The following is a 56467-nucleotide window of genomic DNA, read 5'->3' as shown; positions in this document are numbered from 1 at the left end:
GCCTCCACAGTCACCTCCACGGGTTCGCCGTCGTCATACAGGGTGACAACCCAGTGTGTTGGCGGGTCGCCGACGGGACGCATATGCGATTCCAGGAACTCATCCAATTTGCCCTGCCGCTCCAATTCCTGGGCCACCGAACCCATCCCGGCCAGCAGCCAGCAGTCACCGATCTGGCCCTGGCGGACATCACTGGGGTTGCCGGCGTCGGGGTCTTTGCGAACATCGCCGGGAACATCGACGTCGGGCGTGTCCGGGTTCAGGGGCCCGGGGTCGCCGGGTGGGTTGGAGTCGCCCCGCCCGGAACGATCGGAGCCCGAAGACCCCGAGCTGGACTTGTCCTGCTCGTCCGCGTTCCGGGCCAATTCCGTGGCCTGGTCCCGTAGCTCGGCGGAGATCCTCACCAACATGGGCCGGTGCTCGGAGTTCCACGACGCCCGGAATATCGCAGCATCCCTGCCATCCCAGCGGGCGTTGGTGATGAGGTTGCCCAGCTCAAGGGACAACGAGGTCATTCGCTCGGAGTGTCGGGACATGGTTTTGGCCAATGTCCGCAACTGTTCAACATCAGCACCGTAGAATCCCGGCATTACTTGTCCCCCCCTGCCAGTTCGTTGGTATCGCAGCGTTCGGACGCCACCGGCGCGGTGATCCGCAGGTAGGCCGGGCTCTTCGATTCGATGGTGACAGTGGCGCCGACGCCGTCAGTGCTCCGAGTGACCACCCAGCCGCCCGGGACTGGGTCAGTGCCGTCAAATGTTGGGAATCCGTGCTTCTTGAGGACGGGATCGGCGGCAGTAAAGACCTCTTCGAAGTTCCTTGAACGCTCCACAATGTCCGCGCTGCTTTTCATGCTCTGCGGGGAAAACACGCACCTGCCGTCTTGAGCGTGGCTCATGCGTGCCGGATCATCCGCGGACCAAGTGATGTCCGGCATCTGTTTCTCCAGCGCGGCAACGAGGTCGGCGCGCAGCGAATCGTACTTGTCGGCGCTCTCGGCCAGGGGAGCCGGACTGGCGGTGACGGGAGGCGCGCTGCTCGGTTCCCGGGTGGGACCGTCGGGAGTGGTGGTGCATCCCGCAGCAACGGTCGCCATCAACATGGCAGCAGCCAGCGCCCAAGGGCTTCGGTCCAGACGGCGGTTCATAGGATCCTCAGTTCGTTGAGCGCCCGACGGCGGTTCTCACCGAATGCTGTCACGCCGGCTTGGGTATGGCGATGGGGAGAACAACCCGTGGGGTGTGAGTGAGGGTTGGGTTGAAGGGGGTGGGATGTGAGTGAGGGTTGGGTTGAAGGGGGTGGGGTGTGAGAGAGGGTCGGCCGGAAGGGGGTGGGGTGTGAGTGAGGGTTGGCCGGAAGGGGGTGGGATGTGAGTGAGGGTCAGGTGTTGCGGGTGAGGATCCAGGTGTTGGTGCCGTCCTGGCGCTCGAACGTCACAGTGGTCACCAGTGCCTCGATCAGTGCCAGCCCCCGCCCGGACTCCGCCTCAGAATCAGGCATGGACGCCTGCATGTCGTCGGCGAACGGCTCGCGGGCGTTGAAAGCGCTCACCCTGGCCACCAGTCGGCTGGGACGGACGCTGATGTCGACGTCGATCTCCACAGGCTTCTCTGCCGCCGGCAGCGCGTGCTGCACAATGTTGGCGGCGGCTTCGATCACGGCGGTCGCGAAAGTCATCCGGTCCATATCGGGCACGAAGGAAGCATCGTCCCACAAGGCATCCAGTTCGTTGTGGATGGACTCGATTGCTTCCTCGGTGGAAGGCCCGTGGAACCCCCGGCGGGCGATCACGTCAGTCATCGCCGAATGCTTCCTCAGCCGAAGGGTATGCCGTCAGCACGCGGTCCATGTTGGTCAGTTCCAGCACCATCTTCACCTGCGGCTGAACTGCGGCGATGCGGAGGTCGCCACCGGCCTGGCGCGCTGCTTTGAGGCAGCCGATCAGTGCGCCCAGCCCGGACGAGTCCATGAAGTTGGTCTCGGCCAGGTTCACCACCACGCGGTTGGAACCCGATGCCACAACCTCGTTCACTACCTCGCGGAGTTTGGGCGCGGCCACCATGTTCAAACGGCCCACGCTCTTCACTTCCGCGTAGGTGTCCTTGACCTCATAGCTAAACTGCATCTGTATTCCTTTCCTCCGGGCGCTTGGGCCCAACATCCTCAGGCACGAAACCCTTGTACAAAACTGCCTTGACCAGCACGCTCAGGACCACCAGGTCGAACGCCACCCACGCCACGTTCACCAACGTGCCCAACGGTTCGGAAAGCCCGGTCAGCAGACGGGCGATGCCCACCACCATTGCCACAGCCAGCAAGACGGCCACGGTGATCTGGGGCCGGATCAGGCTCCAACTCGGTCCGCCGCTTTGGCGGGCCTTGGGGGTGACCGCGAACCCGAGGGGACGGCCGAACCAGACGTTCCGCGCCGCCGTCGTGCATGCCTTGATCCACGTGGGGAACAGCGCAAGGCTGTACTGCTGCCCGCGCCAGGTGGGAATCCCGTGCCCCGCCACCACGAACAGCAGCTGGTTGACCACCATGAACGGGATGAAGCGGATGAAGAAGTCCCAGCTGAGGCTGCTGACCGGGAGGATGCCGAGGGTCAGGTAAATGATCGGCGCGGCGAAGTAGACCACGGCCGCAAACCCGCTGAGGTAGCTCCACATGGTGGAGAAGTACATGAGCCGTTGTCCCCAGGACAAACGCCGTTGCACCAGCGGATTTTCGCGAAGCAGGACCTGCATGGTGCCCTGTGCCCAGCGGAGTCGCTGGGTGAGCATGGTTTTGAGGTCCTCGGGCGCGAGGCCGTTGGCCAGGATTTCGTGGTGGTACACGCTCTTCCAGCCGAGCCCGTGGATGCGCATGGCCGTTGCCATGTCTTCGGTGACCGAGATGGTGGCCAGGGGCATGATCGGCTGGGCTTCGTCGGTGCGTTCCACGGAGATCGCGTCCAGGACGGCGTGGACCGATTCGAGCGCACCCAGGGGCGACCAGTCGCGTCCGGACATGCGGTCGACGGCGTCACTCGCCACAGTTGTCACGCCACCTTCGCCGACGTGGGCGAGTTCCATTGCCGCGATTTCTTCGAGGTCGGACTGCAGGGCGGAGAAGTCCGCTGCGACCAGGGTGCGCACGGCTTCGTCCACTTTGCGTCGCACGCGGTAGGTGATCTCGCTGAGGGAGACCCGCGCGTCGAGTTCCTGTTGGGCTGCCGTGGTGGCGGCCTCCACCTCGTTGAGCATCTGCTCCACCAACGGGTTACGGGCCTCCTCCGAGCGCCGGGCCTTCTTGATGGCCTGCTTGGAGGCGCTCAATGCCCGCCGGACACTCTTCTCCGTGGCTTTGACGTAACCCACCAAGCCCAGTTGCATCAGGGCTTCGCGGCGAAGGATCGCGTTGGAGCCGCAGAAGAAGGCCGCGTTCCAGCCGTCCTTGCCCTGTTGGATGGGGCCGTAGAACAGGGGAGCCTGGCTGCCCAGGGGATCGTCGGCGGGTACGTTGATGAAGTACTGCGGGGTTTGGACCAACGCCACGCGGTCGTCGTTGAAGTAGCCCAGCGTTTTGTCCAGGATGTCCGGTTCCGGGGTTTGGTCGGCGTCGAGGATCAGCAGGTACTCGCCCGAGGTGACCATGAGCGCGTTGTTCAGGTTCCCTGCCTTGGCGTGCCGCGGCATGTCAGGGGTCCAGTCCGCTCCGCGCGTCACGTAGCCGATCCCGTGGGTGTCGGCGAGGTCGCGCATCTCGGGGCGATTGCCGTCGTCGAGAATCCAGGTGCTGTGCGGCCACCGGATGTCCTTGGCGGCCAAGGCCGTGGTCAGGACCAGGTCCAGGGGTTCGTTATATGTGGTGATGAAGACGTCGACGGTGGCATCGGCAGGCGGCGGGGGAGGCGGCTTGCGGATCTTGAGGTTCCAAACCGTCAAGCCGAAAAGCATCACGTCGATCAGGCTGTACGTCTCGGCAATGACCAACGGAACGGCGATCCACCACGCATCCCAGTTCAGTGAGGCAAACCAACGCCAGGCCACATAGTTGACGCCCAAAATGACCGTGAGGACAACCAGAAGCCGGGTCCAGAAACGTGTCACAATCCCCCTTTAATGTGGCTCAGCGTTGACGGCGAACGACGACGGCGGTCACGTCATCTTCGGCGGTCGCAGCGGGTGCCAACTCCAGAAGGGCGGCGCAGACCTCGTCCGAGGTAACTCCGTTGCGTGTCACCTTTTCGACGTTAACCAGGAATTCTTCAAGGGAGGCGTGGGCATCGAGCACTCCGTCGCTGACGATCACCAGGGAATCTCCGGGCTCCAGCTCAAGTTCCGCGGCCGGCCACAGCTGGTCGTCGAGGATGCCCACTGGCGGACCGGCTGAGACCAGCCGTTGAGCAGCCCCGTCAGCCGGGACGTGCAACGCAAGGCCGTGACCGGCGTCGATATAGCTGAGCTTGCCTGAGCCGCTGTCCAGGCGGGCGTGGAACATGGTGACGAATGAGCCGGACTGGTCAAGGTCCGAGGTGATGGTGGCGCTGGCCGAGCCGAAAGCGTCAGCAATGGCCGGGGTGTCTGCGACTGACCGCATCACTGCCCGGACGGTCGCTGCGATCAGGGCGGCGCCCATTCCCTTGCCCATGGCGTCGGCGAAGGTCAGGTGCATGCCGTCGCTGGTTTGGTACCAGTCGTAGAAGTCCCCGCCAACGCTGCGGGTCGGGCGGAAGGCACCAGCGACGTCGTAACCGTCAACGCGGACGGTCTCCCGGGGGAGGAGGCTCTGTTGGACCACGGCCGCCCGCTCGAGTTCATCGGCTTGGCGCTGATCCTCGGCGGGAGCGGCAGGGGTGCGTGCCCGCCGGAACAGCGCGCGGATGCGGGCCTGGACTTCCTTGGGGCTGAAGGGCTTGCTGATGTAGTCGTCGGCGCCGGTGTCCAGGCCGTTGAGCCGGTCGATCTCGTCCGCGCGGGCTGTGAGCATCAGAACATAGGCGTCCGAGAATTCGCGCAGCCGCCGGCAGACTTCCATGCCATCGATGTCCGGAAGATTGATGTCCAGCGTCACCAGTTCGGCGTTGGTGTTCCGGACGGCCTCGACGCCGGAAAGGCCATCGGGTGCCTCTGTCACCACGAAGTCGAGCTGCTCGAGGATGAGGACGAGGAGCCCGCGGATGTCGGCGTCATCTTCGACAACGACAGCGTGGCGTGGAGACGAGGTTGAGGCCATGGCTCCATTAACTAATGCGGCTGGGTATTTGTCACGTTTAGTCACGACATATGAAACGCCCACTCACAAAAGTGAGCGGGCGTTACATGATTTGTGCAGTTACGTGAGAGAGGGATCGGCTCAAGCAGGCGGGATGTGCGAGAGGGATCCGCTCAATCGGGCGGGATGTGAGAGAGGGTTAGACGCCCAGCTCTTCCTTCAGCGCCTGGACGTGGCCCTGCGCAGAAACCTGGTACTGGGCGAGCTGGACTGTGCCTTCGCCATCCAGGACTACGGTGGAGCGGACGATGCCCTCGACGATTTCGCCGTCTACCAGCTTCTCGCCCCAGGCACCGTAGGCCAGGGCAACCTTGTGATCTTCGTCGGAGAGCAGCGGGAAGGTCAGCGCGAATTCGCCGGTGAACTTGGCGAGGGCCTCGGGGCCGTCGGGGGAGATCCCGATGACGTCGTAGCCGTTGCCCTGCAGGCTGGCGAGGTTGTCGCGGAAGTCGCAAGCCTCGGTGGTGCAGCCGGGGGTGGCCGCCTTGGGGTAGAAGTACACAATGACGTTGCGTCCGCGGTAGTCGGACAGCGAGACCTTGGTGCCGTCGGCGTCGAGAAGCGCGAAATCAGGTGCTTGCGTTCCGACGAGGAGTTTCTGGGTCATGGCGATCCTTTACATTCAACCGGTGTGCACCGGCGGTCATTTCAAACAACAGCGATCATTCAAAGAACGAAGTCAATGAAGTAGAACAGCGAAATCAGATGCTGTATTCCGCAGGTCCGCGCACTGTGGCATAAGGCCCTGGCACGAACTGGTAGCCGCCACCACGGACGGTGGCGACGGTGTGTCGGGCGGAGCCTAGCTTCCGCCGCACCCTTCCAACATAAACGTCGATCGAGCGAAAAGCCGCGCCGGGGAGGTCAAATGACTCCAGGAAGCGTTGCAATTCTTCACGTGCAATGGCCCGGGAGCAGTTCACCACGAGGTAGCGCAGCAGCTTGTATTCCATGCCAGTAAAGGAAACGGGCTCCCCATCCAGCAGGACTACTTCAGCGGCGAGGTCCACCGCAAGTTGGCTGCGGCGGCTGGCCAACGTTACGGGCTCGACGGCGGTGCTGCCGCCCGCTGAGGCGCCGTCGCCGCCGTCGGAAGCGGCTTCCGAACGCGCCTCCGCGAGGGCGTCCGCGAGTGTCACGGTCGCCGCCGACTTGGTACCGGCGTCGGCGGCTTCCTGCGGAGTGCCGCCCCAGGAAGTGTCGCCGACGCCGGAGTGCTCTGCCCCGGGGGCGGGCCAGATGCGGACTTCCGCCTCCGGGGCAAGTTTCATGGCACGGGCCAGCACAAGTCGTGCCGCCCGATCCCAGACCTCAGGATCGATCTCGTCGCCCTCGGCCGGGTTGACCCAGAGCGCGAGGCCGTGAGCTGTCAGGCCGTTGCGATCGTTGAGGCTCCGAGGGTTCTGGCCGGGCCGCCGTGCGGAGGACCCGCGTGCTGCGGGTCCTCGCGACGGCGGTGGCCCGTAGGCATTGACTGCCATGACGGTTGACCTAAACGTTGCCGCGGCGGAGCAGCTTGCCGCCGGGGTTCTGGCCGTCGATCGGGGTGCCGCGCAGGTACGTCTTGCGGACGACGCCGGCGAGCGGACGGCCGTCGTACGGCGTGATCGGGTTCTTATGCTTGAGCTTGGTGACGTCCACAACGAAGGCTTCGTCCTGGGCGAAGATGGAGAAGTCGGCGTCGTAGCCCAGGGCGAGCTGGCCCTTGTTGTGCAGGCGGGCCAGGGCAGCGGGCTTCTCGGCCATCCAAGACACCACCTGTTCCAGCGGGATGCCGCGGTGGCGGGCTTCGGTCCAGATCAGGGACAGGCCCAGTTGCAGTGAGGAAACGCCGCCCCACGCCACAGCGAAGTCACCGTTCTCCAGGTCCTTGAGGTCCAGTGTGGAGGGCGAGTGGTCCGAGACGATGCAGTCGATGGTGCCATCCTGCAGGCCCTTCCAAAGGAGCTCGCGGTTGGAGGCTTCGCGGATGGGCGGGCAGCACTTGTAGGCCGTGGCGCCGTCGGGGATTTCTTCGGCCATGAGCGTCAGGTAGTGCGGGCACGTCTCAACGGTGAGGTTGACGCCGTCGCGCTTTGCCGAAGCGATCATGGGAAGCGCGTCGGAGGAGGAGAGGTGCAGGATGTGGGCGCGGGCGCCGGTCCAGCGAGCGCGTTCGATGACCTCGGCGATGGCCTTGTTCTCGGCGCCGCGGGGACGGGAGGCCAGGAAGGTCTCGTAGTGGTCGCCGCCCGGGTGCGGGGCGCGGTCGATCGCGTGGGAGTCCTCGGCGTGGACGATCATGAGGGAGTCGAAGGACTTGAGTTCCTTCATGTCCTCTTCCATCTCGTCCGCGTCCAGGTGCGGGAACTCGTCCACGCCGGAGTGCAGGAGGAAGCACTTGAAGCCGAACACACCTTCGTCGTGCAGGGGACGGAGGTCGCTCTTGTTGCCCGGGATGGCACCGCCCCAGAATCCGACGTCCACGAACGCCTGGTCCTTGGCGACCACGCGCTTCTGCTCCAGGCCGTCCACGGTGGTGGTGGGCGGGATGCTGTTCAGCGGCATGTCGATGATGGTGGTCACGCCACCGGCGGCAGCGGCACGCGTGGCGGAGGCGAAGCCTTCCCACTCGGTGCGGCCGGGCTCGTTGACGTGGACGTGGGTGTCCACCAGGCCGGGGATAAGGGTTTCGTCGTCTGCGAGTTCGATGACCTCGTTGCCCGTCAGGCCGTTGCCCAGCGGTTCGATGGCCACGATGATGCCATCGCGGATGCCAACTTCGCGGGCTGCGATACCGGCGGTGGTCAGGATGCGCTGGCCCCGGATAACGAGGTCATAGGCGCCGATTGCTTCAGACATTGAGGTACTCCTTGTTTTCGGTCCGTTCCGCCAGGTACACGCCTATGTGCTTACCTAATTGTTCAAGCAACGGACCTGCTTCAGCGATACATTTTTGGACATCTTTTTCCAGATCGGTCAGTGCATGGACCGTATGGAAGCCGGCGTCCGTGAGTTGTTCCCGGCTCAGGGTACTCCGACCGCAGACTGCGATCACGGGAACCCCGTTCCTCTGTGCCGCCCGCGAAACACCCATGGGCGTCTTGCCGAGCAGGCTTTGCTCGTCCAGGCTGCCTTCTCCGGTGATCACCAAGTCGGCGCCCTTGAGCCTGCGCTCGAGTTCAGTGAATTCAAGCACGACGTCGATGCCCGGCCGCCGCTCTGCCTTCAGTGCCGCAATGGCAATGTAGCCAACGCCGCCTGCCGCTCCAGCGCCTTCTGCTTTGGCTGCGTACTTGGCATGTTGCCCGCTGGTGGCTGCCAGTACGTCCACGAAGTGGCTCAGCGCTGCATCGAGTTCGGCGACGTCGTCCGGCGTCGCGCCCTTTTGCGGACCGAAGATGGCTGGGGCTCCGCTGGCCCCCAAAAGGGGATTGTCGACGTCGGACGCCAACACGAACTCCGTGGCCTCGATGCGGACGTCGAAGTTGGAGAAGTCGATGCTGTCGATGTCCGCGAGTGCGGCACCGCCGCCGGGGAGCTCGTTGCCGTCCTTGTCCAGGAACACGGCGCCGAGGCCCTGAAGGACTCCCGCGCCGGCGTCGGTGTTGGCGCTGCCGCCGACACCCAGGATGATCTTGCGGCAGCCGAGGTCCAGCGCGGCGCGGATGAGTTCGCCCGTGCCGATGCTGTTGGCCTTCTTGGCCGTTTCGCTGCTGGGGCCCTCCGGGAGGAGGGCGAGACCGGAAGCTGCCGCCATTTCGATGACAGCTTCCTGGTCCTTGATGGCGAAGTCCGCTTTCACGGGTTCGCCCAGCGGACCGGTGACCGTGGTGGTGCGGCGGGTGAAGCCGGAGCCGATGGCGGCATCGATGGTTCCTTCGCCGCCGTCGGCCACCGGAATGCGTGTTACTTCAATGCCTTGGCCGAACCCCGCCTGCAGGCCTGTTGCCAGGTGCTTGGCGACGTCGGGCGCGGACAGCGAGCCCTTGAATTTGTCCGGGGCGATGACAACACGCATTCCGGTGCCTCCTTCCTTTACTTACTTACGCTTTGGTCAGGATCGCGGTGGGTGCGTCCGCCGCGGTCTCTGCCAGCTCTTCGAACTCGTTCACGCCGTTGATCTCAACGCCCATGGAGATGTTGGTGATCTTTTCCAGGATCACTTCAACAACCACGGGAACCTTGAACTCGCCCATCAGAGCCTTGGCCTTATCGAAAGCGGCAGGCAGGTCGTTCGGGTCCTCAACGCGGATGGCCTTGACGCCCAAGCCTTCGGCAACCTTGATGTGGTCGACGCCGTAGCCGTTTGTCTCCGGGCTGTTGATGTTCTCGAAGGCCAGGGAAACGTTCTGTTCCATGTTGAAGCCGCGCTGGCTCTGACGGATCAGGCCCAAGTAGCTGTTGTTCACCACAACGTGGATGTACGGCAGGTTGAACTGTGCGCCTACGGCCAGTTCCTCGATCATGAACTGGAAGTCGTAGTCACCGGACAGGGCAACAACGGTGGCATCCGGGGTTCCACGAACAACGCCCAGGGCGGCGGGAGCGGTCCAACCCAGCGGGCCTGCCTGGCCTGCGTTGATCCACTTGCGGGCACCGAACACGTGCAGCATCTGTGCGCCGGCGATCTGCGACAGGCCAATGGTGGACACGTAGGTGGTGTCGCGGCCGAAGGCCTTGTTCATCTCCTGGTACACGCGCTGCGGCTTGATGGGCACGTTGTCGAAGTTGGTCTTGCGGTGCAGGGAGCCCTTGCGCTCCTGGCACTCGGCAACCCAACCCGAGTAGTCCGGCAGGGTCTTGGCTGCCTGGCGTTCGCGAGCCAGCTCCAACAGACCGTCCAGCGCCGCACCGGCGTCGGACGCAATGCCCAAGTCCGGCGAGAAAACGCGACCGATCTGCGTCGGCTCGATGTCGATGTGCACGAACTTACGACCGGCCGTGTAGGTGTCCAGGCCGCCGGTGTGGCGGTTGGCCCAACGGTTGCCGATGCCGATAACGAAGTCGCTCTGCAGGAACGTCTCGTTGCCGTAGCGGTGCGAGGTCTGCAGGCCAACCATGCCGGCCATCAGCTGGTGGTCGTCCGGGATGGCGCCCCAGCCCATCAGGGTGGGGATAACCGGAACGTTCAGGATCTCGGCCAGCTCAACCAGCTGTGCCGAAGCGCCGGCGTTGATGACGCCGCCACCGGCAACGATCAGCGGGTGCTTGGATGCGGTCAGCAGGTCCAAAGCCTTTTCCAGCTGCTTGCGGGAAGCCTTGGGCTTCTCGATGGGCAGGGGCTCGTAGGCGTCGATGTCGAACTCGATCTCCGCCATCTGAACGTCGATGGGCAGGTCCAACAGAACCGGGCCCGGACGACCCGAACGCATCAGCTGGAACGCCTTCTGGAACGCTCCGGGAACCTGGCCCGGCTCCAGGATGGTCATGGCAAACTTGGTCAACGGCTTGGCGATGGACTCGATGTCCACGGCCTGGAAGTCTTCCTTGTGCAGCTTGGCAACGGGTGCCTGACCCGTAATGCAGAGCATGGGGATGGAATCAGCCTGGGCCGCGTACAGCCCGGTGATCATGTCCGTGCCAGCGGGGCCCGACGTACCGATGCAGATGCCGATGTTGCCATCAGCTGCGCGGCTGTAGCCGTCGGCCATGTGGCTGGCGCCTTCAACGTGGCGGGCCAGCGTGTGGCGGATGCCGCCGTGGGCACGCATTGCGGAATAGAAGGGGTTGATCGCTGCGCCGGGCAGACCGAAAGCTTCGGTTGCGCCTTCCTTTTCCAGGATGGCTACGGCCGCATCAACGGTGCGCATCTTTGCCATGGTGTACTCCTTGTTTTTTGCCCTTTCGGGCGAAGTCTGTGGTGTTTTTGGGTGTGGTGAGGGAGCCGCCGTCGTTTAAGTACGACGGCGGGTTCCCTACTTGTGTTGCTTGGTGCCTTTGGGCGGGTGCTTACTTCCGGCCGCTGAGCTGGAGGACCTGCTTGAAGAGGCCCGAGTGGTCGAGGCCGCCGTCGCCCTGGTTGACGGTTGCGGCGACGAGCTGGGCGACGACTGCGCCGAGCGGGACAGCGACGTTGGCTTCGCGGGCTGCGGAGGTGACGATGCCGAGGTCCTTGTGGTGGAGGGCCAGGCGGAAGCCGGGGTCGAAGTTGCGGTCGAGCATCTTCTGACCCTTCTGGTCGAGGACCTTGGAGCCGGCCAAGCCGCCGCCCAAAACCTTGAGTGCTGCGTCGGTGTCTACGCCGTAGGCCTCGAGGAAAGCGATGGCCTCGCCGAGAACCTGGATGTTGACGGCCACGATCAGCTGGTTGGCTGCCTTGACGGTCTGGCCGGAGCCGGACGGGCCGACGTGGACGATGGTCTTGCCCACTGCGTTGAGGACATCCTGTGCTGCCTCGAAGTCTGCTGCTTCGCCGCCGACCATGATGGACAGGACTGCGTCGATTGCGCCCTGTTCGCCACCGGATACGGGAGCGTCGAGCGGGCGGATGCCTGCTGCTACGGCGTCGTCCGAGAGGCGCTTGGCGACGTCCGGGCGGATGCTGGATGCGTCGATCCAGATGGTGCCCTTCTTCGCGTTGGCGAAGACGCCGTCCTTGCCGCTGACAACACCCTCAACATCGGGGGAGTCCGGGACCATGGTGATGACGACGTCGGCGTCCTTGACTGCGTCCGCGATGCTGGTGGCACCCTGGCCGCCTTCGGAGACGAGCTTGTCGATCTTGTCCTGGCTGCGGTTGAAACCGGTGACCGTGTGGCCGGCCTTGACGAGGTTGATGGCCATGGGGAGGCCCATGATTCCGAGTCCGATGACTGCAACGTTGCTCATTGTGGTTCTCTTTCTGAAAGTCTGTGTTTTAACTCGTGCGGGCTATTTGGTGAGCGCCGCCGCTTTGGTGGGTGCCGCCGTCGTTAGTTGGCGTTGGCGCGCTGGCGGATGGCCCAGCTGAAAGCCGATTCCTGCGGTTCCTTGTACTCGAGGCCGATGTAGCCGTCGTAGCCGAGTTCGCGGCTGCGGGCGATCCATTCGCCGAGGGGGAGCGTGCCGGTTCCGGGAGCGCCGCGGCCGGGGTTGTCGGCGATCTGGATGTGGCCGAAGTCCTTGGCGTGGTTCTCGATGACGGATTCGACGTCGTCGCCGTTGACTGCCAAGTGGTAGAAGTCGGCGAGGAGCTTGATGTTCTGTGCGCCGGATTCTGCCTTGACGCGGGCGATGACCTTGAGTGCGTCTTCGGCGGTGAGGAGCGGGTACTTGGGTGCGCCGCTGACCGGTTCGAGAAGGACGGTGCCGCCGATGCGGGCGACGCCTTCTGCTGCTGCTGCGAGGTTCTTGGCGGCGAGTTCGTCCTGCTCTTCAGGGGTGAACTCGTCCTGGCGGTTGCCGTAGAGGGCGTTGAAGGCCTTGCAGCCCAGGCGCTCACCGATGCCGGCGACGACGTCGATGTTGTCCTTGAACTCGGAGCAACGTCCCTTCCAGGAAACCAGGCCACGGTCGCCGCCGGGCATGTTGCCAGCGTTGAAGTTCAGTCCCGTGAGCTGAACACCGGCGTCCTTGATGGCTGTTTCAAACTCGGTGGTCTCTTTGTCGGTGGGAACCGAAGTGGCGAAGGGCCACCAGAACTCGACGGCGTCAAAACCGGCTGCCTTCGCGGCGGCGGGGCGCTCGAGCAAGGGCAGCTCCGTCAGGAGGATGGAGCAGTTCACTGTGTACGTCATCGTAGGTCCTTCCGAGGAGGGGCTTGGATCTATCTTCCTCTGTGCTTCGGCTGGGCCTTTGCGTTTGGCTTCAGTTTCCGCTTTGTGGAATTTAGATTCTGCTTTATGAAAAGTCTAGGGAAGGTGGGGGTGCGAGTCAAGGGGTGGGCGGTGATGTGGGATACCAGAGGCATCGCTTGCATCAAGCGCGTCAATTGGATGCTGCCCTCATCTTCCGTTCCACCAGCACCTGCTTGATAGGCTCTATCCTGTGGCTGACCCGACGACCTCTCCTACCGCCAGACTGCAGCGCGCGGCAGATGGGGTAGAGAGGTATCGGAGCCGGGCTCGGGCGGTGGCAACCATTACAGCTACGGCCGCCGGCGCCCTGGCGGCCGGGTTAGTTCTCAATGTCAGTCCGGGTCTGCCAGTTCCGGCTAAAATCCTCGGGCTTGCCTCGATTATCCTCCTGACGCTGTCCACGGTGGTCTTCGTGATAGCTTCCCTGGTTCATCCGCGTACTTTCACCGACGGTGAGAAGAGCTCATGGCGAATCCTCATTCGACCGTGGGAGTCTGTCTTTTACGTAGAGGGTTCCCCGAACGAAAAAGAATTATTGAACCAATCAAAGACTATCCGGCTGCGGATCTTCAGGCTCATGGACTCCGCGTTATGGATAGCTGGGGGTGCCATGTTTTCCTTCATTGCTGCTCTTGTGTTTATCGCATTTCAGGAGCCGGTTAAATATGATGCAAGTGTTGAGATCGCTGAAGGTTACCCTCGGCTCGCTGCCTGCCCGTCGCTCCCTCGCAATTTTGCTGCAATAGTTTCCAAGGTCGACTTGGAGAGGGATATTCCAGAGCTACCCGTTGCCATTTCCGATGAACTGTGCGGCTCCAAAGAAGGAACGCAACTCTCGCTTTACCTGGATCGCTCAAAGATCACCGTTGTGGTGGCAAGCCGGAAATGAGCATTTCTCAGATCGTCGTGGCTTGGTGCGCAATTCTCCCCATCGATGACTTGGAGTGGCGCGACTCTGTGGACCTAGTGATTGCAGAACTTCAAGATGAACATGGCCGAATTATCAGGCCAGCAGGTGCGGGTGATAACCGTATCGAGGTGCAGTTTGTATGTTATCTGGCGAGCGATCATGAACAGATAGTTACCGAGCAATTGCTGGCAAATGTTCTTACTAACTCGTCGGCACCAAGCACTCTAGTCGTTTTCGCCTGCGGCAAGCGACCTCGTGGTTCTGATATTCAGAATACAGATGTGAGGGCACTAATCATACAGCAGGCAAGTGGTGTATCTTCAGACGTATTCTTCAATAGGCTTCGAAATGTTGATGAAATTAAGGATGAGGCGCGCAAATATTTAGCCAGTCATATCCGAAGAAATCGACTTTCGAGAAGTGTCGAGCTTAGTTCTAGTGATATTATATCATCTTCAGCCGATTCGGTTTTTGATGATTCTGTCTTGGCGGAGGATTTCTTGTGAGTAACTTAGCGGTTAACATCGAGTGGCTGGTCGCAACCGTCGCGCCCTGGACCATCTCCCCGCACCCGAACTTCGGCGTGAAGACAATCACTCCGGCGGCCAAGCTCGCTCTCATTACGGAGTACAGGGATTTGAGGGAACTTGACCGATATACTGTCGAATTGATTGGTGAGTCTAGTGCTTGGCAAGAAGCGCTTCTCGTTGCCGCGCGAGATTCGCTGTTTTCGGATGGGCTACAGGATGCAGTTGATCGGCTGTGGGTCACCTCCGAGGATCAGAATGTGCCCGTCGGTGCTCGGGCGGCCGCCGCGCTTTATGCAAGCGTCGGGTTAGCAGACTTGGAACGACCTGACCGTGCCGCGGAGCGCTTGCTGGCGATATGCAAGAGTCTGGGCGTAGAAGGTGATCCCAGGGAGCATAGTCCCGAGTATCGCTTATGCATTGCTTTGCTTCTTCAGCAGCGGGTTGTCCGGTTGGAGGAGGCCTCTGAGTATCGGGCGGCTCGCGAGGAAGTCGATAAAGTGATTCTTTGGATGCCTGCTCCTTCCGCCATTTACGGGGCTAAGTTTCCAGTCTCTCAGGGCATAAGTTGGGGCCCGGCCAGAATACAGAAAGACATTGCTGAGTCAGTGAAGGTCCACGCTCTTGCCTCGAAATCCACTTTCGAACAATTTTCTGGAAGTACCTGGATGAAGGTTGTAAAGGGACGCGCGTCATGGATCGACGAGCGAATGAGTAGAACAGCGGCCGACCGCGACAGGTTAGTTGTTCGCGACGCATTCGAAAAGACATATGAGTCGACGTCAGGCACGCGCTACCTCATGAGGGAGGATCCTTCTGACCGGGGTTATGCCGCCCTGCTCGTCGCAGAGCTTTCCGGCCATAGCGGTCGCATGAAGGAATGCCGCGAATCACTAGCGAAAGCGCTCATTCTTGAAGGTTCGAACGACGTTGATGACGTTGCTGAAGTTATTCGACTGTTACGGCAAGGACGTGCCCGTAAGTCGCTACAATCAGTTTTGAAATGGGTCAGAGATCAGGGACCCACGCGCGCCTTGAAACGCGACGCAGAGAAAGTTCTTCAACGTTCGTTAGCAACTGGCAAAATAACTGAAACGGATCTTTCCGTGCTGGATTCTGCCGCTGACTTCCTTTCGCATGAAGACCTGCAAAGAGCTATCAAAGTGACATTCATGTATCCCGATACGGAACAGGTGTCTATTCGTGCCGAATGGGCCGTCTTCGATAAGATGTGGAAGACTCTTTCACGTTTCATTATTGATAGTGGCCAGGATGATCAATTTGCCGCTGCAATCTTTGAGTGCATTCAACAAGCTCAAGTTCTCAATGAGCCCTTAGTGGGCACTCTGATGCGCGCAATGGAGCTCATCCAATGGCAAAATGTTTCGGTTGAAGCTACGGCTGCCTGGGCAGAGTGGATTAATTCAAATCCAATAGAGTTAGCGCATCCCGCTGTGCAAGATGATTCTCATCTCATCCGACGTAAAGCTCAACAGCTCCTAATGGAGGCAAAAGAGGAGGTGGGTCACCTCTCGGGACTTGAGAGAGCTGCATTTCTTGCAGATCATGGTGGAACGGTAGATGCTGAACTATTAGCAACGGTTAGAAGCGAACTAATTACGATGCTAGAAGTTGAGGGTGCCTCTGCCCGCAACGGTGCTATTTCTCTTGGTGGATATTCTACGTCGAATGTTGCAGTTGCCTTTGCCTTTCGCTTTGGTGACGATTCTCTCTGGGCCGCTATTTGTAAGTTTCTTCAGGATCCGGATATCGATGGAGTTTTGAAGGATGCTGCCTTAGACAGGATTGCTAACAGGCCCCAGACCGTCCCCGACGGAGTAAGGAAATCTCTTCGCGATGGATGGGGCTCCTTGTTCGCGAGTAGACGCGAAGACCTTCACTTTGACGCGGCCCCGCTTCCTGTGTTTGCCTCAGCAATCCGGATGGCGGGGGCGCTCGGAATAATTTCGCAGACAGAAGCCCTAGAGAACGTTCTATTTTTGGCGTCTTCTACTGACACTTCACGGGTCCAGGCAGCGAGATCCATACCTTATGTTCTGAGTCTGGGCGATCCTACGTGGGGTCACGCGCTTCTTCTGCAACTTGCCAAGGACTCGAATCCTGAAGTTCGTGCTGAGGCCGGGCATGCTCTAGTTTTAGCGTTGTCACACATATCCGGCCTCGCCGAAACCGCGAGAAAAGCCATTGTTGAACTTATGAGCAAGGACGGTATACGAGCGCCCCTGAGGGTTCTCCATGCTTTCCAACGACTCCAAAGCGATCAGCCCGAGATAGTTCGATCCTTTATGGTCGAGATTCAGTCACTTACGTCCGAGGCAAGCCCTCGTGTAGTCCGGCGGGCCGCGGAGTTATTGACGCGGGCGGCTAATGGTGGGAGCGACCTCCAGGCCGGCAAACCGGGGTAACCTTTTGAGTGCGGTATCAATTTATAGGCTTTTGGCTCTACGCGTGAGGGATGTGTACCTGAGTCGATAATGAGACTTTCTGGGGCAGCGCCTTCGTCCCGAACAGGGCACCAAGCCGACAACATGCACGTAGACGGGAGCTAGCAGTAGCAAGCAATGCAGGGTACTAGATTTAGCAGGCGGCGGGAGCGCTCGTCTGAAATCCATAATTCGCACGGATCTGCCTATATAATGGATGAATCCGTGGTCGATCCTGATGGTTTCGAACAATGCCTCAAGTGCCCTGACTTTCCAAATTTTGGATTTCGTCAGCGGCCTTAAAGAAAATCTTGTCTTTTGCAGTTCCCCGGAGATTTGTTCTAAAGTCACCTAGGAGCGTGGTGTGGCATGAACCGTTGCTAAGTATTCCTTCTGAGTCACTTTGCGTAACTACGGGGAACGCTCGGGCGTGGCATCTTGCCGGGATTTAATCAAGTTTAAGACACTGTGGTGATCGTACCTGCGGAGAGTGATGGTTGTATGAGCGGCGTCCAGAAGTTATAAGCACGCTACGGGGCGCATTTAGCACAACGGCGCACCGGTCTCCGTTTGTGCTGATTTCGCGCCAATTCTCTCCACGTGCGTAGGCTTTTCGAATCAAAGTGTGAAACGCTCCCTTCTGGCCCCAGTCTGTAAAATCCACCGGCAGTGATTCGTTCGGCGACTTCACGCAGGGTGAATGCACCCTTCGGCTGCCATCCATTAGAAAGTGCCCAAGCTTGGACTTCCTTGGGCACCACATCATGGCCCCCCTCCCATAAGAGCTGGAAGACCGTAATGGCATGAACTCTATCGCTAAGAGAAATAAGCCTAGCTTGGACGTTTGTTGCAATAGTCAATTCATGCAGAGCCGTCTCGACAACTGGATCAAGTACTTCCAGACCAGGCCCCCAAAGCTCCACTTCCTGGACACCGAGCATTTGTGGTCTGAGGCCAAAGCACCATGCACTGATGTCCTCGTCCTTAGCGGGTACTATGCAAAGCGCAGTCGTCCGGATGTCGTCCGCGATCCTCGCCAGTTGCGGCTCGTCAGGCCAAAGCGCCAGGACCGGCCCGCCGGTCCACTTGGAATTTGATAATCCCCTCCAGGTTGAGGTCAAGGCATTTGATTGCCTTTTGAAGTCCACTAGGGAGGCATCGGACTCCCATCGAAAGCCCGAGCGTTGTTTATTTGGGAGAACTGCGAGTGGCCGAGGGGTGACAAACCTAGGGTGGGAGCTATCAGCAAGTTTATTCGCCCCTGCAATTAAAGCGGAATATCGGTCCTCAGGTTCCACCGATTGCACGAAGGCTAGGAGCCCACCGTCCATCTCGCTTACAGCCTGCGCGGTGTCAACGCCGTGGACTTCCAAATTCCTAGCGTTACTTTGTTCCATCTGTCCAGCCAGCCAACCGATCGCACAGCCTAGCGCGCGTGGATCTAACTCGAGGGGTCGCGTCACGGCGCTGGGAGTGTTCCACTGTCTTTCAAACATAGAAGAAACTCTATGCTGCGGGGATGCTGTAACTCCGGACCTGGTGGCTCCCACACCGGCACCCCTGGAACGGACGAGGGTCACGAATAAGTCCGTTAGGCTCTTGCCCCCGAACGTGGCTTGTTACCGAAACTCGGGTTGTCCGTTTACGTCGACGCATCGAGGTTCGGCATGACCAACTTCGTGGGCGCTCAACCGCCGTCACAATACTCCGAAGCCTTGAGCGTACGCCATTCATGTATTCGAGCACTTGTGCCAACAGGCCGTCGGTATACTTCGACGACGGTTTCCATCTGAACGTGTCTGGGCTCCGCATCGAGCGCGCACTGCGCAGACGGTCAACGTCCTAGACCGCTACAGCTATGCTAAAGAACGCCGGTTGGCACGGTGGTGACGTGGCGGCTAGGACCATCGTTACTGCTCGCGGAAGGACAACGAATGGCTCGGCCGACAGTTCAGGACGTCGCCAAAACGGCGGGAGTGTCCGTCGGGACCGTGTCGCGCGTCTTGAACGGGAGTTCGGCGGTCAGCGAGGCCGCCAAGGAGAAGGTAAACACCGCAATCCGGGAGCTTAGTTATCGCCCGCTTGCCTCGGCGCGGGATCTTCGACGAGACCGGACGATGCGTGTCCTCGCCCTTGCGAAGAACCTGGACTCCCTCGTGATCAGCGAAGTATTCCGCGGTGTCGGCGACGCTGCAGCGGACTCGGGGTACGTCAGCCTCATCGCGGCCACCGACGGGGACCTCGATCGCGAGCAGCAGCTCGTCGACATGCTGCGCAACGGCTCCGTAGACGGGCTAGTCATCTTTTCGCCAACCATGCCCGACGGCGACGTCAACACCGTCGCCGAGCAACTCAGCGTCATCCAGGTCTGTGAAATCGTCGACGCCGAGGCAGCATTCGGCGTCTCCATCGACGACCGCCAGGCTGCCTACGACATCACCAAGCACCTGATCGACACGGGTGCCAAGAAGCTGGCCATGCTCGCGCATAGGGGTGCCCGCTCGGGCCGACTGCGCGAGGAAGGATTCCGCCAGGCCCTCACGGAAGCGGAGTTGGAGCCGGATCAGATCCTGTTCGGCGAAGGCAACTTCGGCTTCCACGCCGGCCGTACGCTCGCCAAGAAGCTTCTCAAAGCAAAAGACCGCCCGGACGCCGTTTTCTGCGGGACCGACGTCGTCGCCGCCGGCTGCGTCCGGGAACTCACGGATGCCGGCCTCCGAGTTCCGCAAGACATCGCCGTGGCAGGCTTCGATGACTCGGCCCAAGCAGAAATGTGCGTCCCGGAACTGACCACGGTCCGGCAACCGGCCTACGAAATGGGCCGAGTCGCTTTCGCTGAACTCCTTGAGCGGATGACCGTCGAGGGCTCGCATCGCAAGGGAAGAACCTTCCTCCCGCACGAACTCGTCATCCGGGACTCCACGAAATAAAGAGGGTTGACAGCCGTCAGTGGTCCCTGTCACACTACTTTGGAATCGATTCCACGGCCGCAAGGCCGATTCTTTTGAACACATTTGGAATCGATTCCACGAACCACAAGCACCGCCGGCAATGAAGCCACCCTCAGCACGCGGGACAGCCGAAACGCGCACTGAACTCCACCCGCCCACAGCCACCAAAGGAGCCCCTTGTGGACTTGAACCGACCTGCCTTCCCGCTCCAGAACAAAGCCGCAAAACGCACAGCCCTAGCCGCGACCGCCATGGCCGCAGCCCTCCTCCTCAGCGCGTGCGGTGGGGGAGCCGCACCCCAAGGTGCGGAACAAGCGGCAGCTGCCGACCCGGCGTCGGGCGCTAATGCCAGCGGCGCCGTGAACATCTGCGGCGTCAAGGACGCGAGCGGCATCTACAAGGGCACGGCGGAGGCGTTCACCAAGGCGAACGGCAAGGTCACGGCCAAGTACACCGAGATCGGTGCCACCACGGATGAAGCCCGCACACAGATCGTGCAGCGGCTCGAAGGCAAGTCCACTGAGTGCGACCTGTTCGTCACGGACGTCATCTGGACCTCCGAGTTCGCGTCCCAGGGCTGGCTGCTGGACCAGACCAAGCTGGTGGAGGCCAACAAGGACCGGCTCATTCCCTCCACTGTGGAAACCACCAAGTACCAGGACAAGTACTGGGGCTCGCCCTTCTTCACCAACGCAGGGTTGATCTACTACCAGAAGGACAAGGTGGCCAAGCCCGAGTCGTGGCAGCAGCTCTACGCAGAAGCCGCCAAGGCGCCCGGCGACGGCTACGTCTACCAGGGCAAGCAGTACGAGGGCCTCACGGTGAACTTCCTCGAAATGCTCTACAGCGCAGGCGGCGAAGTCCTCAACGACCAGGGCGACGTCAAGATCGACTCCAAGGAAACCCGCGATGTCCTCAACTTCATGAGCGACGGACTCAAGAACGGCTCAGCCGACCGCGCCGTCCTCACCTACAACGAAGACCCTGCACGCCTCGCCTACGAGTCCGGCGACTTCGGATACCAGCGCAACTGGCCGCACGTGTACCGTCTGCTCAACGCGACACCGCTGGCGTCCAGCTTCGCGGTCGCGCCGCTGCCGGCATGGGAAGGCGGCAAGGCCTCCGGCGTTCTCGGCGGCTGGAACCTCGCAATCTCGGCGCACTCCACCAACCAGGCCGGGGCTGTCGCGTTCATCGACTTCGCCACCACCCCGGACTGGCAGAAGCACGTGGCCATGGACTACTCGCAGGCCCCGGTCAACGAAGCTGCTTACTCTGACCCGGCGGTTCTGCAGAAGATGCCGTTCGCCACGGAACTCCTCGCCTCCGTGAAGGGTGCCAAGCCGCGCCCGATCTCGCCGGTCTACCCGCAGATCTCGCAGGCAATCTACAAGAACGTCTACGCCGTCCTGTCCGGCACCGCCTCCACGGAGGATGCGGTGAAGAAGATGGCGGATGAGATCTCCAACGCCAAGGCGAGCTTCTAGCCATGGCCCTCAAGACCCTCCAACCCGGCCGCGGGGCAGCGAAGACAAGCGGCCGCGACCGCGCCGAACGCCGCCTCGCCTTCCGCATGACCGCACCGTCGCTGGTCATCATGGCGCTGGTTGCGGCGGTCCCCATCGGCTACGCGATCTGGCTCTCGCTGAACCAGTACAGCGTCCGCACCGCCGGCCTGTCTCGTTTCGTCGGCCTGGAAAACTACATCAACGCCCTCGCAAGCCACGAGTGGTGGGCAGCTTTCGGCCAGACCTTCCTTTTCGCTGGCCTCTCGGTCACCCTGGAGCTCGTCCTCGGTACGGCCATGGCGTTGCTGCTGAACCTCGCGTTCAAGGGTCGCGCCGTCCTGCGCACAGTGGTCCTCCTGCCGTACGCCATCGTCACCGTGGTCAGCGCCATCACCTGGCAAACGATGTTCCAGCCCAACCTCGGGCTGGTCACCAACGTCCTCTCCGCACTCGGGCTGCCGGGCGGCGACGTCGTGTGGTTGGGTGAGCACGGCTACGCGATGGCCGTGATCGTCCTCGCCGACGTCTGGAAGACCACGCCGTTCGCAGCACTCATCATCCTGGCCGGCCTGCAGGTCATCTCCTCGGAAACCTACGAGGCCGCAGAACTCGACGGCGCCAGCAAATGGCAGACCTTCCTGCACATCACGCTGCCGCTGTTGCGTCCGGCGATCGTCCTCGCCGCGATCTTCCGCACCATGGACGCCCTCCGAGTCTTCGACCTGCCGTTCGTCCTCACCCGCGGCGCCAACGGCACCGAATCCATGTCCATGCTCGCCTACACGCAGCTGCGCGAGAACCGGCTGGTGGGCGAAGGCTCGGCGCTGTCCATCCTGACCTTCCTTACCGTCATGGTGGTCTCGGTCATCTACGTCCGCTTCGCCGGCGGCAACATCCGCGACGTCGCGAAGGAGGAACAATGTGCACGCTGATTGCAGAACGCCCGACGCCGGAACTCGCCGCGCGCCCCAAGACGCCGAAGCGTCGCTTGCGTGGGGAATCGAAACTGCATCCCTTGGTATGGGTGTTCGTAGTGGCCGTTATGGCCTTCTCGCTCATCCCGTTCTACTGGCTGGTGAACACCTCCCTTAAGAAGGGCGCGAGCCTGTCCCAAGGCGAGCTCTTCCCAAGCCAGCCGACCCTCGAGAACTATCTGGTGGTCTTCCAGAACCCCGAGTTCCTCCTGGCCTTGCGCAACTCGGTGATTATCGCCGTCGTGACTACAACCGTGGCGCTGGTGTTCGCGTCCTTCGCCGCGTATGCGCTGGCGAGGCTGAAGATGCGCCGCAAGGCGATGATTCTGACGCTGATCCTCTCGGTCACCACGTTCCCGGCCATCGCCATCGCGGCCCCGATGTTCTCCATCTGGCGCGAGATCGGCCTGTACGACACGTTGCTTGGCCTCATCATCCCGAAGCTGACGTTCGCGTTGCCGCTGGCGATTTATACGCTGACGTCCTTCTTCAAGGAGATTCCGCGTGAGCTGGAGGAATCCGCGTACATGGATGGCGCCACGCCGTTCACCGCGTTCCGCAAGGTCATCCTGCCGCTGGCGGTCCCCGGCCTGGCGACGACGGCGATCCTGGTGTTCATCTCGGTCTGGAACGAATTCCTCCTGGCCGTCACCCTGACCACCTCGCCCGAAGCCCGGCCCGTGCCTGTCGCGATTGCGTTCTTCAGCGGCACCAGCGAGTTCGACCAACCCCTCGGCACCATCAGCGCCGCGTCGGTGATCATCACCGTCCCGCTCGTGATCCTCGTGCTGCTGTGCCAGAAGCGCATCGTTTCCGGCATGACGGCCGGCGCGGTCAAGGGCTAGTCCCACTTTCAGCCATCCGAAGTAACCACAGAAAGAACAGGAACAACGTGAGCATTCAGCAGCAGGCCCCGTCCGCAACCCTCAAGGTGGGAGTTGTGGGCATCGGTTGGGCCGGCCAGCAGCACCTCAAGGCGTACAGCAACATCGACGGCGTCGAAATCGTCGCCGTCGCGGGCATGGAAGCCGACCTTCTTGCCCAGCTGAAGGAGGAATACAGCATTCCCCAGGCGTTCGCCCGCTGGGAGGACATGATCGAGCTGGAAGGCCTCGACGCCGTCAGCGTCGCCGTGCCGACGTTCCTGCACGCACCCATCGCCATTGCCTCGCTCGAGGGCGGACTCCATGTGCTGAGCGAAAAGCCGTTGGCGCGCAACGCCGTCGAGGGTCAACAGATGGTGGACGCCGCCCGCAAGGCCGGCCGCGTCCTGGACGTTGCGTTCAACCACCGCCGCCGCGGCGACATCCAGGCGCTCAAGGAAGTAATCGACGCCGGGACGCTGGGTCGCCCGTACTACGCCAAGGCGTCGTGGCTCCGCAGACAGGGAATTCCGATGCTGGGCAGCTGGTTCACCAACCCGGAACTCGCCGGTGGCGGTCCGCTTGCGGACATCGGTGTCCACGTCCTGGACTACTCGCTGCACCTCCTCGGCGAGCCCAAGGTTCTGGCTGTTTCCGCGTCGACCCATTCCGAACTCGGCCCACGCGGACTCGGCGGCAACGCCCGCTATACGGCGTCGAGCGCAAGCCACAAGTTTGAAGTGGAAGACTTTGCATCAGCGTTCATCCGGCTGGAGGGCGGCGGTACCTTGATCCTTGAGGCGGGCTGGGCCACGTACCGGGACGAGCGGGACCTGATGGATTTCACGGTTTACGGGACCGACGGCGGAGCGGACCTGCGCTCGGTCGGCGCCTCCGAGAACCCCGTCGCTGACGTGCACATCTTCACCGAGAAGGACGGCGAGAACGCCGACTTCGAAGTGGTGGCCCAACCCGGAAAGGCGCACCAGGCCGTCGTCGACGATTTTGTGGCTGCCGTGCGCGGCGGCGAAACCGTGTGGGGAAGCCACGACGGCTCGCTCGCCCTCAGCCGCGCACTGGTGCTCGATGCCTGCTACAAATCCGCCCTCGAACAACGTGAAGTGGTGCTCTGAAATGTCTGATGCGAAATTGAAGATTGTCGTCTGGAACGAGGCCGTGCACGAGGCCCGCAACGAGCCTGCAACGATTGGCGAGATGTACCCGGAAGGAATCCACGGCGCCATCGCCGCCGGACTGCGCGGCTTCTTCCCGGACTCCGAAATCACGACGGCGACACTCGCCGATCCCGAACACGGCCTTTCTGAAGAGGTGCTGGAGCAGACTGACGTGCTGCTCTGGTGGGGGCACATCGCGCACGGGGAAGTTGCCGACGAAGTGGTGGAGCGCGTGCAGCGCCACGTCCTAGGTGGCATGGGACTCGTGGTGCTCCATTCCGGGCACTTCGCCAAGATCTTCACCCGGCTGCTGGGGACCACCTGCTCGCTGAAGTGGCGCAACGAGGGCGAACGCGAGCTCGTATGGACGGTCAAGCCGTCACACCCCATCGCAGCCGGCATTGAGAGCCCGATCGTCATTCCGCAGCAGGAGATGTACGGCGAGCTGTTCGACATTCCCGAGCCCGATGACCTGATCTTCATCAGTTCGTTTACCGGGGGAGAGGTGTTCCGCTCCGGCGTGACGTTCTCGCGCGGCAAGGGCCGGATCTTCTACTTCAGCCCCGGCGACCAGGAATACCCGGTGTACCACCAGCCACAGATCCAGAAGGTCATCGCCAACGGTGTCGGCTGGGTTGCCCAGCCCGGTGTCTTCCGCGAAGCGCCCGAGGTTTCCAACCCTTCGCGGGGCTGGTTCGAGGCTTAAAGACGATGAACACTCCTCTTCCTAGTGGCCGTCCGTTGGGCGTGGCTGCCATCGGTTACGCCTTCATGGGGAAGGCCCACTCGAACGCGTGGCGGAACGTGGCCAGCTTCTTCGACGTCCGGGCCGTCGAGCAGAAAGTGCTGGTTGGCCGGGATGCCTTGGCGGTGAGCGAGGCCGCTGCCAAGTATGGCTGGGCCGAGTCAGCCACGGACTGGCGTTCCGTGATTGCGCGGGACGACATCGACATTGTGGACATCTGCGCACCGGGCTGGATGCACGCGGAGATCGCTCTGGAAGCTCTGGCTGCCGGGAAGCATGTGCTCGTGGAGAAGCCGCTCGCCAACACTCTGGAAGAGGCCGAGGCAATGGCGGAAGCGGCTGCTTCGGCGCGGGCCCGGGGTGTGCAGTCGATGATCGGTTTCAACTACCGCCGCGTCCCTGCACTTGCATTGGCCCGCGAACTGATTGCCGAAGGGCGTCTCGGAACCGTGCGGCACGTCCGTGCCGCCTACCTGCAGGACTGGCTTTCCGACGTCGAAACCCCCATGAGTTGGCGGCTCCGCAAGGAGACGGCCGGCTCCGGGGCGCTGGGCGATATCGCCTCCCACGCCATCGACCAGGTCCAGCACCTCACCGGGCAGACCGTCACTGAAGTGACGGGGACGCTGCGGACCTTTGTGACCGAACGCCCCGGTGCCGCTGGGCTGGAGAAAGTGACAGTCGACGACGCCGCGTGGGCCACTTTGGGCCTGACCGGCGGCGTGAGTGCCTCCGTAGAAGCGTCACGAGTGGCTACGGGACAGAAGAACTCTTTGAAGATAGAGATCTACGGGTCTTTGGGTTCGTTGACGTTCGACCTGGAGAACCTGAACGAGCTCGGTTTCCTGGACGCTACGGTTCCCGTGCGGGAGCAGGGCTTCCGGCGGATCCTGGTCAACGAGCCCGAGCACCCTTACGCTGCGGCTTGGTGGCCGCAGGGCCACGTCATCGGTTGGGAGCACACGTTCACGCACCAGGTCCGCGACTTCCTCCTGGCCGTCCGCGACGGAAGCCAGCCGTCGCCGTCGTTCGACGACGGGTTGCAGATCCAGCGGGTGCTGGCCGCCATCGAAGGGTCGGCGCGGAACAGGAGTGTGGTGACGGAGGTTGCTGAACGGGCCGCCGTCAGTTAAACGACGAGGGCCGCGACCCATGAGGGTCACGGCCCCTGCGCGTGCAGGACTGCTATTTGATCAGTGCTGCGGCCTGCTCCATGAGGTCGCTGGCCGTGGCCACGCCGTTGGCGTCAGCGCCCTTGCCGGACGCCGTAGCGGAAATCAGCACCCCCTCCTTGATGGCGTAAGCCATGTAGGTGGTTTGTGCCGCGCCGCTGGCTGTGGACATTTCCGTCTTGTAGGCCACAGTTCCGGGGACCGTGTTGATGCCGTCGAACTTTGCAGTGGAGACGTTCATCGATTGACCGGACATGGACAGTGTCATCTTCGAGCACTTCTCTGCCTGTACACCGCTCTTATCGATGCTGTCCTGTAGCTTCTGCTTATCGAGCCCGGACGTCAGGGTCACCATTGTCATGACCCCTGATGTAGCGTCCAGATCGGCGCCCGCTGCCGTGGTTGAACCGGCGAGGGTCTCACTGCCGCCCAGCGTTGCAAGGTCCTTGCACTCAGCGGGTTCGACGGTGAACATGCTCATGAGCGCTTTCATGGGGTTCTCCTGGGCGAGTTCATCGCTGGAGGCGACTGTCAATTCTTTGCCGGACTTCGGCTTGATCTGCTTGACCAGTTCAACGAGCTCGTCGTTGGTGTACTGCTTGGCAGCGGTAGGCGTGGGCGACGCCGTAGCCTCTTGCGAAGCGCTACCAGTGGAGCCGGTCGACCCACCACATCCTGTCAGTGCCATCACTACCAACGCCGACATACCGACGCTCTGCAGCGCAAACTTCTTCACTCTATTTCCCCCATTGGGTCTACTTTTTACGGCCGGGTGGTCCCCAGTTGAGATAACACTATCGGTCATCAACGTGTGGCCGCCGCTGCCTTGAGACGGGGAAGTTCGCCTTGCAACGTGGCTCCGCGTCCCTTTGCGGCTTTGAGTCAGGTTCGCTTGCGACTCGCGATCAGGTCAGAGAGGTGCTGCACATCGGCGGGGTTCGCGTCCGTGGCCAGTGCAACGTAGTGGTCCATGACGGCTGGCCGGTAGCGCACTGGCAAAGTCTGTCCTGGGGCGAGTCGGGTGAGAGCGGTGATCGTTAGGCTTTCGTCTGCGATGCCACGAAAGGAGATACCGTCGGCGGTTTCCACGTCGAGCATCAGGACAACGCGCGGGTTGCTGTTGACCTCCCGCCAGTCGACGAGAACACCGAGCGCAAGTGTCCCATTTCGCAGCTCCGCATTGCGCTTCCGCGCTTCACTGCTGAGGAGCGGATTTGGGGCGACGCCCGGGAAGCTGGGTCCGACGCCGAGCGACTCTCGACTCAAGTCCGGCCTGAGCTGCTCCATCAGGTCGTTGAGCTTCTTCTTCGAACCGAACATTCTGACCTCTTCCCCCCAACAGCGGTGCCGGAATTTCGGCCTTGAGATTCGCCTCACTGCGATTCTATGTCATGGACATTTTCGACCATCGCCACATTGGCCCAACCCAAGAAGGCCGCCATGTGCGTCGCGGAGGTTAGGGAATGTCGAAGAGCACTCCGTGTAACCTCATTTCATCATGTCGGTACAGGCTTAGGAGGCCCGCGTGGTTCGAGCGGAAAATGGGACACTCTCGGGTGTGCTGGAAGGTAAAAAGCAGTACCAGATACCGCTTTACCAGCGTGTGTACTCATGGGGAAAGAAGCAGCTCGACCAGCTGTGGTCGGATGTCGTCGACTTGGGCCGGGTTCTTGGCGAAGACCCAAAAGCTTCTCACTTCATAGGTTCCCTCGTGCTGGCGAGTAGCCCTGACTTCGGCGCAATCGGTGTCAGTAAATTTCTCGTGGTCGATGGCCAGCAGAGACTAACCACACTGACTCTCCTTCTTGCGGCGCTCCGCGACCACCTAATTGAGACCGGGGATACTGACCGGGCGAACGGTATAGATGCGCAGTACCTGATCAATGTCTTCGACGGCGGTAAGCCGCTCAAAGTGCTGCCGACCCAAGCGGATCGGCCCGCCTACATGGCCGTGCTGAACCGTTCGCCGCAGGCCGGCGGCGAGGACGCCGTGGGAGATGCCTATCGATTCTTCCGGTCTAAAATCGCGGCGGCAGACGATCCGGATGATCCACACGACCTTGAAATGCTAGAAGCCGCTGTGGTGCGTGGGCTCGCGCTTGTTGTCGTTACAGCCGAGCCGTCCGACAATGCGCACCGAATCTTTGAGTCACTGAACAACACCGGACTCCGGCTAACGCAAAGTGACCTCCTGAAAAACTATCTGTTCATGAGGCTCAGTGACCGCGCAGAAGCGGTCTACGACAATATTTGGCTTCCTTTGGAGAAAAAGCTCGGGGCCGAAAATCTTGAGCTCTTGTTCTGGTTGGACCTTGTTCAGCGAGACGAACGGGCGAAACAGACGGACACATACGTCGGACAGCAAAAACGGTTCGAGAAGCTCAAGAGCATCGACGAGGTCGAGGCAGAAGTGGTCCGGATCGCCAAGCTCGGTGACGTGCTGGCGACAATTCTCGTCCCCGAGAGAGAGAAGGACCCAGAGATTCGTCGCCGCCTCACAAGGATTCGGGCATGGGGTTCAACCACTGCGTATCCGGTGGTGATGCAAATCCTCGCCCGACGTGCCGCCGACAGGGCCTCTGCCGACGAAGTTGTGAGGGCGCTGACGTATCTGGAATCGTACTTCGTCCGCCGCGTCGTCATCGGGCGCGCAACAGCAAACCTCAACCGCACACTACTTCAAGCCGTTAGCGCGATCAGTGAAGCTCAAGCAAGCGACGTTGCATTGCGCGAATACCTGTCGCGCGGCCGCAAGTACTTCGCAACCGACCTCCAGGTGCGAGACGCGGTCACGACTATTGCGTTCTATTGGCAAGGCCGCGGACCACAGAAAAAGCTCATTCTGCAATGGCTTGAGGAGGCTTACCGACCCAAGGAAATCGTGGGAGTCGACCCGACGCGGCTGACCATCGAGCACGTTTTGCCGCAGACTATGTCGGACCCGGTACGGGAGATGTTTGCAGAAGGTTTCGCGGCCGACGCCGATATCGACTACGAGCACGAGCGCATTGTTCACACGCTCGGCAACCTGACGCTGAGCGGTTACAACAGCGAGCTCAGCAACAAGCCATTCCACGAGAAGCGCGAGATGCTTGCCCGAAGTGGCTTGTTCATGAATCATGAAATTGCCGCACACCCTTCTTGGGGTGCTAACGAAATTAGCGCCAGGAGTTACGCACTGGCAGAAAAGATCATTGAACTGTGGCCAGGCCCAGATGAAAGCATCGCCGCTGACGACGATGAACCGTCCGCGCTGCGAAGCCAGATCGCCGGAATACTTGCCGAGATCCCAGCGGGACGCTGGACATCTTACGGTGACGCGGCCATCGTGGCCGGCACATGGGCCCAGCCTTTGGCCGCCATCGTCGCAAATCATCCGATGCCCAACGCGTGGAGAGTCCTGCAGAACGGAGGGACCATATCTCCTGGTTTCCGTTGGACTGAACCCGGCCGCAGCGATGACCCCCGCATGGTGCTTGAGCAGGAGGGGGTTCGGTTCGATGCGCGAGGTCACGCCGACCCAAGGCAGTTCATTGGTGCAGAAGAGCTCGCAGAAGCCGCCGGTCTCGACGTCGACGAGCATATGATCGCGGCGCGACGCACGAAAACGATGTCCCAAGCCAAGGCAGGAAACCGGACATCTGTTAGGGAAGCCCAGCTGGAGTTTTTTGAGCGGGTGCGCAATTACGGACGCGCCAATGTAACGACCATCAAATCTTGGGGAAAGGCCGCTGCGCAGAACTGGTACGACGTCAGAATCGGAGATCCACGCGGCGTAATATCACTTTCAGTTAACTCTCAGAATAAAATAGCTCAAGCCTCTTTCTGGATTTACGATGACAAAGACCTGTTCGCCATGTTGTTAGCCCAACGCGAGGCGATCGAAGCCGATTTAGGCTTCGCTCTCAAATGGGATGCCAAACCAGGGCGCAAAGCATCCGCGCTGGCCATCGCACGTCCCGGAGACTTCTTGGTTGACGGCGAATCGCAGGAACTCGCTGAATGGCTCGTGACCATGGCAGAAACTTACGCTCGGGTTTTGCCTAAATTTCTCTAAGACAGGTACTCGCGGCCACACCACACATGGCCCACATCCGCGTTGTCGACTTGGACAGGTCGATCAAGAAGATCCGGGAAAGCGTTGGTGGCATGGAGAAGAATTTCCAAGATTTTATCGATTTTCGGCGCTGGTTCGGCGGATCCGGTGACCAAGATGCTCTTCGAATTTATGCCGCCCTCACCCGTGCCCGCCCGCCGCCAACCCCACCCCAACAGCCGCCACAAACGCATCCGTCTCGGCTGACCTCCTGCTCTTCAGCCACAGCGCCGAGGTCCGCCATGCCAACGGATCACCAACCAACGGCCGCCACACAATCCCTGCAGGCAGCGGCGTCCACGGCTCCTCATTGAAATGCACCCCGCGGCCGGCCATGATCAGCCCGTGCGTGAAGTGCTGGTTCCGTGCGTGCACAATCGCGGCAGGAAGATACCCAGCGTCCCGGCACGTGTGCAGGAACGAGTCGTACAGGGTGGGCGCCATGTGCCGCGGGAAGATGATCAACGGGCTCCCGGCAAGATCGCCAAGACGCACGGAAGAAGCAGAAGCGAGCGGGTGCGAGGCATTCATCACCACGCCCAGCGCCCGCGAGAACACCGGCCCCGACTCAAAACCCACGCTGCTCAACGGGTGACGGACCACCGCGACGTCCAGTTCGCCGTCGCGCAGTCGTTCAACCTGCTCAACTGTGGTGAGCTCGTGAAGGTTCAGCAGAACGTCAGGCGCAGACGCAGCAAAGAATGAGACCATCGTGGACAGGGCAACCGGGTTCGTGTCCGGCGGTACCGCCACCTGCAGGATGCCCGAAGCGCCAGGCCGGATCCGCCGCATGGACTCCTGCGCCATGGCCACGTGATCCAGCACCCCACGCGCATGCTCCAGTAGCAAAGCCCCTGCTTCAGACAGTTCCACGCCGGTGCGTCGGCGGTGGAACAGCTGTACTCCGAGCTCTTTCTCCAGGTCCTTGATCCGTTGCGACAGCGGCGGCTGGGCCATGTGCAAACGCTGAGCGGCACGTCCGAAATGCAGCTCTTCGGAGAGCACCACAAAGTACTTGAGATGGTGGAGGTCCATCGACGCACCATACCAGTTTGGTATCAATGCGAGTAGATATTGATGTTAGACGGGTCACATTCACTGATGGTCAGATGGGAATCAAGAAGCCCCACCGAACCAAAGGAAGCTCCCCAATGTCCCAGGATGTCCTCTTCGAACAGACCGGCCCCACCGCCATCATCACTCTCAATCGCCCGGAGAAGCTCAACGCCTGGACCGAGGCCATGCGCAGCGAACTCATCGACTACCTGGAAGGCCTCAAGGGCAACGATGAAGTCCGCACGGTCATCCTCACCGGCAGCGGCCGCGCGTTCTGCGCCGGGCAGGACCTGGCCGAGACTGCATCCATGAACCCCGACGATCACGAGTCCGCCGAGGCCTGGATCGACGGCTTCGACCGCCTCTACCGCGCCGTCCGCAACCTTGACCAGATCACCATCGCCGCGGTCAACGGCGTCGCCGCCGGCTCCGGTTTCCAGTACTCGCTCCTCGCCGACCTCCGCGTCGGTGACTCCAAAGTCCGCATGGGCCAGCCGGAAGTCCTCTCCGGTATCCCCAGCATCACGGGAATCTGGGCCATGTGGAGCATTCTCGGAAAGTCCAAGACCTCCCAGTTCGTCCTCACCGGCGAGCTGGTGGATGCTGCCGAGGCTCAGCGTCTCGGCCTCCTCAACTACTTGGCGGACGACGGCGGCACGCTGGCTTACGCCCAGAAACTCGCCTCGCGCTTGAGCCTCCTTCCTCCGGGCGCGGTCCGCTTGACCAAGAACCGCCTGCGCAGCCTGGAAGACGACGACCTTAGCGAAGCCATGGCAGAAGCCAAACGCGTGCACCGCGAGGCATACGGCACGGGCGAACCGCAGCGCGAAATGGCCCGCTTCCTCGCCGGCCGCCGCTGATCGGACGGGAAAACAACATGAAAACAGCAACCCAAGACCGCTACACCGAACTCCGGAACAGCCACCGCTGGGAGGTTCCGGAACTCTACAACATGGCCGTCGACGTCGCCGACCGGCACCCAAGGGACAAGCGCGCACTCATCCTGGAGTCCGCCGTCGAAGGTCAACGCGAGGTGAGCTGGGGCGAAATCCAGGACCGTTCCCGCCAGATCGCGGCGACCCTGCAAAAGGCCGGCATCAAGAAGGGCGACCGGGTCGCCGTTCTCCTGCCGCAGCGCTCCGACACCCCGGCCGCGTACCTCGGCGTGCTCCGGACCGGAGCCATTCTGGTCACGATGTCCCTGCTGTGGGCGGCTGAGCCGATCCGGTTCCGGCTGGAGGACAGCGGCGCGTCGGTGATCATCGCCGAGGACTCGGCGAAGCATCTCTTTGAGGACTACGAGGGCACGTTCATCGACATCGACAGCCCGGCCGTCAAAGATGCGCCCACAGACTTCCAGGACGTCGAAACGAAAGCCGACGAACCAGCCCTGATCTTCTACACCTCGGGCACCACCGGCCGCGCGAAAGGAATCGTCCACGCGCACCGGACGCTTCTCGGTCACAACGAATTCGAGTACTGCCACCAGCTTGGCGACGGCGACGTGTTCTACGGCGCGGGGGACTGGGCCTGGTCGCTGGCCAAGCTCATGGGCCCGCTCCGGCTCGGCGCCACGCACCTGGTGTTCCGGCCAACCGGCGGCTTCGACCCAGCGGCCCTGCTGGACAGCATGAGCCGCCACCGCGTCACCAGCGCGCTGGTCAACCCGACGTTCCTGCGCAAGATGCGCGAAGACGTGCCCGACGCCGGCGCCCGCTTCCCGCTGTCCCTGCGGACGGTTTGTTCGTCCAACGAGCCGCTGACGCCGGACTTGATCGCATGGTTCGAAGCACAGTACGGCGTGACCCTGCTCGATTACTACGGTTCCACAGAGTCCTACCCCCTTCTGGGCAACTACCCGGACGTGCCGGTGAAGCCGGGGTCCATGGGTCGTCCACTTCCTGGATGGGATGTCCGCTTGCTGGACGAAAACGAGCAGGAAGTCGCCACCGGCGAGACGGGCGAGGTCTGCCTCCGTGCGCGGTCCAACCCTCAATTTCCCTTGGGATACTGGAACATGCCGGAGGCGTCCGCTACCGCGTTCGGAGGCGATTGGTACCACACGAAGGACCAGGCCTACGCGGACGATGACGGCTACTTCTGGTTCCTGGGGAGGACCGACGACGTCATCAAAACGTCCGGATACCGGGTTGGACCCTATGAGTTGGAGGCAGTCATTCGTGAGCTCGATCCCGTGCGGGACGTGTCAGTGACGGGTGTGCCTGACGAGCTCCGTGGCCAGTCCATCAAAGCCTGGATCGAACTGATGCCCGGTCACGCTGGGGGAGCGGAACTGAGCGAAACCATCGTGGCGCACGTCAAGGAGAACTTCTCCCGGTTTGCGTACCCGCGGTTCATCGAATACGTCTCCGCGCTGCCCAAGTCGGCCACCGGAAAAGTCCAGCGGGCCCAGCTCCGCGAACTCCCGCACAATCTCCGTGAAGGACAGTCATCATGAATACTGTGACCCAGAATTCCGCAGCCGAAACCGAGGCGTCCCCGCGCCGGAGCCTCAAGCGCGTTGCTGCGGCAGCCGCCGTCGGAAATTTTGTTGAGTGGTTCGACTCCGCGGCGTATGCGGTCATGTCCGTCACCATTGCGAAGCTCTTCTTCCCGGATTACAGCACGACGGCGTCACTTCTGGCCGTGTGGGCGATCTTTGCCGGCGGCTTCATCGCAAGGCCGCTCGGGGCAGCTTTCTTTGGACGCTACGGCGACCGGATTGGCCGGAACAAGATGCTCGGCCTCTGCGTGGTGATCATGAGCGCGGCGACATTCTGCATCGGTATCCTGCCGACGTTCGCGGTGATCGGCGTGTGGGCGCCGATCCTGCTGTTCGTGTTCCGGGCAGTCCAGGGCTTCACGACGGGCGGCGAGTACACAGGGTCCTCAGCCTTCATTGTCGAATATGCTCCGGAAGGTAAGCGGGCCACCTACGCCAGCATCATCCCGGCGACTGTTGGGCTGGCCTCGGTTGCCGGTGCGTTGCTGGGTGCTGCAATTACCGCGACGTTGAGCACTGCAGACCTTCAAGCTTGGGGCTGGCGGATTCCGTTCCTGCTGGCTGCTCCGCTTGGTTTGATCGGACTGTACATAAGGTCCAGGGTGGACGACACCCCTGTGTTCCGCGGCCTGGAAAATAAGGGTGAAGTGGCTAAGCGGCCTTTGGGTGATGCCATCCGGATGTGTTCGCGCCAGATCTTCACCCTCTTCGGCTACAGCATCACCAACGCGATCGCTTACTACCTGATGAGCAGTTACATGATCGCGTACATGACCTCGAGCCTTGGCTATTCCTCGGCAGAATCAATGATCACAAGTGTGATCACCATGCTGGTGTACACGGCGGTTTGCCCGTTGGCCGCCAGGGCAAGCGACCGTTATGGACGCAAGCGGATGCTGCTGGTGGCCTGTGTTGGCTTCGTCGTGATGACCATCCCCGCGTTCTCGATCATGCCTCTGGGACTCGGTTTCGCAATCCTGGGAACCAGTGTCCTGGGTGCGTTGGTGGCCGTGATCGGTACGTCGAACGTGCCGGCACTCGTGGAGATGTTCCCGTCATCGGTCCGGGCTTCGGGCTCTGCGATTGGGTACACGCTGGCCTACGTGCTCTTCGGCGGAACAGCTCCGTTCGTTGCTACCGGCTTGGTAGCTGGCTTTGGAACCCCGCTTGCTCCGGCCTTCTACCTGATGGGCATGGCTCTGGTGTCAGCAGTAGTCGTGGTCCTGTTCTTCCGCGAGACAAAGGACCTCTCGCTGTCGCGGACCACGGTTCTGTAAGGGTTCAAAACGAAGCCCCGACGAGTCAGTTTTACGCAGGCTCGCTGGGGCTTCGTTGCGTCCGGCTGCAGTCTGCTGGTTGGCTAGGCGGCATGGAACAACGCTTTGTGCGCTACCAGTCGACTACGCCTGATCCCAAGGGCCGATACCTTGGGATCTTCGCCATGGCGAACAGACTGGCGAAGGAAGGCCGTCTCAGCCCCGAAGACTGGGGTCTTTGGCGCAGCGCCAACGACTTCTACGACGCTGCATACGCCACGCCTGAGGCATCAATCTATGCATCCTCGCACGCACAGGCTTGGTTCAAGCTCTCAGCCACACACCTGATAGACAGAATAGGTTTCTATTCCGATCTTCTGCGTCGCCACGACATCCCCTGCGACGCGTTCTATTCAGCTGATCCCGGCACGATCCTTTATGAAGACGACGTTCAAGTTGTTGCCGTTCCCTACGAATACTCATGCGGTTCCGGTAGCTCCGTCGCAATGAATTCCTCGATTCGCTCAAACACCTCGCCCTGAGCCGTCTGCGAAGCCCGCCAATCATCCGGGATCTGCAAAGAATGATCGGCCGCCGGCACCTCCAGGAATGTCCCGCAACGCTCGGACTTCCGTCCGCCGTCCCACAGCTTGTCCAGCGAACCGCCAACAAAGAGGTCCTCTTTGGACGTCGCCGCAATCGTGCTGCGGACAAGGGAATCCGTAAGCAGCGGCGTCAGCCAGATACCCGGCACGTTGTTGTTTTCTGCCCACGGAATGCTCAACGTGCTGAATGACTTGGCAACAATCAGCCTCTGGTGGGCATCCGGAGAGGAAGCGAAGGCGCTTTCGACGGCCCTGGCCATAAATGAGTGCGGGTCAGCATGAGGCGAATCATCGGGAGTCCACCGCACGGCTTGAACGTGCCAACCGAGCGATCCCAGCATTTCCCCGATCCAGAAAAGGACCGGGCCTTCTACTGGATACCCTGACCCCGGTAGCAGCACAGCGACCTTGGTTTTATCCGGCTTTTCTGCAGGGGCTTTGGCCCACGTGAATGACTCCATATGGCAGGCTACTCCGCTGGTGGAACAGAGCTCCAATTCGATGGCTCGCTGCGCATTAGATGGTTGGCAACGTCTAATGCGCAGCGATCCATCGAAATGGGCTGCGGGGTTCGCCAGCGTAGGGTCCCAAGTTCGCCGGGCGGAGCTCCAGGCAAAACCACTCCAGCTGGAACCACGCTCCACCCAGCACCACCTAGATACCCTCGATTCAGCACCTAGGTACCCCTAAATTCCGGCCGAAACGGGCCTGTTCACCACCTAGTTTCGGCTTTCCACCCTGTGGCCCACCAGGCCGCCCATAGTGTCCTTCAAAGAACGAGCCCGCGGTAAAACACGGCGGCCGCTCCAGAAAAACGTGGACAACATTGGGGTTGGGGAATTGAAGCTGAGTCAGCAACAAAGCATTGCCGCCGCTACGGATCAATGGATCACCGGCATTCCAGGACGTATTCCAGGCCATGTCATCTTCGTGGAAAATCCCGAGCATACGGGCTACGCCAAGACCCTCGCCGCTGAAGGCTCCACCATCCTCGTCTGCAATGGCGACAAGGATGACCGCGGTATTGTCCCGGTCAGCGGATCGTTCGACGCCGCCGGTGAAGAGCTCCTGGTGGACGGCACACTCAGCCTCGAGATCCAGGATTACATAGCCATCCCGTTCGTGAACCTGGTGGGCGTAACCGTCGTCAGGATCACCACTAAAGAGGACTGGCAAGCCTTCTTCGACGATGCTGACGAGGCCCGCAGCTCGGGCCACTTCGTCCCGCAACTGACCGAGGTCAACGCGGTGCTGGCGGAACGCGGACTGCTGGCCGGGACCCAGAAGAACAACCTGCTGCTGTCCAGGCTCCACATCACAAGGGACGGATCTGTCCTCAGCGGACCATACGGAACCAGGATCGGCAAGGTGGGTGATCACCTGGCGGATCTCAAGATACGGGCCATCATGCTCCGTCCGGAGTCGGCGGTGGCCGCTGTTTACTACCCGTGGGACATCCAGGATTCATTGGCTGCCAAACCTTGGATACCCCGCTACTTGGCCGCCTTGGACGCGTGGAAGTTCATTCCCCGTGAGGAGCGCCCCACCACCAAGCTGGTGGGATTTGGCACGAGCCTTTACGGTGCAGCACCAAGCGACCACCTTCCGTCACCACAGGCTCCCTTCATCCTCACAAGGGGCCTGGACCACACCCTTTTGGACACCAAGACGGGCCGTCTCTTCAAACTTGGACCGGATGCAGCCGTGATCATCGAGGCCGTCTCCAACCTGCGGGATGTCAAAGCAGCGGCCATCAGGACAGCGCCGCAGCTCAAAGTATCGGTCTCGATCGCTGAGGAATCCGCACGAGCTGTCCTGGCACGCTTTGAGCAGCTTGGCATCGACGTCATTGGTGCGAACCGATGACCGTTGTACCCATCCTCCCCACACCTCGCACACAGTTGCCGCTGTGGGTTCCTCTCACCACCCAGCATGATTTCGCTGCGGACAGCTTTACTGCAGTGAAGGCCGACGGCGTTCACGTCACCTTTGAGGACGGGCGGCGGAGATTGTGTGCCAAGAGCGGACTTTGGAACGCCAACCTGGGCTACGGCAATCAGCACATTGCCGCGAACATCAGTGCGGAACTCCAAGCAGCGTCGTATTTGCCGCTCTTCCGTTCGGCCCATCGCCAAGCCATTGATGCCTCCGCAGCCCTCCTGGGCCTGCCAAAGCACGCCTTTCATCGTGTCGTGTTTTCCACCTCCGGCGGCGCTGCCAACGACGCCGCGATGAAGCTCGCCCGCCAGCACTTCGTCCTCAAAGGACAGCCGGAGCGGAAACTCATTGTCGGCCTCAAAGGCAGCTACCACGGGCTCACATATGGAAGCCAGGCTCTCAGCGGCGACGAACTCGGGCAGGCCATGTACTCAGTGGATCAAAGGAACATCCGCCACATAGCGTTCGACGACGGCAAGGAACTGGCCCAGCTGATGCGGCGTGAAGGCCACAGGATTGCGGCGGTCATTGTGGAACCGGTCCTCGGATCGGGCGCGGAAGCAGTGCCGGACGACTTCCTGGAAGAAGTCATGAAGCACAGAAAGCAGCACGGCTTCCTCCTGGTGGCGGACGAGGTTGCCACCGGATTCGGCCGGGTGGGCGGCTGGTTCGCGTCGGATGACTGGGTGGAGCAGCCGGACGTCATCATCACGTCCAAAGGCCTGACCAACGGCACCAGCGCATGCGCCGCACTGCTCATCGGCCAAAAGGTCACCGAAACCTTTGACATGAACGAGGCCGTCTTTGTCCATGGGGAGACCCAAGCAGGAACCCCGGCAACGTGCGCCGCGATCCTGGGCACTATCGACGAAATGCGGAGGCTCGACTTCAGGACTCTCAACAAAGACGTTTCACGTGGCCTGGACACACTCATCACTGAACTCCAGCGCACCAAGGGCGTGGGCAACTCCTCCGGCCGGGGCTGCATGCGGGGCCTCAAGCTTTTGTCCAACAACGGCTTGCCCCTCTCAGCCGAGGGAGTCCTCGCCGTAGTCAAACGCATCCACCACGCGGGCGCCATCGTGCAGCCCGGACCAGGCCGGATTCAGCTCTTGCCGGCTCTTGTTTACACCGAGGAGAACTTCCAGGAGCTCAGGATTGCGATCAAAGCTGGCCTCACCACAGCACACTTCGACGGAGTGTTCGCATGATCGCGGACCACCTGTGGAAGACGCGCTGCGTGGTGTTGGACGCAGGAATGTCGCCCAAGTACATCGGTGGAATTACCCGCGGCCGGACAGGCCTGGTGGTGGACAAAGCACTGCCGCAGCATCGGGACAAACTCCTGGCCGGTGATCTCAAGGGTGTTCCGGTCCTGGAACTCACGGCCAGACCCGTCGATGTGGGCACCCTGCGCGTCGTGGGTACTTTCATTCGCGAGAACGGACTCCAAACCGTTGTTGGACTGGGAGGCGGGTCGGTTCTGGACGCCGTGAAACTCGCCGCCCTTTTCACAGCTGACCCGAGCCTGCCCATTTTCGCGGAACGGCACGCTAAACGCTCGGGACTCCTGGTCCTGCCTCCAGTCACCACAACCAAGGAACGCCCCAAGACCATTCTTATGCCGTCCACCGTGGGGACCGGCGCGGAAGTCAGCGGCGTAGCGTGCCTGGACACCGCCGTCGGGCGCCGTTTGATCGTCTCCCGCCGTCTGGCGGGTGACACCGCAATGCTCGACGCCGGCCACCTCGCCACCCTGCCGACGGCGCTGGTCTTCGAGGGCCTCCTGGAAGCGTTCCTGCGTGTTGCCGGAACCATGATCGGCAGCACAGCGAACATCTTCGACGACGACGGCTACACCCTCATCCAGCGGATCATTCGGCTGGGGCAACGCCTGCTCAAGGGCGATTCGCTGGAGCTGAGGCTGGCTGCCGGCCGGCTGAGCATGGAGACCCACACCGGCTGGGCGCTGATGGGACGCAATCCTTACGGCGCGAAACATTGGTATGTCGCCAACGAGCTTGCCTACGTCACCGGGGCGCGGAAGATGACGGCGACGGCGTCAGTGATCGGACCTATCTGGCGGGAGATCGCCAGCGGCGGCGCAGCCTGGGGCGACAAAGCCCGGCTCGACGAGCTGTGGTCCGTGGTGAGGGACGTCGAGCCATCGCTTGACCGCAGCCCGGGCGACGGCATCGATGAGCTGATGTGGCGCTGGGGTATCGCCCGGCTCAGCACCATCAGCAAAGACGCGGAAGCACGGACCGCCGACGCAAGCATCCTGAACTGGGGCGGAGCGCTGCCCATGATGCGCGGAATTGACTCCGTTCAGGTGCAGCACGTGCTCGCCGAAGCAGCAGCAACTGTCGAAGCGGCGGCGACAGCCCAAGACTTGCCAAGCCCAGTGGGCCAACTACGAGTGGCAGGAGAGAGGGGGTGAATCACATGAACAGCAGCACAGCACTCAAGCCCTTGGACCTCAGCATCCAGGAACTTGAACCCATGGACGTCCCGGACGACTGGGACGAGCGCATCAAGGGAATCTCAGCAGGCCTGGCGTTGGTGGGGATCGCGGTGGCGATCACCTGATCGATCCAAAGGCTGAAACGCAAAGCCGCAGTACCCCCGAAAGGAGGTGAACACACATGCAGGATCAGCTCAACATCTCCATCCAGGAGATCGAGTCGATGGATACCCCGGACTTCAACAACTGGTTCATCGGAGTCACCCAGGGAGTCGCCATCGGCATCATCGCCGTCAGCATCACCTAAGCCAGCCACGGCCCAAAAACGGCAAGCACCGAACAGACAAACAAAGAAGAGAAAGGAGGAGCCAATGATCGCAACCTCGAACCTCCAGCTGTCCATCGAAGAGCTCGAGAACCTCGACACCCCGGACGATACACCGTGGTACATCCGGGTCGGTGACGTCATCATCATCGCCGGCATCGTCGTCGGCATCGCCGCCACCTAGCCAGTGCACGCGGGTGGTGTTCTGTTCCGTCGCCACCCGCGTGCGCTCCCGGCCCAACCAACTTCCGGAGGACACCAGTTGATGAAAACCGCTCCCGACAAGACTGCCGACGCCATCCTGCGCGTGCTCGGACACCTCGATCCGCCCGAGGATTTATACAGTGTTTCCGGGTCCCGCCTCTACGACCGGATCACCGCCAACGACCTCACCGAACTTCCCGAGATTCTGGCGGCGGCACGCAAAACGTCCGGTCCCATCCTCGAATTGGCTTCAGGTTCGGGGCGAATCACCCGGCCCCTCCTCACGCTGGGACGTCCGCTGACCGCCGTCGACTCTTCACCGGAAATGCTCGCACTACTGCAGGCAAGGGTAGCCAGCCGGGCCTTCAATCCGCGGCAGGTCCACGTGGAGTTGGTGGAGGCGGACATGTCCCGCTTTGAGCTCGACGGCGGGTACGGTTGCGTGGTTCTCGGTGCCAGTTCCATCACCCTCCTGGATGTGTCCGCGCGGCGTGAGCTCTTCCGCAGGGTCCGTGACTGCTTGACGCCGGGCGGCGTATTCCTCCTGACAGTCCTCAACGCTGACAGCCACCAAGCGTCGGACGGCGACACCACCATCTCCGCATTCGGGGAGGACTCATTCCTGATCACCGCCGAAAGCCGTGATCCCGTCAATGGCGCACGGCATGTGACCATGATCCACGTCAGCTTCAACGACGGTGGCACCTACCGGTCCTCCGCCTACGCCAGCGAGGTTGCCTTCGTCAGCAACGACCTCATCGCGGAGGAAATCGTGGGCCAGGGGCTCACTATCCGCGAACGCCGTCCTGTTCGGATCGCGTCCCGTAGTCCACGGCTGAACGACATTGAGCTGTGGGTGTGCGCAGCATGAGCCTCGATCCCGTCCGCACGCTGGACCCATCCTCAGGGCTGGTGTCCGAAGCTTCCGTGTATGTGCCGAACGACGTCGGCTTATGGCGAACCGTGGGGGTGCTCGCGCAAGCGCGGGCGTCCCAACCTGGGTTCGCCTCCGCCGTCGGTGCCTTTGATGTCAACAAACGCGCCTCCCTGACCAGGGGCGCCGGGGAGGCTGTGGAGCGTTTCGCCTTGGTACCCGCTCAGACCGATGACGAGCACCTTCGTGCCCGGCCAGGTAGTGAGGAGCAGCGCCTTGATTTCGTCACGGCCGGGCTGGGTCGAGCGTCGGCGTTGGCGTTCGATTTCCCTTGGTACCGCGCTACTGACCTCCTCACGCAGAAGACGACGTACGTTCCCGCTCCGCTGGTGGATTACGGTCCCGGCCTCGCGGAGCCAAATCCGTGGGACGCGTTCTTTGATCCTTCACCGAATGGTGCTGCTTCCGGGCCGTCCGAGGGTTTCGCCCAGGCTGCAGGGATTGCTGAAGTTCTGGAGCGGGATGCGTTCCTTTCTGGCTGGCACACCAAGACGCCGCTGCACCTGTTCGACGTCGCAGATCTGAAGGACGCGCCAGAAAATCGGAGCCTCCTGGAGCTTCTCGCCATGAGCCGGGCGGCGGGGATCGAGCCCACTCTCGCGTTCGTTCCGCACCTTGGCAGCCCCTTGGAGACAGCGGTTTGCATCATCACCAACCCCTCCGCACCCAAGCCTTTCGGCGCTGTCGGGTTGAAAGCTTCGCCGGACCCGATAGCAGCGCTGCGGGGAGCACTCCAGGAAGGACTGCAGATACGGGAACTCTTCCTTGCCCGCACCCAGGCTGCTGTTCCCGTGCTGGCAGTCACCGACGACGAATCACGCGCCGAGTTCTGGACCACCGAACCCGCCCTCAGTGAGTTGCTTCAGTGGGTCGGCACCTTCTCGCCGAGTCCGCTGCCTGCCTGTCAGCCGGCAGCCAGCGTCGATACCCTGGTAAATCACTTGGAGGGGAGGGACATCCCAACCTTGTGGGTCAGCCTCACCCACCGGCTCCCGCAAGCCATTCGGGACATGGGCTGGGTGGCTGGGAAGGCGATCTGCCCCGGTACGGTCCCCTTGTCGATGGACGAAACCAAAGGTCTGTCCGGTAGGGCCTCTACCCCGCATCCCTTGATATGAACCGCGCAGCAAAAGCCGGAACCACTGTGGAATGGCCGGTCCAACTCGCCCCCACGGCCTCCATCGACGAACCGCTCCAGGAGGGCGGACCGTGGATTGTTGCCGTGAACGGTGTGCCGAAAGCGAGGGTCTCTGCCGACGTCGCCCATGTCCTTAAAGTGGTGGACGGCCAGAAGGATCCGGCGCAGGTGGCCGTCCGCCTGGGATCGCCGTGGACATCCGCGGATGTCATGGGAATTGTGCGTCAGCTCGCTCCCACCGGAATGTTCGACGGCGACGCGCGGCCGGCAGAGGCGCGTCGCGTCCAGTTCCGGGCGCCGCTGACATTGCAGTTCACGCTGTTCAACCCGGCCCCGCTGCTGCAGGCACTTCGGCCGGTGGTCGCCGCGATGATGCGACCTGCTGCAGCCATCCTTGCTCTGTTGTTGCTGCTGGGAGGCTTGATAGGCGCCGCTATAGCGGGACCGCAACTGTGGCGGGTCCTCGCCTCGCCACTTCCCGTTGAGGCGTACTTGTACGTTGTTGGCGCCATGTTCGTGTCCACGCTTTTGCATGAGCTGGGGCACGGGATGGCCCTCAGCTACTTTGGCGGATCACCGCGACGCATCGGGATCATGCTGTTCTACCTGTCGCTCGCGTTCTTCTGCGACGTTACAGACGGGTGGCGGTTGAGCTCACGAAAACAACGAGTACTGGTTGCCCTCGCGGGGCCCTTGGTACACGTTGCGCTTGGCAGTATCGCCTTGACTCTGCAAACCCTTCTTCCTGAGTCGTCCGTGAAGGACGCGGCAGTCCTGTACGGCCTGATCTGCTACGCGGTGGCAGTCCTGAACCTTTTTCCTTTCATCAAACTGGATGGCTACGTCGCGTTGATGTCCGCCGTGGACATCCCCCACCTCCGGAAGAAATCGCTGAACGCGCTGGGCGAGATCGTTAGCTCCCGCGTTCTCGGCTCTCAGACTACCTTCAGGAGCCAAGGCCTCCTGCCGTGGTTCGGGCTCGCTTGCTTCGTCTCCGGGATTGTCTTCATGCTGGTCGGGTTCCAGCGACTCATGCCGATCTTCCTGCAGCTCGGATACCCGGGGCACGTGGTTGTTCTTCTGGTTCTTTGCCTGTTGGTGGGAATGGCGGCCAAAAGTGTGTACCGGTTTTTCAGCACAGCGGCCAGGCGCGGAAGTGCCCTGTGGCGGCGGATCCTCGTTGCGCTGCTGGGGTTTCTGGTCGCTGGCTTGCTCCTGGCCATCATTCCGGTGCGGCCAGTGACGGTAGCCGGGTACACCTATCACGATGGCCAATTGAGCATCGTGGTCCCGCTCGAAGGCTCGGCCTATGCGCTCTCACCGGGGGATCACGTCACCTTGCAATCGCAGGGAATGATCATTCACGAGACCCTGGGGCGGGCCACCGTGGGCGAGCAGCCGCCGTCGAAATCCATGGCACCGCTGGACACACTGGTTCCCGTAGCGCTGGAAGGCGACAGCCTTCCCGTCCTCGCCTTCCCGGCGCGCTTGGAATCAGGGACCAACCTCTCCATCTCAGGACGTGCGGAAGTCACCAGCCAACAGCAATCAAGCCTGGGGGAGTGGCTGTGGGACTCGGTTACGACATCGCCGTTGTGGCCCGCCCATTCCGTCGATGCGTTGAAAGGGCGATCATGACGATTCATGCCAGCTTTGATCATTTCAGCAAGAAACGAGGCTCGAGATTCGCCGTCGAGGACCTGACGTTCGACGTTCGGGCCGGCACTGTCGTGGGCCTGATCGGCCCCAACGGGGCGGGGAAAAGTACTGCGCTCGCTGGCCTGACCGGGCTCTTGGAACCGACCTCCGGCAGGGCGACGGTGTTCGGCTCCGACTACCGGACGCTGCGTCGTCCCGCCACGAAGGTGGGGGTGTACCTGGAGGGGATGGACGTGGAGCCCGGGCTCACCGGACGGCGCCACCTGCAGATCTGCCAACTCGCGGCAGGAGTTGACCGCGAAAGCGTGGACCGCGTCCTCGATCAGGTGGATCTTGTCGCCGACGCCGGCCGGAGGGTCCGGGACTACTCGTTGGGCATGCGGCAACGCCTCGGGATTGCGTCCGCCCTTGTCGGCAGGCCCCAGATCCTTGTCCTCGACGAACCCGCCAACGGGCTGGACCCCGAAGGCATCCAGTGGCTCCGATGGTTCCTGCGCGATTTCGCCGCCGATGGAGGCAGCGCGCTCGTATCCAGCCACCAACTCATGGAACTGGAACAGGTGGCTGACGAGGTGGTCATTCTTAAGCAAAGAACGCTATTCCGCGGGTCCCTGGACGAAGCGAAGGCCATGGGCGGCGGCAGCTTGGAATCCGCGTACTTCACCATTCTCGGGTCGGCGGCCGAATGAACAGCCTGCTCTGCGGCCTCCGTTCGGAACTCCTCAGATACTTCAGCGGCTACTCAGTCCTGGGCATCCTGGCCTTCAGCGGCCTGGTGCCATGGTTCGTTGCCAACTTCCTCGGCTGGCCCCAAAACTCGGATCGGCTCCGGGCCGCGGACAACGTTGGGATCTTCTGGGCCATCGCTGCCAGCATTGCCCCCGTGGCCACGTTTGCCGGGAGTTACTTGGTCACTCGGGAGTCGTACTACGGGACGATTCGACGCAGCGTGGTGACCTCGGGCGCGATGAGCGTGTTCAGGGCCAAATACGTTGCGGCGCTGGCTGTAGGAATTGGTACGGCGCTCGCGGGCATCGTGGTGTGGGGCGGGAGCGCGGTGTTCTCCCTGGCGCCGGCTAGCCGTGAACTGCTGCTGGCGCCCGAATCACTGGGCCCCTTAGGGGCCGTCGTCCTCGCGTCCAGCCTCGGTGCGCTTTGGGGATGCTCCCTCGGTTGGATCATCCAGCACTACTACGCGACGACGATTCTCACCTTGCTCATTCCACTCGCCATTGAGCTGCCCTTGATGGCCAATGCTTCCGAGGTTGCGCGCTGGCTTCCTTCCGGGGCTCTGGCGGGTGTGGTGTCGCTGCCGATGGAAGGTTTACTGGAGCCCGTAGCGGCCTTCCTTATGTCCGTTGCCTGGACGCTCATTGCTGGCGTAGGGGCGCTGTGGGTGGTTCGGAGGAGGGAACTGTAGTGGTCAATCTGGGACCCGCCCTTCTCTCGGACCTCCGGCGGCCATGGTTGTGGAAGGGATCGGCCATCAGCGCCGCGCTGGCTCTGGGACTCACCGGAATGCTGTTTGTGGCGGCCACCCATGACGCCGGGGCGGACACAACAGGGTTGCCTGCGCTCCTCCTGGACGCGGTGACCTCGTTGGTGCTGACCGTCTCCGCGGTGTTCGGGTCGTTCTCGTTCACCTCCGACTACCGGGCGGGCAGCCTTAACTGCAGGGTCTTGCTGTTCCAGCGGAGGCCGGCGTTCCTTGGACGTGCGCTCTCGACGGCGGTGGCCGCCCTCCTTGCTGGGGCCGCTATTGGCTTGGCCTTCGGTTTTGCTTCGGCAGTTCTCAAGGTTGCCGGGACGCTCTCTCCGAGCCTGGTCCTGGCCTTTGCTGGGGCAGCCGCCATGGGCGCTCTCTGGGGCTTCGCCCTCGGTTCCCTCCTCCGCAACCATCTGGTCAGCCTCTTCGCGGTTTCCCTCAGCGTGGCCCTGCCCGGGCTGTTGCCCGACCTCTCAGAACCAGTGACAACGTTCTTCTTCCCCGTGCTGGCCGCCGACTGGGCTCAACAAGCGGCTGTCAACATACCGGCGTCGGGGGCTTTCTGCGGAGCCGCAGGCTGGCTTGTACTGGTGGCAGCGGCAGCATTCACGGTGTTCGTGAAGCGTGACCTGGCCTGAAAAATCACCACATATTAAGGAATGCATTGTGAATCGAAAACCCCTGGTCTGGCTGCTCCTATCGTTGGTGCTGGCGGCCTACGCCGTCTCCATTTTCGTGTCCAACACCCAGCAGGCGTGGTGGTCCACGGTTTCCGGAGTCATCATCGCGGCCGCCGCACTGGTGATGGCGTGGAGATTCAGCCGGGAGCTCAAGAACAACCGCCGTCCTTGAGCCGCGGGCCAGCCTCAAGACCCCTTCGCGGGTTTGACCACCATCGCTGAACCGCCGCCTCGACGAACCGGCTCGGCAGCAGCAGTTGTTGATCCATCCTTGTTGAACTCGATTGCTGTTGCGGCACCGATTTCCGGATCTGATGTGAGGCCGTCACCGGCAGGAACCAGTTGGTGGCCAAGGGACTTCAGCCCGTCGCCATACTTGGCGATGAAGGCTGGTTCGGAAGTCACCGTCGCGCCGTTCCTGGGCGCCGCACGGGGAGCGGCAAGGGCTTCGGATACCGTCATTCCCAGGTCCACCCGGTTCAGAATGGTTTGCAGGACCGTAGTGATGATGGTGGAACCACCGGGGGAGCCGAGGGCCAGGAACGGGTTGCCGTCCTTCAGGATGATCGTGGGTGACATCGACGACCTCGGACGCTTGCCTGGCTCGATCCGGTTCGGGTCAGTGGCCTTATATTCCGTGCTGAAATCGGTCAGTTCGTTGTTGAGCAGGAAACCACGGCCGGGCACAACAATCCCGGAGCCGCCTGTCTGTTCGATCGTCAGCGTGTACTCCACCACGTTGCCCCACTTGTCGGCGACAGTCATGTTGGTCGTCGAAATGTTCTCTGTATCCGTCTCATCGGCGAGCGGCGCCGCAGAAGTCGGGCACACGCCGTCGTACGTTTCTATGTTGCCTGGGGCCACTGGCTTCTTGGCCGCCGTCGGGCCGATTTCGCAGGCACGTTCTTTAGCGAACACGTCACTGAGCAGGGTCTGGGTGGGGACATTGACGAAGCGGGGATCGCCCACGTAGGCGCCACGATCAGCGAAAGCGAGGGAACTGGCCTCGATGTAGTGATGCAGAGCGTCCACCGGCTGCATGTCTTTGAGGTTGTAGTTCTCCAGGATGTTCAGCGCTTCGCCCACTGTGGTGCCGCCGCTGCTCGAGGGGGCCATGCCGTAGACGTCGTACCCCCGGTACTGCACCTTGGTGGCGTCCTGGTTCACCACTTTGTAGTTCGCCAGGTCCTTGGCGGTCATTGAGCCAACCGGGACGGGAAGCGTGGTGTCCGTGGTCTTCGGGGGAGCCTGGACTGTTTTGGCGATTTCCTCGGCAAGAGCGCCGCGATAGAAGGCGTCAGCGCCCTCTTTGGCGAGCAGTTTGTACGTCGCCGCGAGATCGTGGTTCTGGAATACGCTTCCGACGGCGGGAGCGTCGCCACCGGGAAGGAACAGGTCCTGCGTGGAGGTGAAGGCATTGAAGCGGAGCTTGTTATCGAGTGTCTGCTTGCGGAAGGTGTTGTCCACCACGAAACCGCGGGTAGCTACCTTGATGGCCGGTTTCAGGGCATCGCCCAAGTCCATCGTGCCCCAGCGCTTCAGCGCTTGCTCCCATGTTGCGGCAGTGCCGGGAACCCCGACTGAGACACCGCTGGTTACCAGTTCCGGGGTGAAGTTGTAAGGCTTCTTGGTGGCGGGGTCGATGAACGCATCCTTGGTGATGCCGGTCGGGGCAGTTTCACGGCCGTCGATGGTGCCAACCTGCTTGGTCTTGGCGTCGTAGTAGACGAAGTAGCCACCACCGCCAATGCCGGCGCTGTAGGGCTCGGTGACGCCGAGGGTGGCCGCTGCGGCCACGGCCGCGTCGGCCGCGTTGCCACCCTTGCGCAGCACTTCGATGGCCGCCGCCGAGGCTTCAGGATCCACGGTGCTGACAGCCCCGCCGTAGCCCGTGACCGTAGGGTTTTTGTCGGTTTGGCGGGGATCGGCGAAGGCTGGACTGGCCATTGCTCCGCTGGTCACGGTCAGTGCCAAGGCTGCCGTGACAGCAGCCAACTGACGTCTCACATGTGTCATGGTGTCTCCCAGAATTTCCCAGACGATGATGTGGTTGGACGGTCCGGTCACCCTACCCCGGGGTTTTGCGGGGGACAACGGTTGCCTTGGCGCGGCGTTGGGAGTATGCGGGCGAGTGCGAATCGAGAATTCCACCATGGTTGCGACACACTTGGGGGTGTGGCGGACAGGTACAGGGTATGAGCTACCCATCGAGAGCCGCTGACAGCCAACGGGCCTTTCGGTTTCTATATGAGTCCGCATACGCCGACCTCCTGAAATTCGTTCAACGCCGAACAGATCCGGCGAATGCCGAGGATGTCGTGGCCGAGACATTTCTGATCGTTTGGCGGCGGTTCCAGGAAGTACCGGGGAACCAGGATGACGCCCGGGCATGGATCTTTGGAATCGCACGCAATCTGTTGCTGAATGCCCGTCGCAGTGAACAGCGTCAGCAGGCCCTCGGGGTCCGTCTGGCTGAAGCGTCGATGGAATCGCAATCGGATTCCCACGCTGACCTCGTCAGCAGCCGGGTTGATCTAAGCAGGGCTTGGGCGCTCCTTTCAGAGGTCCATCAGGAAACACTCGGCCTTTCTGTATTTGAAAACCTGGCCGCGCCCCAAGCAGCTCTTGTCGTCGGAATCTCCCCAGTGGCTTTCCGATTGCGCCTCACCCGAGCCCGACGAGCTTTGCGGCTCCTGCTGGAACATTCCCCGCAGAACGCTCATGCCACGCCTACCACGACGCTTTCAGAACAGGCATCGACACCATGAAAAACAACCAGCACATTGCAGAGCTCCTCTTGTCCATGGATGCAGCTGAGCAGAGCCCGGCTCCGGATCCGGATCGACGCGAGAAAGACCTTCGTCAAGTTCTTGAAACGAACCCCAGCGTTTCTGCTTTGCCGGCGGTCCCACGTTTCGGCCGTCGTTGGAAAACCGCGGCCCTGGCTGGCTCTACGGTCGCAGCAACCGCCGCACTCATGTTTGTTTCGGCACTTTCCGGGGGAGACCCCGCCTTTGCAACGTGGACTGCCGCGCCCGGTCAGCTCAGTGGCACCGAACGGGACAACGCAGTTTCCGACTGCCTCCGATCACGCGAAAGCGTCGGCGGCGGTATGTATGCGGACGATCTGGCCGCGGCCGACGTCGCGATCGCCGAGCGACGAGGTGCCTGGACAACAGTGGTCCTTACGGCATCTGACGGTTTTGAAGCAATCTGCACCACAGATGCCTCGGCTCCATGGTTCAACAGGGGATCATTCGGATCCATAGGAAAACCATTCCCTGGCGAATCCCTATCGGCCCGTGGCGTCAGGGCCACAGAACTGGGGACAGGTGTCATCTCCAACAAGCCCCTGTCCATGGCCGCTGGTCGAGTAGGCGCAGATGTCACTGCGATCGTGTTCACCAGCGCCGCTGGAAAACGGATCGAAGCAACGGTGTCCAAAGGTCTGTTCGCGTTTTGGCTGCCCGGTGCCGAGATAACAAACTCTTCCGATCAGCGGGTCCCAATCGAGGTGACTTTCATCGATAACTCGAAGGAAATCCTCTATCTCAGTCTCTGACTGGCTACACTCATTTGACGCTTACGAAACGGGGGAATTGTGAGTTCATCAACAACGCAAGTACCGCTTTCCAGCCAAACAGTGGGCCCTTCTCAGCGTTCTCAAGTACATACCGACTTCCGTACAGCAGTGGATCAACTGACTGTGCAGTGAGTGTCGATCCCAGATGCTCAGCGCCGGTGGGCGACTCGTCGGCGGATTTCCAGACCGACGCTGAGCGGCCAGGTTTAGGAAGCGGAGTTTGAGAGGTAGCTCTTCACGCTGGCACGCAGGGCTTCCCACCAGATCGTCATGTTCTGCAAATGGCTTGGATCATCCGGGTAATAACTTGTATCCGGTAAGGGATCCTCGTTCGCACGCACACTGGAAGACAGCCGGGGTTGGCATCCGCATGAAGGGAAACGAAGGCAATACAGTTTCACTCATGGCAATTTGGGACCTGGCCGACGAGCTGAACCATCCGCTGGACTTTCTCCTGATCCAAAACGGCTTCATCACTCTGTTCCATCAGCAAGCCGTCCTAGACGAAGCGCTGTCGTGGCTACGGACCCACCGCTACAAAGTCATTCAGGTCGACGCTGCTTCCTGGTGGTCTCAGGCTGACGTTCACAAAGACGTTGCACAGGCCCTAGATTTCCCCGATTACTTCGGCTCGAACCTGGAAGCTCTCAACGATTGCCTCAGCGACGTGGCCGTTCAAGCTTATGGATGGACGGTAGCGGATACCGGGCTAATTCTCGTGATTGACGAGTTTGAAACCTTCGAAGCCAAGGACCCGGTCGCAGCCCATCGTCTCTTAGAAATCTTCGCGAGGCAGGCAACTTATGCCGCTCTATTCGGCCACCGCATGATGTGTCTGGTTCGAACCGGAGACCCACGTCTGGAGCTCCCTCCGGTCGGTGGCCGTTCTGTTTCCTGGAATCATCTTGAATTTCTCAGCGAGAGATGAGGGATTCTTTACCGGACATGGCGTGGCGGCTCGATAGGAGTCCACTTCATTTCTTCGATTGCGCCACATGTGATCAGATCGAACCTGCCCGAGATGCGTATGCCCGGTAAGTGCGTGTCCTGCCCCTAGTTTGGTGAGGGCGGTTGCCTGTTCGAGCCAGGCCAGGTCCGGGAGGACCACCGCTCTACGGGAGAGATCGGGGACTCCGCCCAACTCCAGGCGCCCGTATGCCGATCCCTGAGCGGACGGAGGCTGTCAGTCGAATCTGACGAAGGCTCTGATCGATCCTCCTTGGAATTCATCGGCCTGGGTGTAACCGAGCGCTTCGTAGAACGCCTTCTGCTTCGGCTCAGCGTCGGTGATCAGTACTTTCTGGCGTACATGCGGGTAATCTCCGAGTGCCCGTTCAGCGAGGGCTCGTCCTATGCCTTTTCCTTGATGCGACGGCCGAACAAGAATGTCCTGGTGGTAGCAAATCGAAGCATCATCAGAAATGACACGCGCGAGACCAATCAATCTCTGGCCATCAAGAGCGGCGACGAGGGTCGAAGATCCTTCCAGCGCTCGTACGAGATTGCCGGGGTCCTTCGTGTAGGCAACCCATTCCACCGCACGGTATAGCTCAATGACCTCACGGAGGGGCAGGTCTTTAGCCTTCACTACTTTGATAGTGGTCATGCTCTATCCAAACACGCAGCATATTTTTTTCATTAGAGGCCGGCTTCGAGCAGGGTGCCCGTAAGCCGATCCTTTACCGGACACCCCGTCGTTGGAGTCCAGATGTCGTCTATGGCTGGAGTTTCGAGGCGCAAAGCATTGAAGCCGGTAGAGTGCGCTTCATGACATGGGGGGATGCAAAAGCCACTAGCGCCCGCCGCCCGTGGACCGTCGCCGGGGTGTGCGTCATGGTCGTCTCGATAGCGCTGCTGCTGTTTCGGGTGACCCAAGTGCCGCCGGTACAGCTGCTACCCGGCTATGTGGTGGCCTATCTGGTGATCGGGGCTTGCATCTTCGGGCCAACAGGAAAGGTGTCGTTGCGGCAGGCCGGTGCGTTTCTGGTGCCCGGCCTCCTGCTCGCTGTCCTAGCGCTTCTGAACTTGGGGTTCTGGGCCGGCGGTTGGCTGCTCGGGCTTCCGGCCTGGGGCCTGCTGCTGAGTCAATGGACTCCGGAGAACCCGCTGAGGATTGGCCTGCTGCTGGAGTTCCTCGGCCTGCTGGTGCTTGGTCTGGCGATCTTCACGTTCAATGCGATCTACCCGATCCCCAGTCTGGGCCTGTTCCTATTGCCGGTGATTCCCGTGGCCCGGCTGGCCTACCCGGAGTACCGGGCCAGACCGCTGCAGGCTGCCGTGGAACTTGTCCTGGGCATAGCCACGGTTGTGATCGCCTTAGCGATCCCCATTCCGGAGGGGTCATGGTCCTCTCCCTGGACACTCGCAGGCGGGGGCGCCACCGTCGGACTCTTGATCGCGTACTGGGCCCTGCGCATTCCTAAGCGATCAAGGCGGCTGCAGCTGAACGACACTGCCATCCTCTAGTTATTGCGCGCTATGCTCGGCAGCGTCCGGTAAAGGCTCCCTTACCGGGCGCTTCGGACTTCATTTAAGACTTTTTCGGGTTCGGTGAAACCATTTGGGCTTTGCCGGACACTATTGGGCATGGGGAACAACGGAGACAGCGAAGAGGGGTTGTGGCGCCAGAGTCTTCTGGGCCAGGGGGATGCCTTTGGTGCCCTGTACGACAGGCACCGGGACAGGGTCTTTCGCCATGCGTACCGGCTCTGCGGGAATCACCACGACGCTGAGGACATTATGGCTGCCTCCTTCCTTGAACTCTGGCGGAGGCGAAAGCAGGTCCGGGTCGTGGAAGGATCGATCCTTCCGTGGTTGCTGGTAACGACCACGAACATGGCACGGAACAGCGCCCGGACGGCATTGCGCTACCAACGCCTCCTGAAAGCCCTTCCCCGAACCGAGGACATCAGCGACCCAACAGCAGATTCTTACCGCTCTTTCCAGGATGCTCTGGACCAAGACCTTGCACGGGCTCTGGCCACACTGACGGCCGAGGACCTGCACCTGGTCACGTTGGTCGTTTTTGAGGACCACACCATCGTTGCAGCCGCCGCTGTTCTTGATCTGACCCCTGCAGCAGCTAAATCACGGTTCCACCGGGCCCGGCAGCGGCTCAGAGCAGCCCTCGACGGTGATGCATCACCAAACCCGCCAACTGCTCCAACCCCGGTACTGGAAGGAGGACGGCCATGAACCAGCTACACGTCGATGACCAATTCAGTGACGCCCTGCGGGCAGAACTTGTTTTCCAGGTCAAGAAGGAAACGCCGACAGCGAAGCGGAGGCGTACGAGGGTGTGGATTGGTACCGGTGTTTTGGCCGGTGCGGGATTGCTTAGCATTGGTGCGGCGGCGGCAGCACTCTTCGTCGTCCCTGGGGGCGAAAAGGTGACCCCGCTGGCCTCGCCTGTCACCACAACCTACGCCGGGACCGCAACCGTTGAGCTGGGCACGCCCCCCGAGGGGACCACCGGGATTCAAATGGAACTTAGGTGCCTGACCCCTGGCTGGTTTGAGTTTCCCGACGGTGCGTCGAGCAGCTGCTCGGAGCAGGATGCGGCCAGCGACAGGCTGGGCTGGAGCGGCTACACCATCCCCCTCGCCCCCGGCCAGGACAGTGTAACGATCAAGGCTGGCCCCGAGGCCCGATGGCAGCTCACGGCCAAGTACGTGAAGCAGGAACGCACACCCTTGGGTGTCAATGCCAATGGCGAAACCTACGGCGTCGAAAGCCAGGAGAACGGAACCCCCGACCTGATCGCCGTGATCGCCACCAACGGGCAGTCCGGTTACGCCTACGCAACTGAGCTGTACGGCGGTCCCGAGCCCTCCAGCCCGGAAGACGCCGTCAAGAACTTCAGCACCTCGCGCCCTCCGCACGAGATCCCCGTCTTCCAAAGCGACGGTGAAACCCAAGTCGGTGTCTTTATGGCCTCCGGCTCTGGCGGAGGAATGCCCGGCTACCCCACGCGAAGTGCCCCGCCAGGGTGAACCGACCAGTCGCTCGTCTTCACTTACTGAACGGCTTCATGTCACTCCCGCCGAGTACGCCATCCGTGAGTGCAGGTACGAAAGCGCCCTTCCGCCGATCAGCCTAGAACCAACCAGCAGGCCATAGAAGCGCCCGAATGCCGATCCTTTACCGGGCGGAGATTGGCCGGTTGGTCCTAAGCGGCCCATCCACCCCGCCTGGGTGAGTTCTAAGAAGCTCGGGACTCAGGTAATCGACGCCCCATAACCGAAAGGCTGGGGACACGAGCAAGTGTCCCCAGCCTCCTCAAGGACTACAACATGAACCTAGCCCGATCTATCATTGACGCAGTCAACAGCTACTGGGCTGAGGAAGTGCAGATTCTCGGTTCCTGGGAAGACGCTCCAGCTGTTGTTTGCGTCGTGTACCGCCGAACGATCGACCCGGATGTAACGCTTGGATGCCGGCTTCAGTTTCATGAGAACCCTGCAGACGGCACTGGCACCGTGTTGGGCTTCGCGCGCGACGCTGCAGTCAACTTGGCAGAGCCGATAGGTATCCAGGCATCAAGAACACGTCAGGATCAATACGGAATCGTTTGGGTGGCCATCCCCTCAGACCGCTCTACGCCCGAGCCTCCGGCTAGCGTCATCCGTCTGCTCGCAGCCTCCTAGTCCTCTCCTTCCCGGGCAGCGGAACGCCCGTATGCCGATCCTTCAGCGGGCGCAGTCGACAAGAGAAGCGGCAGCTCAAGGAAGGTATGACAGGGAAAAGCGTTTCGATGGTGCCATACTCGGGTTCACACCGTCGAAGGAGCCAACGTGCCAGAAGTAGTTGCTTATGAATCTCGTCCGACTCAAACGGCTTATGGCTGGGGGCTGCACCACGTTCAGTTGGCCCTCCCCAAGGGTGGCGAGGACGACTGCAGGAAGTTTTACGTGGGCGTTCTAGGCCTCACGGAAGTGCAGAAACCACCGGTGCTGGCGGCCCGGGGCGGACTTTGGGTTCGAGCCGACAATCTTGAAATCCATTTGGGTGCCGAGGAGGACTTCAAACCCCAAAGGAAGGCTCATCCAGGGATTCTGGTGGGCGACATAGATGCTTTAGCCCGCCGAGTCGAAAGTTCCGGTCTCACTGTGGAATGGGACGAGAACTTCCCAGGCATGAGGCGGTTCTACCTTTGGGACAACAACGGCAACCGGCTTGAGTTCCTATCTCCCGAGGAATCCAACTAGCAAATACTCCTGGCTACCGGAACGCCCCCTCAATTACCCGTTTACCCGAGGCGCTGGCGTCCGGTTGGGGGCTAGACAACCTCGGTTAGATCGTCACGGGAGAAGTGCTTCGATCTCTTCGATGACGATGTTGCTCGAGCTCTTCCGACGTATGAGCTGATGGACGATGGGGGTCAGCACCAGCACGGCGCCGAGCACGCGCGTTGCCACCAGCGCACGGTCGTCTTTGACGGTGTAGTCGCCGGGGAGTCCGAGCAATGCTGCCAACAGTTGTCCGTCGACGTTCACGCGGATGTCGGAAAACGCGGCCTTGACGCCGAGAGCGATGAACGCGATCAGGACGAACCCGTACAGCCCAACGATGAGCTTCCCATGACCACTCTTGCCACCGCTTGTGATCAGCTTCACCGCGCCGCGGACGAAGAGTTCGAAGGGGACGAGGACCAACGCGGCGAGGATAACCCCAGCGAGACCTGCACAATACGCCAGCATCGTGAATAGAGGGACGGCGCCGAAGACGCCCCCGATCTCCGGAAGAAAGAAGGCCGGCGACACAAGCCAGGGAATCATCGCCAAGACGGTAGCTGCGGGAAGAATCCAGATGAACAGCCACCGCGTTCGTTTGTCTCGGTTCGCGTATTCGTAGCGAACGGCGACAAGAGCCGCTGAAGCGACGCTCGCCATCGCGCCGAAAAAGGCGACGGTCGCATCGATAAGACCTTGGGTCCCATCGAGAGGGACGAGCAGGAAGAAGGCGAGGGTTACAGCGAGGGAGACTCCAAGAAGACACGAGTCGAACATCCGGCTGCCTGGGCGCTTGTTCACAGTGCTGAGCCTACCGTGTCAGTCGGAGGACGGCGCGGAGCGGGCACGCAGCCCTAACGAGCGCAAAACGATCCTTCACCGGACGATGGTTCTGCGTGGGCTCGCACGCGATGCCCGACTGATGCATGTCACGGTCGCGCCTCTCCGAAGTGCTTGTGGGCATTGGCATGTGCGGCGTTTGGGGAGCCATATGCTTGGATGACGTTGTGCCGATTCTTCCGAAGAC

55 protein-coding genes and 1 pseudogene (2 of these 56 only partly in view) are annotated in these 56467 nt (G+C 61.5%); 36 read left to right on the top strand and 20 right to left on the bottom strand.

Annotated elements, in window-relative coordinates:
- From ACNQOP_RS12825 to ACNQOP_RS12765, 13 genes and pseudogenes are all read right to left on the bottom strand, one after another.
- Positions 1-590: the 5' portion of a C2 family cysteine protease gene (locus ACNQOP_RS12825; RefSeq protein ID WP_416404690.1), read on the bottom strand. The gene continues 496 nt to the left of window position 1, outside the view; only the first 590 of its 1086 coding nucleotides appear in the window; it begins with the start codon at positions 588-590; its stop codon lies beyond the left edge, outside the window.
- On the bottom strand, positions 590-1147 hold the full coding sequence (locus tag ACNQOP_RS12820; RefSeq protein WP_416404689.1) for a hypothetical protein: 558 nt from the start codon (positions 1145-1147) through the stop codon (positions 590-592). The genes ACNQOP_RS12825 and ACNQOP_RS12820 overlap by 1 nt, the downstream gene beginning before the upstream one ends.
- Positions 1148-1380: 233 nt before the next feature.
- Entirely contained in the window at positions 1381-1800 is a 420-nt protein-coding gene (locus tag ACNQOP_RS12815) for an ATP-binding protein (protein ID WP_284987607.1), read from the bottom strand.
- Positions 1793-2125 carry an STAS domain-containing protein gene (locus ACNQOP_RS12810; protein WP_257369546.1) on the bottom strand — a complete coding sequence of 111 codons (333 nt, stop codon included), beginning with the start codon at positions 2123-2125 and terminating at the stop codon, positions 1793-1795. Before ACNQOP_RS12810 ends, ACNQOP_RS12815 begins: the two co-directional genes overlap by 8 nt.
- Positions 2115-4091, bottom strand: coding sequence for a glycosyltransferase family 2 protein (locus ACNQOP_RS12805; RefSeq protein WP_416404688.1), 1977 nt, complete (start codon positions 4089-4091; stop codon positions 2115-2117). The genes ACNQOP_RS12810 and ACNQOP_RS12805 overlap by 11 nt, the downstream gene beginning before the upstream one ends.
- A 19-nt stretch (positions 4092-4110) precedes the next feature.
- A complete protein-coding gene (locus ACNQOP_RS12800; protein ID WP_416404687.1) occupies positions 4111-5217 on the bottom strand; it encodes a PP2C family protein-serine/threonine phosphatase in 1107 nt (368 codons plus the stop codon).
- Positions 5218-5395: 178 nt separating this feature from the next.
- On the bottom strand, positions 5396-5863 hold the full coding sequence (gene bcp / locus ACNQOP_RS12795; RefSeq protein WP_257369550.1) for a thioredoxin-dependent thiol peroxidase: 468 nt from the start codon (positions 5861-5863) through the stop codon (positions 5396-5398).
- A gap of 94 nt (positions 5864-5957) precedes the next feature.
- Entirely contained in the window at positions 5958-6737 is a 780-nt protein-coding gene (locus ACNQOP_RS12790) for a winged helix-turn-helix domain-containing protein (RefSeq protein ID WP_416404686.1), read from the bottom strand.
- A 10-nt stretch (positions 6738-6747) separates the two neighbouring features.
- Entirely contained in the window at positions 6748-8097 is a 1350-nt protein-coding gene (gene allB, locus ACNQOP_RS12785) for an allantoinase AllB (protein WP_416404685.1), read from the bottom strand.
- Positions 8090-9256, bottom strand: coding sequence for a glycerate kinase (locus tag ACNQOP_RS12780; RefSeq protein ID WP_416404684.1), 1167 nt, complete (start codon positions 9254-9256; stop codon positions 8090-8092). Before ACNQOP_RS12780 ends, allB begins: the two co-directional genes overlap by 8 nt.
- 25 nt (positions 9257-9281) lie before the next feature.
- Positions 9282-11057, bottom strand: coding sequence for a glyoxylate carboligase (gene gcl / locus ACNQOP_RS12775; RefSeq protein ID WP_416404683.1), 1776 nt, complete (start codon positions 11055-11057; stop codon positions 9282-9284).
- A 130-nt stretch (positions 11058-11187) separates the two neighbouring features.
- Positions 11188-12072, bottom strand: a pseudogene (locus tag ACNQOP_RS12770) (2-hydroxy-3-oxopropionate reductase); the annotation flags it as partial.
- 77 nt (positions 12073-12149) lie between these two features.
- The gene (locus tag ACNQOP_RS12765) at positions 12150-12953 is read right to left on the bottom strand and encodes a hydroxypyruvate isomerase family protein (RefSeq protein WP_105692055.1); all 804 of its coding nucleotides are present in this window, start codon (positions 12951-12953) and stop codon (positions 12150-12152) included.
- Between the two features lie 334 nt (positions 12954-13287).
- On the opposite strand from ACNQOP_RS12765, the gene ACNQOP_RS12760 reads away from it, so the two are divergent.
- The 11 genes from ACNQOP_RS12760 to ACNQOP_RS12710 all read left to right on the top strand — a co-directional run bounded on the left by ACNQOP_RS12760 (position 13288) and on the right by ACNQOP_RS12710 (position 26243).
- Positions 13288-13902, top strand: coding sequence for a hypothetical protein (locus ACNQOP_RS12760; RefSeq protein ID WP_416404682.1), 615 nt, complete (start codon positions 13288-13290; stop codon positions 13900-13902).
- A complete protein-coding gene (locus tag ACNQOP_RS12755; protein ID WP_416404681.1) occupies positions 13899-14429 on the top strand; it encodes a hypothetical protein in 531 nt (176 codons plus the stop codon). The genes ACNQOP_RS12760 and ACNQOP_RS12755 overlap by 4 nt, the downstream gene beginning before the upstream one ends.
- Positions 14426-16876 (top strand): hypothetical protein, encoded by a 2451-nt coding sequence (locus ACNQOP_RS12750; protein WP_416404680.1) that lies wholly within the window; start codon positions 14426-14428, stop codon positions 16874-16876. Before ACNQOP_RS12755 ends, ACNQOP_RS12750 begins: the two co-directional genes overlap by 4 nt.
- Before the next feature lie 881 nt (positions 16877-17757).
- Entirely contained in the window at positions 17758-17991 is a 234-nt protein-coding gene (locus tag ACNQOP_RS12745; protein WP_416404679.1) for a hypothetical protein, read from the top strand.
- An 837-nt stretch (positions 17992-18828) separates the two neighbouring features.
- The gene (locus ACNQOP_RS12740; protein ID WP_416404678.1) at positions 18829-19824 is read left to right on the top strand and encodes a LacI family DNA-binding transcriptional regulator; all 996 of its coding nucleotides are present in this window, start codon (positions 18829-18831) and stop codon (positions 19822-19824) included.
- 200 nt (positions 19825-20024) lie between these two features.
- A complete protein-coding gene (locus ACNQOP_RS12735) occupies positions 20025-21332 on the top strand; it encodes an ABC transporter substrate-binding protein (RefSeq protein ID WP_416404677.1) in 1308 nt (435 codons plus the stop codon).
- Between the two features lie 2 nt (positions 21333-21334).
- Entirely contained in the window at positions 21335-22285 is a 951-nt protein-coding gene (locus ACNQOP_RS12730; RefSeq protein WP_416404676.1) for a carbohydrate ABC transporter permease, read from the top strand.
- Positions 22273-23172, top strand: a complete 900-nt coding sequence (locus ACNQOP_RS12725; protein WP_416404675.1) for a carbohydrate ABC transporter permease — start codon at positions 22273-22275, stop codon at positions 23170-23172. The genes ACNQOP_RS12730 and ACNQOP_RS12725 overlap by 13 nt, the downstream gene beginning before the upstream one ends.
- A 47-nt stretch (positions 23173-23219) precedes the next feature.
- Positions 23220-24323, top strand: coding sequence for a Gfo/Idh/MocA family protein (locus tag ACNQOP_RS12720; protein WP_416404674.1), 1104 nt, complete (start codon positions 23220-23222; stop codon positions 24321-24323).
- Position 24324: 1 nt separating this feature from the next.
- Positions 24325-25071, top strand: a complete 747-nt coding sequence (locus tag ACNQOP_RS12715; protein ID WP_416404673.1) for a ThuA domain-containing protein — start codon at positions 24325-24327, stop codon at positions 25069-25071.
- A 5-nt stretch (positions 25072-25076) separates the two neighbouring features.
- Positions 25077-26243, top strand: a complete 1167-nt coding sequence (locus ACNQOP_RS12710; protein WP_416404672.1) for a Gfo/Idh/MocA family protein — start codon at positions 25077-25079, stop codon at positions 26241-26243.
- A gap of 52 nt (positions 26244-26295) precedes the next feature.
- Here ACNQOP_RS12710 and ACNQOP_RS12705 read toward each other — a convergent pair whose 3' ends face one another.
- Both ACNQOP_RS12705 and ACNQOP_RS12700 read right to left on the bottom strand, forming a co-directional pair.
- The gene (locus ACNQOP_RS12705; protein ID WP_416404671.1) at positions 26296-27018 is read right to left on the bottom strand and encodes a hypothetical protein; all 723 of its coding nucleotides are present in this window, start codon (positions 27016-27018) and stop codon (positions 26296-26298) included.
- A gap of 146 nt (positions 27019-27164) precedes the next feature.
- Positions 27165-27602, bottom strand: coding sequence for a hypothetical protein (locus tag ACNQOP_RS12700; protein WP_416404670.1), 438 nt, complete (start codon positions 27600-27602; stop codon positions 27165-27167).
- A gap of 205 nt (positions 27603-27807) precedes the next feature.
- Between ACNQOP_RS12700 and ACNQOP_RS12695 the strand changes: the two genes are divergently transcribed.
- Entirely contained in the window at positions 27808-30339 is a 2532-nt protein-coding gene (locus ACNQOP_RS12695; RefSeq protein ID WP_416404669.1) for a DUF4268 domain-containing protein, read from the top strand.
- A 180-nt stretch (positions 30340-30519) separates the two neighbouring features.
- Here ACNQOP_RS12695 and ACNQOP_RS12690 read toward each other — a convergent pair whose 3' ends face one another.
- Positions 30520-31413, bottom strand: coding sequence for a LysR substrate-binding domain-containing protein (locus ACNQOP_RS12690; protein WP_416404668.1), 894 nt, complete (start codon positions 31411-31413; stop codon positions 30520-30522).
- Between the two features lie 116 nt (positions 31414-31529).
- On the opposite strand from ACNQOP_RS12690, the gene ACNQOP_RS12685 reads away from it, so the two are divergent.
- The 3 genes from ACNQOP_RS12685 to ACNQOP_RS12675 are packed head-to-tail and all read left to right on the top strand — an operon-like array spanning position 31530 to position 35214.
- On the top strand, positions 31530-32294 hold the full coding sequence (locus tag ACNQOP_RS12685) for an enoyl-CoA hydratase/isomerase family protein (RefSeq protein WP_416404667.1): 765 nt from the start codon (positions 31530-31532) through the stop codon (positions 32292-32294).
- A gap of 17 nt (positions 32295-32311) precedes the next feature.
- Positions 32312-33892, top strand: a complete 1581-nt coding sequence (locus ACNQOP_RS12680) for an acyl-CoA synthetase (RefSeq protein ID WP_416404666.1) — start codon at positions 32312-32314, stop codon at positions 33890-33892.
- Positions 33889-35214 (top strand): MFS transporter, encoded by a 1326-nt coding sequence (locus ACNQOP_RS12675; protein WP_416404665.1) that lies wholly within the window; start codon positions 33889-33891, stop codon positions 35212-35214. The genes ACNQOP_RS12680 and ACNQOP_RS12675 overlap by 4 nt, the downstream gene beginning before the upstream one ends.
- 448 nt (positions 35215-35662) lie before the next feature.
- On the opposite strand, the gene ACNQOP_RS12670 is transcribed toward ACNQOP_RS12675, so the two are convergent.
- Positions 35663-36259, bottom strand: coding sequence for a hypothetical protein (locus tag ACNQOP_RS12670; RefSeq protein ID WP_416404664.1), 597 nt, complete (start codon positions 36257-36259; stop codon positions 35663-35665).
- A 355-nt stretch (positions 36260-36614) separates the two neighbouring features.
- Between ACNQOP_RS12670 and mpaB the strand changes: the two genes are divergently transcribed.
- From mpaB to ACNQOP_RS12605, 13 genes are all read left to right on the top strand, one after another.
- Positions 36615-37664 (top strand): daptide biosynthesis RiPP recognition protein, encoded by a 1050-nt coding sequence (gene mpaB / locus ACNQOP_RS12665; protein WP_416404663.1) that lies wholly within the window; start codon positions 36615-36617, stop codon positions 37662-37664.
- Complete coding sequence (gene mpaD, locus ACNQOP_RS12660; protein WP_416404662.1) at positions 37661-38947, top strand: daptide-type RiPP biosynthesis aminotransferase; 1287 nt, start codon at positions 37661-37663, stop codon at positions 38945-38947. Before mpaB ends, mpaD begins: the two co-directional genes overlap by 4 nt.
- The gene (gene mpaC / locus ACNQOP_RS12655; protein ID WP_416404661.1) at positions 38944-40176 is read left to right on the top strand and encodes a daptide-type RiPP biosynthesis dehydogenase; all 1233 of its coding nucleotides are present in this window, start codon (positions 38944-38946) and stop codon (positions 40174-40176) included. The genes mpaD and mpaC overlap by 4 nt, the downstream gene beginning before the upstream one ends.
- Before the next feature lie 5 nt (positions 40177-40181).
- On the top strand, positions 40182-40325 hold the full coding sequence (locus ACNQOP_RS12650; RefSeq protein ID WP_235517646.1) for a daptide-type RiPP: 144 nt from the start codon (positions 40182-40184) through the stop codon (positions 40323-40325).
- A 56-nt stretch (positions 40326-40381) separates the two neighbouring features.
- The gene (locus ACNQOP_RS12645) at positions 40382-40507 is read left to right on the top strand and encodes a daptide-type RiPP (protein ID WP_255773712.1); all 126 of its coding nucleotides are present in this window, start codon (positions 40382-40384) and stop codon (positions 40505-40507) included.
- A 64-nt stretch (positions 40508-40571) separates the two neighbouring features.
- Positions 40572-40709, top strand: a complete 138-nt coding sequence (locus ACNQOP_RS12640; RefSeq protein WP_211713282.1) for a daptide-type RiPP — start codon at positions 40572-40574, stop codon at positions 40707-40709.
- An 81-nt stretch (positions 40710-40790) separates the two neighbouring features.
- Positions 40791-41600, top strand: coding sequence for a daptide-type RiPP biosynthesis methyltransferase (gene mpaM / locus ACNQOP_RS12635; RefSeq protein WP_416404660.1), 810 nt, complete (start codon positions 40791-40793; stop codon positions 41598-41600).
- Positions 41597-42781 (top strand): YcaO-like family protein, encoded by a 1185-nt coding sequence (locus ACNQOP_RS12630; protein WP_416404659.1) that lies wholly within the window; start codon positions 41597-41599, stop codon positions 42779-42781. Before mpaM ends, ACNQOP_RS12630 begins: the two co-directional genes overlap by 4 nt.
- The gene (mpaP, locus tag ACNQOP_RS12625) at positions 42778-44439 is read left to right on the top strand and encodes a daptide biosynthesis intramembrane metalloprotease (protein ID WP_416404658.1); all 1662 of its coding nucleotides are present in this window, start codon (positions 42778-42780) and stop codon (positions 44437-44439) included. Before ACNQOP_RS12630 ends, mpaP begins: the two co-directional genes overlap by 4 nt.
- A complete protein-coding gene (locus ACNQOP_RS12620) occupies positions 44436-45149 on the top strand; it encodes an ABC transporter ATP-binding protein (RefSeq protein WP_416404657.1) in 714 nt (237 codons plus the stop codon). The genes mpaP and ACNQOP_RS12620 overlap by 4 nt, the downstream gene beginning before the upstream one ends.
- Positions 45146-45880, top strand: coding sequence for a hypothetical protein (locus ACNQOP_RS12615; RefSeq protein WP_416404656.1), 735 nt, complete (start codon positions 45146-45148; stop codon positions 45878-45880). The genes ACNQOP_RS12620 and ACNQOP_RS12615 overlap by 4 nt, the downstream gene beginning before the upstream one ends.
- Positions 45880-46584 (top strand): hypothetical protein, encoded by a 705-nt coding sequence (locus tag ACNQOP_RS12610; RefSeq protein WP_416404655.1) that lies wholly within the window; start codon positions 45880-45882, stop codon positions 46582-46584. The genes ACNQOP_RS12615 and ACNQOP_RS12610 overlap by 1 nt, the downstream gene beginning before the upstream one ends.
- 28 nt (positions 46585-46612) lie before the next feature.
- Positions 46613-46798: a hypothetical protein gene (locus tag ACNQOP_RS12605; RefSeq protein ID WP_349471479.1), complete on the top strand. Its 186-nt coding sequence runs from the start codon at positions 46613-46615 to the stop codon at positions 46796-46798.
- A gap of 14 nt (positions 46799-46812) precedes the next feature.
- On the opposite strand, the gene ggt is transcribed toward ACNQOP_RS12605, so the two are convergent.
- A complete protein-coding gene (gene ggt / locus ACNQOP_RS12600; RefSeq protein WP_284987749.1) occupies positions 46813-48642 on the bottom strand; it encodes a gamma-glutamyltransferase in 1830 nt (609 codons plus the stop codon).
- A gap of 179 nt (positions 48643-48821) precedes the next feature.
- Between ggt and ACNQOP_RS12595 the strand changes: the two genes are divergently transcribed.
- From ACNQOP_RS12595 to ACNQOP_RS12585, 3 genes are all read left to right on the top strand, one after another.
- Complete coding sequence (locus ACNQOP_RS12595; RefSeq protein WP_416404654.1) at positions 48822-49394, top strand: RNA polymerase sigma factor; 573 nt, start codon at positions 48822-48824, stop codon at positions 49392-49394.
- A complete protein-coding gene (locus tag ACNQOP_RS12590; protein WP_416404653.1) occupies positions 49391-50188 on the top strand; it encodes a hypothetical protein in 798 nt (265 codons plus the stop codon). Before ACNQOP_RS12595 ends, ACNQOP_RS12590 begins: the two co-directional genes overlap by 4 nt.
- A 424-nt stretch (positions 50189-50612) precedes the next feature.
- Positions 50613-51137, top strand: a complete 525-nt coding sequence (locus ACNQOP_RS12585; protein ID WP_416404652.1) for a barstar family protein — start codon at positions 50613-50615, stop codon at positions 51135-51137.
- A 255-nt stretch (positions 51138-51392) separates the two neighbouring features.
- Here ACNQOP_RS12585 and ACNQOP_RS12580 read toward each other — a convergent pair whose 3' ends face one another.
- Entirely contained in the window at positions 51393-51815 is a 423-nt protein-coding gene (locus ACNQOP_RS12580) for a GNAT family N-acetyltransferase (protein WP_416404651.1), read from the bottom strand.
- Between the two features lie 161 nt (positions 51816-51976).
- Between ACNQOP_RS12580 and ACNQOP_RS12575 the strand changes: the two genes are divergently transcribed.
- From ACNQOP_RS12575 to ACNQOP_RS12560, 4 genes are all read left to right on the top strand, one after another.
- The gene (locus ACNQOP_RS12575) at positions 51977-52675 is read left to right on the top strand and encodes a hypothetical protein (RefSeq protein WP_416404650.1); all 699 of its coding nucleotides are present in this window, start codon (positions 51977-51979) and stop codon (positions 52673-52675) included.
- Positions 52676-52795: 120 nt separating this feature from the next.
- Positions 52796-53404 (top strand): RNA polymerase sigma factor, encoded by a 609-nt coding sequence (locus ACNQOP_RS12570; protein ID WP_416404649.1) that lies wholly within the window; start codon positions 52796-52798, stop codon positions 53402-53404.
- Complete coding sequence (locus tag ACNQOP_RS12565) at positions 53401-54201, top strand: peptidase M56 family protein (protein WP_416404648.1); 801 nt, start codon at positions 53401-53403, stop codon at positions 54199-54201. Before ACNQOP_RS12570 ends, ACNQOP_RS12565 begins: the two co-directional genes overlap by 4 nt.
- Positions 54202-55002: 801 nt before the next feature.
- Positions 55003-55416, top strand: coding sequence for a glyoxalase (locus ACNQOP_RS12560; RefSeq protein WP_416404647.1), 414 nt, complete (start codon positions 55003-55005; stop codon positions 55414-55416).
- 93 nt (positions 55417-55509) lie between these two features.
- On the opposite strand, the gene ACNQOP_RS12555 is transcribed toward ACNQOP_RS12560, so the two are convergent.
- Positions 55510-56241 carry a hypothetical protein gene (locus ACNQOP_RS12555; protein ID WP_416404646.1) on the bottom strand — a complete coding sequence of 244 codons (732 nt, stop codon included), beginning with the start codon at positions 56239-56241 and terminating at the stop codon, positions 55510-55512.
- Positions 56242-56435: 194 nt separating this feature from the next.
- On the opposite strand from ACNQOP_RS12555, the gene ACNQOP_RS12550 reads away from it, so the two are divergent.
- Positions 56436-56467 carry the start of a DUF6924 domain-containing protein gene (locus tag ACNQOP_RS12550; RefSeq protein WP_416404645.1) on the top strand. The gene runs 433 nt beyond the window's last position, so only the first 32 of its 465 coding nucleotides appear in the window; the start codon lies at positions 56436-56438; its stop codon lies off the right edge, out of view.

This window comes from Arthrobacter sp. LFS091 (assembly GCF_047977885.1).
Classification (GTDB): domain Bacteria; phylum Actinomycetota; class Actinomycetes; order Actinomycetales; family Micrococcaceae; genus Arthrobacter.
Note: the sequence above shows the minus strand (reverse complement) of the source record. Positions and strands in the feature narration are given on the sequence as shown.

Excerpts from the sequence above, each read along its gene's own strand:
- ACNQOP_RS12640 (WP_211713282.1), top strand. The coding sequence starts at position 40,572 with ATGATCGCAACCTCGAACCTCCAGCTGTCCATCGAAGAGCTCGAGAAC.
- ACNQOP_RS12815 (WP_284987607.1), bottom strand. The coding sequence starts at position 1,800 with ATGACTGACGTGATCGCCCGCCGGGGGTTCCACGGGCCTTCCACCGAG.
- ACNQOP_RS12630 (WP_416404659.1), top strand. The coding sequence starts at position 41,597 with ATGAGCCTCGATCCCGTCCGCACGCTGGACCCATCCTCAGGGCTGGTG.
- ACNQOP_RS12680 (WP_416404666.1), top strand. The coding sequence starts at position 32,312 with ATGAAAACAGCAACCCAAGACCGCTACACCGAACTCCGGAACAGCCAC.
- ACNQOP_RS12810 (WP_257369546.1), bottom strand. The coding sequence starts at position 2,125 with ATGCAGTTTAGCTATGAGGTCAAGGACACCTACGCGGAAGTGAAGAGC.
- bcp (WP_257369550.1), bottom strand. The coding sequence starts at position 5,863 with ATGACCCAGAAACTCCTCGTCGGAACGCAAGCACCTGATTTCGCGCTT.
- ACNQOP_RS12645 (WP_255773712.1), top strand. The coding sequence starts at position 40,382 with ATGCAGGATCAGCTCAACATCTCCATCCAGGAGATCGAGTCGATGGAT.
- ACNQOP_RS12710 (WP_416404672.1), top strand. The coding sequence starts at position 25,077 with ATGAACACTCCTCTTCCTAGTGGCCGTCCGTTGGGCGTGGCTGCCATC.
- ACNQOP_RS12690 (WP_416404668.1), bottom strand. The coding sequence starts at position 31,413 with ATGGACCTCCACCATCTCAAGTACTTTGTGGTGCTCTCCGAAGAGCTG.
- ACNQOP_RS12620 (WP_416404657.1), top strand. The coding sequence starts at position 44,436 with ATGACGATTCATGCCAGCTTTGATCATTTCAGCAAGAAACGAGGCTCG.
- ACNQOP_RS12780 (WP_416404684.1), bottom strand. The coding sequence starts at position 9,256 with ATGCGTGTTGTCATCGCCCCGGACAAATTCAAGGGCTCGCTGTCCGCG.
- ACNQOP_RS12565 (WP_416404648.1), top strand. The coding sequence starts at position 53,401 with ATGAACCAGCTACACGTCGATGACCAATTCAGTGACGCCCTGCGGGCA.
- ACNQOP_RS12725 (WP_416404675.1), top strand. The coding sequence starts at position 22,273 with ATGTGCACGCTGATTGCAGAACGCCCGACGCCGGAACTCGCCGCGCGC.
- ACNQOP_RS12730 (WP_416404676.1), top strand. The coding sequence starts at position 21,335 with ATGGCCCTCAAGACCCTCCAACCCGGCCGCGGGGCAGCGAAGACAAGC.
- gcl (WP_416404683.1), bottom strand. The coding sequence starts at position 11,057 with ATGGCAAAGATGCGCACCGTTGATGCGGCCGTAGCCATCCTGGAAAAG.
- ACNQOP_RS12745 (WP_416404679.1), top strand. The coding sequence starts at position 17,758 with ATGCAGAGCCGTCTCGACAACTGGATCAAGTACTTCCAGACCAGGCCC.
- ACNQOP_RS12685 (WP_416404667.1), top strand. The coding sequence starts at position 31,530 with ATGTCCCAGGATGTCCTCTTCGAACAGACCGGCCCCACCGCCATCATC.
- ACNQOP_RS12580 (WP_416404651.1), bottom strand. The coding sequence starts at position 51,815 with ATGACCACTATCAAAGTAGTGAAGGCTAAAGACCTGCCCCTCCGTGAG.
- ACNQOP_RS12755 (WP_416404681.1), top strand. The coding sequence starts at position 13,899 with ATGAGCATTTCTCAGATCGTCGTGGCTTGGTGCGCAATTCTCCCCATC.
- ggt (WP_284987749.1), bottom strand. The coding sequence starts at position 48,642 with ATGACACATGTGAGACGTCAGTTGGCTGCTGTCACGGCAGCCTTGGCA.
- ACNQOP_RS12715 (WP_416404673.1), top strand. The coding sequence starts at position 24,325 with ATGTCTGATGCGAAATTGAAGATTGTCGTCTGGAACGAGGCCGTGCAC.
- ACNQOP_RS12595 (WP_416404654.1), top strand. The coding sequence starts at position 48,822 with ATGAGCTACCCATCGAGAGCCGCTGACAGCCAACGGGCCTTTCGGTTT.
- ACNQOP_RS12590 (WP_416404653.1), top strand. The coding sequence starts at position 49,391 with ATGAAAAACAACCAGCACATTGCAGAGCTCCTCTTGTCCATGGATGCA.
- mpaP (WP_416404658.1), top strand. The coding sequence starts at position 42,778 with ATGAACCGCGCAGCAAAAGCCGGAACCACTGTGGAATGGCCGGTCCAA.
- mpaM (WP_416404660.1), top strand. The coding sequence starts at position 40,791 with ATGAAAACCGCTCCCGACAAGACTGCCGACGCCATCCTGCGCGTGCTC.
- ACNQOP_RS12765 (WP_105692055.1), bottom strand. The coding sequence starts at position 12,953 with ATGACGTACACAGTGAACTGCTCCATCCTCCTGACGGAGCTGCCCTTG.
- mpaC (WP_416404661.1), top strand. The coding sequence starts at position 38,944 with ATGATCGCGGACCACCTGTGGAAGACGCGCTGCGTGGTGTTGGACGCA.
- ACNQOP_RS12700 (WP_416404670.1), bottom strand. The coding sequence starts at position 27,602 with ATGTTCGGTTCGAAGAAGAAGCTCAACGACCTGATGGAGCAGCTCAGG.
- ACNQOP_RS12820 (WP_416404689.1), bottom strand. The coding sequence starts at position 1,147 with ATGAACCGCCGTCTGGACCGAAGCCCTTGGGCGCTGGCTGCTGCCATG.
- ACNQOP_RS12800 (WP_416404687.1), bottom strand. The coding sequence starts at position 5,217 with ATGGCCTCAACCTCGTCTCCACGCCACGCTGTCGTTGTCGAAGATGAC.
- allB (WP_416404685.1), bottom strand. The coding sequence starts at position 8,097 with ATGTCTGAAGCAATCGGCGCCTATGACCTCGTTATCCGGGGCCAGCGC.
- ACNQOP_RS12650 (WP_235517646.1), top strand. The coding sequence starts at position 40,182 with ATGAACAGCAGCACAGCACTCAAGCCCTTGGACCTCAGCATCCAGGAA.
- ACNQOP_RS12575 (WP_416404650.1), top strand. The coding sequence starts at position 51,977 with ATGACATGGGGGGATGCAAAAGCCACTAGCGCCCGCCGCCCGTGGACC.
- ACNQOP_RS12585 (WP_416404652.1), top strand. The coding sequence starts at position 50,613 with ATGGCAATTTGGGACCTGGCCGACGAGCTGAACCATCCGCTGGACTTT.
- mpaD (WP_416404662.1), top strand. The coding sequence starts at position 37,661 with ATGACCGTTGTACCCATCCTCCCCACACCTCGCACACAGTTGCCGCTG.
- ACNQOP_RS12570 (WP_416404649.1), top strand. The coding sequence starts at position 52,796 with ATGGGGAACAACGGAGACAGCGAAGAGGGGTTGTGGCGCCAGAGTCTT.
- ACNQOP_RS12790 (WP_416404686.1), bottom strand. The coding sequence starts at position 6,737 with ATGGCAGTCAATGCCTACGGGCCACCGCCGTCGCGAGGACCCGCAGCA.
- ACNQOP_RS12615 (WP_416404656.1), top strand. The coding sequence starts at position 45,146 with ATGAACAGCCTGCTCTGCGGCCTCCGTTCGGAACTCCTCAGATACTTC.
- ACNQOP_RS12675 (WP_416404665.1), top strand. The coding sequence starts at position 33,889 with ATGAATACTGTGACCCAGAATTCCGCAGCCGAAACCGAGGCGTCCCCG.
- ACNQOP_RS12670 (WP_416404664.1), bottom strand. The coding sequence starts at position 36,259 with ATGGAGTCATTCACGTGGGCCAAAGCCCCTGCAGAAAAGCCGGATAAA.
- ACNQOP_RS12740 (WP_416404678.1), top strand. The coding sequence starts at position 18,829 with ATGGCTCGGCCGACAGTTCAGGACGTCGCCAAAACGGCGGGAGTGTCC.